This is a genomic window from Paenibacillus sp. FSL R7-0302 (assembly GCF_038006885.1).
GTDB lineage: Bacteria > Bacillota > Bacilli > Paenibacillales > Paenibacillaceae > Paenibacillus_AQ.
The window spans coordinates 3,804,452-3,862,122 of the sequence record NZ_JBBOWB010000001.1 but is presented as its reverse complement, the minus strand read 5'-3'; the positions used below and the strand labels follow the sequence as shown (position 1 = coordinate 3,862,122).

Here is a 57,671-nt window from a genome sequence, read left to right as displayed (position 1 = left end):
ATTGAGGTGCACGGGAACTGGTGGGATATGGATTTCCAGGTTTTGCAGCGCGGAGCGGTCGTCGGGGAAGTGAGCAAGAAGTGGTTCACTTGGGGCGACAGCTACAGTGTTGAGGTGTTGAATGAGGAGCTGGAGGCGATCATCATCGCGATTGTGGTCGCCATTGATTGTGTGAAGAGTGATGAAGCCTCGGCTTCTAATCAGTAGCGATTAACAATCCTTTCAATTAGACCCTCTCCGGGCGGAGAGGGTCTTTGACATGCACGGGCAAGGTGTGCTGCAAGATCACGAGTTCGCACCGGTGCTGGCCAAGTGCTGGTGGCCGTGTGTCGGCAAGTATTATGATCTGGTCTGCATAAATGCCGGAATTCCCGACAGGCTCTGGAGTTACGGCGGCGAAGCCCCGGTATTGGCCTGCCGCTGGTAATTTCGCGGTGTATATCCGGTCACCTGCTTGAATTGCCGGCAGAAATGCTCCACATTCGGATAGCCGCACCGTGCTGCGATATCAGCGATGCTCTCTGTGCTGTGGATGAGGTATTCCTTGGCCATGCGGATGCGGCTGTTAATGACATCCTCCATACAGGAGAATCCGAAGGTTTTTTTGTAGATATTCTGAAGATAGCCTGAACTGATCTCCAGCACACCGGCCATTCTGGCTACGGTCCAGTACTCCCCGGGATTGGTCTGAATGGACGTGCGCAGCTTCAGCAGCTTGTAATATTGCGGGGTAATATTGTCCTGGAAATAGGATTCCCACAGCTTGTTGAACAGCGCGCGCAGGAGCAGATCGATGGAAGAGGACTTACAGTCGCCGCCCATATGATGCTCGGTGGCCAGCAGCTCAAGCAGCTTTTGGCAATAGTCAGGGTCGCTAAGCGCAAAAGGAATGCCCAAGGGAAGCGGTGATTCCGTAATATAAGGCTCACTTGATTCAAAACGAATCCAGTCATTGATGAACTGGCCGGCGCAGGCCTGATAATAGACCTTCTGCTGCGGCTGGTAGAGAACTACGCTGTGCGCAGGGTATTGCTTGAGTCCGCCATGCACCCAGAATAGCGCCGGAGTCTTGGTAATGACCAGGAGCCAATGCGCACCGGCGGGGACATCTACAACGAAATTCGAAGCGTGTGTCGTATTGCACTCGACATAGTGTATAAGGGCCATTTCCATTCTCCTCCCGGCAAACATGCTTAATTATAGCACGGTTTTTTTATGTTTTTGTCAATGCCGGATAAGTGAAGTAAAAATGTGAGCGTTGTCAATAAATAGGTGTCTCCCCCATAATGAAAGCGTAACCAAATAATGACCACAAACATTGAACTGGGGGTTGACTATGAACACAGGTACAAGAAAAGGTCCGGGCCTACGGAAGAGTACGTCCATCCTGTTGTTGTCTGCACTTCTACTGTCTGCATGCTCAGGCAAGCTGGAGTCTGGTAACAGCGGCAAGGAGGCGGCAGCCGGTAATGATCCGAAGGCAAGCGCAGCTGTAGATGAGAGTCCACTTGGCAAATACGATCCTCCGATTGAGGTGTCGTTCGTCAGAGACTTGGGTGATGTGGTGGAGAATAACGTGCTTGGCGTATTGAAGGATGAGACGATTGATAACAACCGCTGGACCCAGCTGTATGAGGATCAGCTCGGCATCAAGATTAAGTATAACTGGATTGTGAAGGGCAGCCAGACCTCGGATCAATACTTGCAGAAAATCAATGTCACCCTGGCCTCCGGGGATCTGCCGGATGTAACGCCGGTCAACGCCACCCAGCTCAAGCAGTTGGCCGATTCAGACCAGCTTGAGGATATGACAGCTTTATATGAAAAGTATGCTTCCCCGTTCACCAAGAAGGTGCTGTCGGGAGAAGGCACGAGTGTATTCGATGCCGCGACCTTCGACGGCAAGCTGATGGCTATCCCGAGCCTGGAATCCTCCATTGAACGCTCGATGTATATCTGGATCCGGACAGACTGGCTGGAGAAGCTCGGTATGCAGCCGCCGAAGACGATGGCGGATGTCCTGGCGATCTCTGAAGCGTTCGCTGATAAGGACCCCGACGGAAACGGGAAGAAGGATACCTACGGCCTTGGCATTACCAAGGATCTGTGGGGCGGGGCGATGGGACTGGAAGGCTTCATGGCCGGGTATAATGCCTATCCGAACATCTGGCTGGATGACGGAACCGGCAAGCTGGTCTACGGCAGCATTCAGCCGGAAGTGAAGAAAGCGCTTCAGGTGTTGCAGGATATGGCCAAGAAGGGGCAGCTAGATCAGGAGTTCGGCGTGAAGGACGGCGGCAAGGTCTCTGAGCTGATCTCGGCCGGCAAGATTGGGATGGAGTACGGCGAGCAGTGGAATTCCATCTGGCCGCTGCAGCTGAACCGGGACAATGATCCCAAGGCGCAGTGGCAGGCCTTCCCGATTGTCTCGGAATCGGGCGACACGCCGAAGGTGCCGCTGAAATTCAGCACGACCCGCTTTTTCGCGGTCAAGAAAGGCGCTGCCCATCCGGAAGCAGTGATCAAATTGTTCAACCTGCATCTGGAGAAGAATTGGGGCGAGACAGCCGAATTCGATAAATACTTTGCGCCGCCGGAAGCGGAGAGTGTCTGGCAGCTGTCTCCGGTAACGCCATATCCGGTAACGAAGAACGTAGACGCGTTCCGTGAGATTGATGCCGCCCGCAAGGCCGGTGACTTCTCGAAGCTGGTGGGGGAAGCCAAGACCATCCAGGAGAAGCTGGAATCGTATGCTTCAGGCACATCGGAAGGCTTCGCCCTGTGGGGCTGGGAACGGATCTATGGCGAGCAGGGCTCCATGGGCATAGCCGACCAGTACATCAAGAATGACCAGTTCATTCAGGAGAAGTTCGTCGGCGCTCCGACTCCGACCATGGTTGAGCGCAAGACCACGCTTGAGAAGCAGCAGAATGAAATGTTTGTCAAAATCATTCTGGGTGATCCTATCGATAAGTTCGACCAGTTCGTGAAGGACTGGAAGAAGCTGGGCGGCGATCAAATTACGCAAGAGGTCAACGAATGGTACGCAGCGACTAAGAAATAAAGCGCCTCTGGAGGAAGAAAACGACCTTTTCTTCCTCCATTCCATTCTTGCCTGCAGATGTGGAGGATAACGATGAGAACAAAACTGCGAAAAGAACTGCCGCTCCATTTGATGCTTTTGCCGGGACTGGTGATGATCATTCTGTTCTCTTACGTCCCCATGGCCGGTGTCATGATTGCATTTCAGAAATTCATCCCTGCCAAGGGCTTGTTCGGGGATCAGAAGTGGGTGGGCCTTGATAACTTCGAATATGTGATGAACCTGCCAAGCTTCACACAGGTGCTGTGGAATACGCTGTTTATTTCGAGTCTCAAGCTGATTCTGGGCCTGATTATTCCGCTGGTGTTCGCGATTCTGCTGAACGAGCTGGCCAGTAATGTAATCAAGCGTTCCGTACAGACAGCGATCTATCTGCCGTATTTCTTGTCCTGGGTCGTGCTTGGCGGCATCTTGATTGATATTCTGTCTCCATCGGGCGGGATTGTGAATGAATTCCTCGGATGGTTCGGCGTCTCCAAGATCTTCTTCCTCGGTGACAATGACTGGTTCCCCTTCACGCTGATTGCCTCGGATGTGTGGAAGAACTTCGGCTACGGCACGATTGTATATCTGGCGGCCATAACGGGTATCGATCCCGGGTTATATGAAGCAGCTACCATTGACGGCGCGAACCGCTGGCACAAGACCTGGCATATTACCATTCCGGGCATCCGTATGGTCATCGTCCTGCTGTCGGTACTCAGTCTGGGACAGCTGTTGAATGCGGGCTTCGATCAGGTCTTCAATCTGTACAGTCCGCAGGTCTATGAGAGCGGGGATATCCTGGATACCTTCGTTTACCGGATCGGTCTGCTGGACGCACAGTACGGCGTAGCGACTGCCGTCGGCTTCTTTAAATCGATCATATCGCTCACCTTAATTTCCAGCTCGTATTTCCTGGCTTACCGTTTCGCCAAATACCGGATTTTTTAGAGGAGGGTGCTCCCTTGCAGCAACCGCTTACGCCTAAGCAGACAGACATAACTACTGTTCACCGTTCAAAAAAGTTCGACGGGATATCGGTGCTGAACGCCACCTTTCTCATTCTGGTCTCACTGCTCTGTATCCTCCCGCTCATTCATATTATAGCGGTGTCCTTCAGCTCCAGCGCGGCCGCCTCCGCAGGGTATGTCAGGCTCTGGCCGGTAGATTTCACATTCGCCTCGTATATGTATACGATGAGCCGCACAGAATTCTGGCAGTCGATGCTTGTATCGCTGACCCGGATCGGAATTGGGACGCCGCTGAACCTGTTGCTGACGATCCTCGTGGCCTACCCGTTATCCAAGGAATCACACGCTCTGCGGTTCCGCAGCGTCTATGCCTGGGCCTTCTTCGTCACGATGCTGTTCAACGGCGGGCTGATCCCCTGGTATACCACGCTCAAGGAGTACGGCCTGCTGGATTCCATCTGGGCGCTGGTGCTGCCCGGCGCAGTTCCTGTGTTCAGTGTGGTGCTGCTGCTTAACTTCTTCAGGGAGATTCCGAAGGAGCTGGAAGAGGCGGCGCTGATTGACGGGGCCGGCCACTTCCGGACGGTCTGGTCTATCTTCGTGCCGATCTCTAAGCCGGCGCTGGCTACACTGGCCTTATTCTCCATGGTGGAGCACTGGAATAGCTGGTTCGACGGCCTGCTGCTGATGGGGAACCCGGCGAACTATCCGCTGCAGAGTTATATTCAGACGATTGTCATCCAGCAGAACCTGTCGAATATGTCGCGTGATGCCATGCTCGATCTGGCGCTGATCTCGGACCGGACGCTGAAGTCTTCTCAGATCTTCCTCGGCTCCCTGCCGATTATTCTGGCCTATCCGTTCCTGCAGAAATATTTCGTGAAGGGGATTGTACTCGGCAGTGTCAAAGGATAACCTCCCGGAAGTTATGCATAAGCCTGCGGCACTCCCCGGATTCAGGCTATAATGGTGAAAATGATTGCTGGGGGCCTGGGATTGTTGTTCAAAAAGGATTACTCACTGCGCAATACGATATTTCTGCGGCTGATTGTGACCTTTCTGCTCATTATGCTGCCTATTCTTGTGTTCGCCGCTTATCTGTATCAATGGATTGTGCAAACGGCCAGCAGCGATATCCGAAGCTCGGCCAGCGCACAGACCGTCTTCTATCTAAATGATATGGAGAATGAGATCGAGCGGATGAAGCTGCTGCAATACAGCCTGCTGGAGGATGAGGATCTGAACAAGCTGGCTCTGACCTGGGAGACGCTGCCGACCATTGACCGCACGGAGAATCTGAATTCGCTGATGAAGCGGCTGTTCATCGTGCAGAACAGCAGCACGTATATCAAGGACGTCAGGGTTCATATCATGACTATAGGCCGGACCATCTCATCAGTCGGCGGCGTGCGTGAGATCGAACTGAAGCGCTTCCGCGAGATCCGCTCAGTCTTCGGGGACCGCCGTTCCCAGGTGATTGAGTGGGATGGCGGCCTGTATCTTAGTGCGATGAAGCAGCGGGGCATCAAGGGGGCGGAGCCGCTGCTGACGGTCGAGATTGAGCTGGACACCCAGGAGCTGCGGGCGGCGCTGGGCCAATTCAATACGTATCCCGGCAGTGGAACGCTGCTGCTCTCCGATAGTGCGAGATTCGCGCTCTACAGCATGACCGGCGGGCTGGCGCAGGCGGAACCGTCCCAGTATGCCCGGGATATCCGCGCGGTGGCCTCCGGGGAGAGGCTGAGGATCGCAGGTGCGCCTTATTATATCGTCCAGACCGGCTCACAGGAGCTGGGCTTGTCCATCTACCGGATCATTCCGGAGGCTATTATCAAGAATCCGCTAAGCAAATTCTATACCTGGGCCTGGGTGTTTGCCGTGGCTGCGCTTGCCATCATCATTGCTTTTGCACTGTCGACCTACAAGTTCATTCATAAGCCGATGCTGACGCTGGTGAAGAGCTTCCGGAGAATGGAGCAGGGCGATCTGGACATTCATATCCAGCATGAGTCGAAGGATGAATTCCGTTATCTGTACAGCCGCTTCAACCAGATGGTCAGCAATCTGCACTCCCTGATCGACCAGGTGTACAAGCAGAAAATTATGGCCCAGCGGGCAGAGCTGAAGCAGCTGCAATCACAGATTAACCCGCATTTTCTGTATAACAGCTTCTTCATTCTCAACACAATGGCGAAGACCGGCGATACCGAGCGGATCGAACAGCTTACTACGATGCTGGGGGAATACTTCCAGTTTGTCACCCGGAACGCTTCCGATCTGGTGTCATTGGAGCAGGAGATTCACCATGCAAGGATGTATACAGAGATTCAGGCCATGCGCTTCTCCCGCAGAATTGGGGTCCGGTTCGATACTTTGTCGGAGGAGCTGAAGAAGGTGCCCGTTCCGCGGCTGATTGTGCAGCCGATTATTGAGAACGCGTTCAAGCACAGCCTGGAAAAGAAGGCCATGGAGGGCCTGATCATTGTGCGTTTTGAGCAGGAGGATGCATGTATCCGCATCATTGTGGAGGACAACGGGGACCGGCTGACCGATGACACACTGGAGCAATTGAGAGAGTCCCTTCATGTCTATCAGGAGCAGGCGGAGACCACCGGCCTAGTGAATATTCACCGGCGCATCCGCATAACCTTCGGGGAAGAGAGCGGCTTGCTGGCGGACCGGAGTGAGCTGGGCGGACTAAGGGTAACCATCCTGCTTAGAGCTGGAGGTGAGAATGCTGATGTACAGGATGCTTATCGTTGATGATGAAGAGATTATCACAGATGGACTGGCGGTAATTTTCGGCAAAATGGCGCTTGAGCTGGACATCTACAAGGCCTACTCGGGCCGTGAAGCGCTAAATCTGCTGCACCGGACCCGGGTGGATATTGTCCTGTCTGATATCTGCATGCCCGAGATGGACGGGCTGGAGCTGATGGAGCATATCCGCCGGAGCTGGCCGCAATGCAAAATCGTCTTCCTGACCGGACACAGCGACTTCAATTATGTCTACCAGGCGATTCAGGCTCCGGGCGTCCAGTATGTGCTCAAGAATGAAGGTTATCCGAAGCTGACTGAAGCGGTGATGCGTGCGCTGCAGGAATTGAACGACACCATGCAGGTGAATGATCTGATCCGTGAATCCAAGGAGCAGCTGAATACGCTGGAGACCTTAGCACAGGGCGATTATTTCCGCCATCTCATTCACAGCGTCAAGGCGGATCAGGATATGGCCGGGGACTTCGTCCGTCTGAACATTCCGCTGGATGCTTCGCGGCCGGTGCTGATCGCACTTGGCAGCATCAGTGATCCTGAATCCTCGCGCACCTATATGGACCGCCGGGAGACAGCGCTTGCCGTCAAGTTCCTGTCGGAGAAGCTGCTGAAGGAGCGGACGGTCAGCCTTGGGGTGATCGACCGGTACGGTGACCTGATCTGGCTGATTCAGCCGGGCGGGACGGGAGAAGCTTCGCAGCCGGAAGATTTGGAGCAGATGATTAAATTTCTGGAGGGCACCTTCGAGCTGATTCAGCAGTCGTGCAGGGAATCGCTGGAGGTCGGGATGGCCATCACGCTCAGTGCGGAGGAGTGTACCTGGTCCAGGCTTCAGGTAGTATACGATAAAGCGAGGCAGGTTCAGCATTACCGGGCAGGAGACGGAGAGCGGATGGTGCAGAAGGTGCAGCTGAATGAAGCGACGGCGCCGGATACCGCGCGTGACCGGTTCATGCAGGGCAAGGTGGAGACGCTGGCTGCGCATCTGGAGGCGGGCCGTAAGGAGGAATTCCTCCGGCTGTTCGGGGAGATGGCTGAACAGGCGGGGCAGGAATGCGCGCGGGGCAATCCTTATCTGACTGAGCTGTATTACACCATTGCGCTGATGCTCATGTCGTATACGAACAGATGGGAAGCGGATCAGGAGATCGGGGCAAGCGGGCTGATGCAGCTTGAGGTCCACCGGACATGGGGAGAAGCCTTCCGCTATCTGGAGGACACCGCCGGGAATCTGTTCTCTGTCCGCAGGAGCGGCGAGCAGAAGCGGGCAGCGGGTGTTATCGACCGGATCTGCCTATATATAGAAGAGAATCTCGACCAGGACCTGTCGCTGGTCCGTCTGGCCGATGTGATCCACTTCAATCCCTCCTATCTGTCCCGCCTGTTCAAGCAGGAACGGGGAATCAATCTGTCCGAGTATATCGAGGAGCTGCGCGTCCGCCAGGCCAAGGAGCTGCTGCGGAGGGGGGAGCTGAAAGTGGCGGAGGTCGGCTCGCTAATCGGCTACGTCACCCCGCAATCCTTCACGCGGGTCTTCAAAAAGTGGACCGGAACCACGCCGCAGGAATACCGTGCGGATGTGGTTGGGGGGTAAATGGATAGGAAAAGGTATAAGAAAATCGCTCCTTCGGGATGGATGGCGTTGCCTCCATCGTCCGGGGGAGCGATTGTTCGTTGGGGGGAGTAAATGAAAGGGATAAATCCCTTTGGTGCAGCCAAAAGTGGGCTGGATGGAGAAATGAAAGGGATAAATCCCATTGATGCAGCCAAAAGTGGGCTGGATGGGGAAATGAAAGGGATTAATCCCATTGATGCAGCCAAAAGTGGGCTGAATGGGGAAATGAAAGGGATAAATCCCATTAATGCAGCCAAAAGTGGGCTGGACGGAGAAATGAAAGGGATAAATCCCTTTGGTGCAGCCAAAAGTCGGCTGGACGGGGAAATGAGAGGGATAAATCCCATTGATGCAGCCAAAAGTGGACTGGATGGGGAAATGAAAGGGATAGTATTAGAGTAACGAGGAGCACAAGTGCACCAGATATCAGCAGAAGTCGGCTAAATGAGTAAATCAGGTGCAGAAGTGCACCTGATATCGGTAGAAGTTGGCTAAATGAGTAAATCAGGAGCAGAAGTGCACCTGATATCGGTAGAAGTTGGCTAAATGAGTTAATCAGGAGCAGAAGTGCACCTGATATCGGTAGAAGTTGGCTAAATGAGTAAATCAGGTGCAGAAGTGCACCTGATATCTGTAGAAGTTGGCTAAATGAGTAAATCAGGAGCACAAGTGCACCTGATATCAGCAGAAGTTGGCTAAATGAGCGAATCAGGTGCAGAAGTGCACCTGATATCGGTAGAAGTTGGCTAAATGAGTTAATCAGGAGCAGAAGTGCACCTGATATCGGTAGAAGTTGGCTAAATGAGTGAATCAGGAGCACAAGTGCACCAGATATCAGCAGAAGTCAGCTAAATGAGTAAATCAGGAGCAGAAGTGCACCTGATATCAGCAGAAGTTGGCTAAATGAGCGAATCAGGAGCACAAGTGCACCAGATATCAGCAGAAGTTGGCTAAATGAGCGAATCAGGAGCAAAGTGCACCTGATATCGGTAGAAGTCGGCTAAATTTAGTTAGTTTCATTTACAAGTAAATCCGGTAATTCCCGCTCAGCGCCAGCATGGTGAAGAAGTATAGACAGTTGTCGTAATACCGCCGTTCTCCGGTGCGCAGCGGGGTGTCCCAGAATAGCTTGACGAAATGACCGGCATCCGGGCCATCGGCGGCAAGCGAGGCCATGGCCAGAGTGGATAGCAGGCCGACCGGATGCAGGGACAGCTTGTCGAACGGCTGGCCGTCAATGGTATACCGCCGGTAATCAGCCGGATCGATATCGCGGAAGAAAGCCTGAATGCGGTTAGACTGCTCTACCTGCCAAGGATCGCAGCGGAACCATTCATAATCCAGCCCGATGTTGGCGGCGACTCGGTAAGCATCACTGAAAAAGTGGCGGAAATCGCCATGCGGTTGAGGGTCCGCCGGAGTTCCGTCATAGTTAGCGTATTCCGGGGACAGCCCGGTAACCGGGTGGCAGGCCAGGTGTAGGTAATCCCGACTCTTGGCAGCCGCATCCTTCCAGAACGCCTGGTCTGCTTCATCCGCTTCCAGCGCAAACAAATCATAGAAATGCGGCAAATGATAGGAGGGATCGCTGAACGGAGTCTCCGGGATGAACTTGATCAGCCGGGTCGCCGGGTCCCACATCGGATCGCCTTCCCCGTCTTCTCCCTTGTGCACACAAGCGCGGAGAATGATTCTGGCCTGCTCGGAATAATTGAACGGCGCGGCCCCGTCACCCCAGCGGCGGGAAGCGAAGAACAGTGCCATCGCGAAGAACTCCTCTCCATCCGGCGCGGGGCCGGGAGACAGCCGTGTACCGTCCAGCTTACAGTGCCAGGCGAAATAATCCTTGTAACGGCCCTCCGTATGCTGCATGAATACCTTGGCGAAATTCCAGAGCCGGTCGAACTCCTCCTTTTTATCCATCTGAACCGCCATCATCATCCCGTAGGACATGCCCTCTGTGCGCACATCGGTATTACCTGTATCTACGATATAACCCTTATCATCATCCATAGTATGATAGAGCCGGACATCAGGGGCGCCGTAGAACATTTCGTTCCAGGTATCTTCCAGCCGCTGCTGAATGGCCTCCGGACGCAGTCCGTTCTCAAGAAACAGATTTCTGTACTCTCCTGTGTAAAAAGACCCCTCTGTAGTATTCATCATAACATCCTCCAGGTGAATTTTATTTGGCCCAAGTATACCATAAGCGGCAGTATAGAGATTAAAGCGTTTTCCAGATATTTTATAGACGATTCCGGCTCCAGCCCATAATCTAAGGATAGATCAATCTTAGGTGTCTATATGTCATGGACTTCACGCCAAAAGCTTCTCTATACTGATAGGGACATGCTGCAAGATGAATAACAAGGTAAGGGTGATAGAGCTATGAATGAGGTTGCAGAGCTAATGAAGCTTACAGTCTACACGCGCATACCGAACCAGGATTACACCGGGTCTCTCGCCAACAGTGTTCATATGGCCTGTACAGATGACCATAATGAATTTCAGCCGCTGAACCGGAACTATGGCCTGTTATTTGCCGTGGCCACCGTGGATGAGAACAATGTGATTCATGAAAAAGGACTCAAAAACCCCTATCTGTTCCGCACACAGGATGGTGCTTTCGGGATGATTGCGGTAAGGATTGACGCCTCGGGGGAGGATGACGGGGAGAGCAGAGGGCAGATTCTGCTGTGGACCTCGCCGGATCTGGTGACCTTCGATGCCCAGCGGCTTGTCCGGCTGGATAATGAACGCTATGTAAAAGAAGCAGTTTGCGCACTGGAAAGCACTGGCGGATATGTGATCCGCTGGCAGGACAACGACGGCAACTATTATGTGAACCGGCTGGCTGACCTGCGGAAGCCGGAAGAGATCTCGCCGCCGGAGCCTGCGGAAGCCTTCACGGCAGAGCGGCCCGCTCAGCCGCTGCCCGGAACCCGTCCGGGGAATGTGCTGACCGTGGATGGCCCCACCGGCCACAAGGTCCAGGCGGCCTGGACCCCGGTGCATAACACCGGTATTCGTGTGGCGGAGCAGGTCAGTGTAAACTCCGCCGCCGAATTGGTGGAGGTCAGAGCCACAGCGCTATATTCGGACGGCTCCACTGCCGATAAGCGGGTGGACTGGGATACCGCAGGGATTGATTTCACCTTGCCAGGAACTCATACCATACATGGCAAAGTGGTCACTTATGACTTGCCGTTCCCGTTAGCAAGCGGCTATGCAGACCCTGTAATTCTCCCCTGGAACGGCAGGTATTACTTCCTGGCTACCAATGACAATGTCAATAATATCGGCATCTATGTCCGCGTGGCAGATACTTTACAGGACTTATTCGCTCCGGGCTTCCAGGAAGCCGTTATACTGGACCTGAATGAGGAGCTGAACTTCATCCAGACCTTCTGGGCACCGGAATTCCATGTCATCGGCGGGGAGCTGTACATCCTGTTCGCTGTTGGCGGCAAGGTATGGGGACCGCAATGCCATCTGATGAAGCTGAACCCCGGCGGAGATATTATGAAGGCCGGAGATTGGAGCACGCCGGTCCGGGTGAAGCGGATGGACGGCACTCCTTTGGCCGCAGACGGCATTACGCTGGATATGACTTATTTCAAGGTAGACAACACCTCATGTGTTGTCTGGTCTTACCGCAAAGGAATCGGAACGCCGCTGGATACCGGCTCCATGCTGTATATCGCCACTGTAGATGAAGCGAACCCGGCGGTATTAACCAGTGAGCCGGTGCTGCTGTCGCGTCCGCTGCTCGGCTGGGAGAATGTTCAGGGCACCATCAACAACGAAGGCCCGTATCCGCTCCTGACGGAAGATACCGTGTATATTGCCTATTCCGGCGGGGCGGCAACGGGATATACCTATGCGGTGGGCTGGTTAAGCCTTCCACGGGGCGGCGATGTTCTGGATGCCGGTGCCTGGAGCAAGGCGGGCACGCCTGCACTTTCTTATTATTCGCTGGACGGGGTGTACGGCCCGGGGCATAATTCCTTTTTCCAGGATACAGACGGTACTATGCTAGTTCTCTACCACGGGGAAGAGCAGCTGGTGAAGCATGGAACGAGATGCTCGGCGATCCACAGAGTCCATTACAACAGTAACGGCGTCCCTCTGCTAGATGTGGCCGGGGATAGAGATGTACACCCGGATTACGCCGAGTGCACGATACAGGTGACTGTGCTTGCTTAGCCGGGCACCTCTTACAACGACAATCTATATAACAAATGGAGGATGTTAGAATGACACAACAACAAGGATTTAACCCCTATCTGCCTTCCTGGGAGTATGTGCCGGATGCGGAGCCTTATGTTTTTGAAGGAAGAGTATATGTCTATGGCTCACATGACCGGTTCAACGGCCACGCCTTCTGTCTGAACGACTATGTCTGCTGGTCAGCGCCGGAGGACAATCTGGGCGATTGGCAGTATGAAGGGGTGATCTACCGGACGACAGATGATCCGCTCAACCCGGAAGGCAGCATGTGTCTCTATGCACCGGATGTGACGCAGGGACCGGACGGGCGCTACTATCTCTACTATGTACTGGACAAGGTTCCTGTCGTATCGGTAGCGGTCTGCGATAAGCCGGGCGGCAAATACGAATTCTACGGCTATGTCACCTATAAGGACGGCACGCGTCTGGGCGAACGGGAGGGTGATGAGCCGCAGTTTGACCCGGGGGTATTAACCGAAGGAGACACCACTTACCTGTATACCGGCTTCTGCGGATACGGCGACAAGTCCAGACACGGCGCGATGGCTACCGTACTGGGTCCTGATATGCTTACGATTATTGAAGAGCCTGTGTTCGTTGCACCGAGCCAGCCTTACAGCCAGGGGACCGGCTTCGAGGGCTATGAGTTCTTCGAGGCCCCTTCCATCCGCAAAAGAGGGGATATCTACTACCTGATCTACTCCTCCATCTCCATGCATGAGCTGTGTTATGCCACCAGCAGTCATCCCACCCGGGATTTCGTGTATCAGGGAGTCATTGTGAGCAATTGTGATCTGCATATCGATACGTATAAGCCTGCGGACCGGACGATGTATTACGGCGGCAATAACCACGGCAGCATCGTGGAGGTTAATGGAGCGTGGTATATCTTCTATCACCGGCATACCAACGGGACCGCGTTCTCGCGCCAGGGCTGCATCGAGCCGATTACGTTCCGTGAAGACGGCACCATCCCGCAGGTGGAGATTACAACCTCCGGCCCGAACGGCGGCCCGCTGGAGGGACGCGGAGAATATCCGGCATACCTGGCCTGTCATTTGTTCACCAAGGATCAGGAGATGTATACCGGAGGGTTTGGCAAGGTGGGTGCCTGGATGGACAGCCGGTTCCCGAAGATTACCCAGGACGGCAGAGACGGTGAAGAAGAGGTTGGCTATATTGCCAATATGACGGAGTCGGCCACTGCCGGGTTCAAGTATTTTGACTGCAAGGGGATTAGCCGGGTCTCCATCAAGGTGCGGGGATATTGCCATGGGGAGTTCCAGGTGAAGACGGCTTGGGACGGGCCTGCGCTTGCTTCTATTCCGGTAGGCTTCACGAATGTCTGGAAAGAATATGCTGCGGAAGTGGCGATTCCGGACGGCGTGCAGGCGCTGTATTTCACGTATACCGGAGGCGGCGGCGCGCAGTTTGCATCGTTTACGCTGGAGTAGACCGGAGGCATTCAGACCGGGCATGACACAGACAGCAGGACCAGGGAGCGTGTTCCCGGTGCTGCTGTTTTGTCGTTCACATCGTGGAGCGTACACTCTCAACCTGCTGCTACACGCCGGAAGAATACCGGGCCTTGTACTCTGAGGGGGTCATGTTCATATAATGCTTGAACCATTTGGAGAAATAGCTGACATGCTGGTAGCCTGACTCCAGCGCAGCCTCCAGCACATTGTATGATCCGCTGCGGAGCAGACTGGCCGCCTGACTGATGCGGATATAATTCAGATACTCCATCGGGCGCATCCCGGTCTGAGCCTTGAAAAACTTGCAGAAATGCGAGCGGCTAAGCGATACAACGGAGGCAAGCTGATCCAGCTCCAGCCGGTCGCGGGAATGCGTCTCCATATAGCTCAGCACCTCCCGGATCTGCCGGTTATATTCCCGGCCGTGCCGGGTCTCCGCCGCCGGGTTCAGCCCGGTCAGCCCGTATTGATAGCTGTCTGCGATGAACAGCAGCAGGAGCGCCTTCAGACTCATTTCGTATGCCTCGGGCTTACGCTCATAGCGGCTTAACAGCTCCCTGATTAGCTGAAGCAAGGGGGAGTGGGCGGTATCTGCAGCAGATAACAGAGCGGGAAGCCGGACCTTCCCTTGCAGGACGGGGTCCAGGAACAGCTCCTGCACCCGGTCGGGCTGAGGCGAAGACAGCCAGGAGCCTTTGAACACGATGGAATAATAACAGGTGCCCCCCATGGCGGTGTCCATGCCCGAATGAAGCTCGCCGGGATGAACAATCAGGGCATCTCCTGCTTGAATGGCGAACTCGCGGCTCTCAATATAGAAGGTAGCGCGGCCTTCCGCCAGATAGATCACCTCCATCTCGTTATGCCAGTGCACGGGAAGAATGGAATGCACGCGGGCCTGATGCTCCACCCGGTAGATATGCAGCGGGAATTCCGGCTGGCCGTGCAGCTTGTTCTCCCGGTAACGGTGTTCGTACATGATGCCCTCCTCTGAATCGCTATATTGTGATGATATCGCGCAAATATATGGTAGATGAACCGCTATCAATAATAATATCATTATCATCAGAGGAAGTCATAAGGAAGGGTGAAACCATAATGAAACTGATAACTGTTCAATCCGGCGAGGCTGGCGTAAGGCTGGAGACTAGTGAGGGAATAATGCATATCGGCTGGTGTACGCCGGGGATTGCCAGAATCCGCTATACGCTGAATGCTGAGCTGAGCGGTAAAGAGAGTCTGATGGTGGTAAGCCGGCCAGAAGCCGAGACCGTACCTTACACTATCACTGACCTGCCCGGCCATCTGGAGATCTCAACGGCGCAGCTAATGATTGAAGTGGATAAAGAGAGCTGTGCCTTCAGCTACAGAGCTGCGGACGGCACACTGCTGACACGGGAGCCGGCCAGAGGCGGCAAAACCCTGGAGCGCACAGAGGTCTATCATACGGTATTCGATGCTTCGGCAGACACGGTAGAGACCGGACAGGGTGCGGATGGGCTGCGTGCCAGAGCGGAGGGCGTCAACCGGAGGCTGGACCGGGAGGCTTTTCACACGAAGCTGGAATTCGAATGGCAGGAAGGCGAAGCTCTGTACGGACTTGGCTCCCATGAAGAGGGGATGATGAACCTCCGGGGACGGCAGCAATACTTGTACCAGCAGAATATGAAGGCGGTTGTACCGGTACTGGTGTCTACACGCGGGTACGGGATTCTGGTAGATTCGGGGTCTTATATGACTTTTCATGACGATGCCTTTGGCTCGTACCTCTGGAGCGATGCGGATGAAGAGATGGATTACTATTTCATTTATGGTCCGGAATTCGATCAGATTACGGCGGGAATCCGCTACCTGACCGGAGATGCGCCAATGCTGCCGAAGTGGTCCTTCGGGTATGTGCAGTCCAAGGAAAGATACGTCTCCCAGGCAGAACTTCTTGCCACTGTGCAAGAGTATCGTGAACGTTCGCTTCCCCTCGACTGTATCGTGCTCGACTGGCAGTCCTGGACGGGTAATCTGTGGGGGCAAAAGACTTTTGATCCTGAGCGCTTCCCCGATCCCTCGCAGATGATGGACAGCCTGCACGCTATGAACGCCAAGCTGATGGTATCCATCTGGCCGATTATGGGCGCGGGCGGGGAGAATCATGAAGAGATGAAGGCACGCGGCTTCCTGCTCGGCAATCAGGCGACGTATGATGCCTTCTCGGAGGAGGCTCGTGCGCTGTACTGGAAGCAGGCCCATGAAGGACTGTTCGCCCACGGCATTGATGCCTGGTGGTGCGATTGCACCGAGCCGTTCGAAGCGGACTGGAAGGGCGCGGTGAAGCCGGAGCCGGAGCAGCGGCTGCTGATTAATACGGCAGAATCGAAGCGGTATCTCGATCCGGGCTTGATCAATGCCTATTCCATGCAGCACTCCAAAGGGATCTATGAAGGCCAGCGTGCAGCGACCTCAGCGAAACGGGTGATCAATCTGACACGCTCCGCGTTTGCAGGGCAGCACCGTTACGGCACGATTACATGGTCTGGTGATATAGCCGCTAACTGGGAGACGTTGAGGAAGCAGATTGCAGACGGCCTTAACTTTTGCCTGACCGGTTCGCCATACTGGACGCTGGATATCGGGGCGTTCTTCGTGAAGAATTCCAAGGAGCAGTGGTTCTGGAGCGGGGATTATAACGAAGGTGTTGCGGATCTGGGCTATCGGGAGCTGTATGTCCGCTGGTTCCAGCTCGGGGCCTTCCTGCCGATGTTCCGTTCGCATGGCACGGATACGCCGAGAGAGATATGGCAGTTCGGCCAGGAGGGGGAGCAGATGTATGACACGCTGGTGAATTATCTGAAGCTCCGTTACAGGCTGATGCCATACATCTACTCCCTGGCCGGAGCTGTGGCACACCGCAGCTATACTATGTTCCGTGCGCTGGCCTTCGATTACCGGGAGGATGTGCAGGTCCATGCCATCGGCGACCAGTTCATGTTCGGTCCGGCCTTCATGGTGGCTCCTGTGACAGAGGCCATGTATTACGGTCCCGGCTCCCGCGAGCTTGAGGGGGTTCTTAAGCAGCGCCGGGTCTACCTCCCTGAAGGCGAATGGTATGATTATTGGAGCGATGAACGGCTGGAGGGCGGCGTGACGATTGAAGCCAAGGCGGATCTGGAGACGCTTCCCCTGTATGTCCGCGCCGGGTCCATTGTTCCGCTCGGCCCCGACGTTCAATATACGGATGAACAGCCGGAGGCGGTGACAAGGCTCAAGGTATACGGCGGCAAGGATGCAGCCTTCACCCTGTATGAAGATGAAGGCGATAATTATAATTATGAGACCGGCGCCTATGCCATGATTGAGCTGAGCTGGTGTGAAGCGGACCGCAGCCTGACGATCGGGAAGCGGGCCGGAGACTATGCCGGAATGCAGGCGGTAAGGCAATTTGCCGTAGAGCTGGCCGGTTATGCGGGAAGCCGCATTGTCACTTATGAAGGGGAAGCTGTAACCGTCCGCGAAGCGGACTTGCAGAGCTGAGGCTTCATTCAATGTGTGACTCATTGTACGTTTGATAGAGAAGCTCTAGTAAGCTCTGTTACTCTTGCGGTAGGCGGCGGGTGTCATGCTGGTGATTCTTTTGAATGTACGGTAGAAATGGGGCAAGCTCTCGAAGCCGCAGGCCATGGCGATCTGCTCGATGGTGCCGCTTGATTGCAGCAGGCTGTCCTTGGCGGCAAAAATCCGCTTGGTCGCAATATAATCCGTCACATTCATGCCCAGACGCTGCTTGAAGACCCGGCTGAAATGGGCCGGTGAGATATTCGCCCGCGCAGCCAGAGAGCTTAGCTCCAGCGGCTGATCCAGATGATCGTTGATATACCTGAGCGCCTCACGGAACCACTCCGGCAGCAAGGGATTGGAAGCAACCGGCTCGGCGGCTTGCGGCAGGCAGTAGCGGTTCAGATGCAGCAGTGTAAGATGAAGCAGCAGCGTAAGCGCCTGCCCGCCGTCCGGCTGATTCTGCTCGCGTTCCCGGTGGATCGCATCGATATCATTTTGCAGAATTTCAGCATGCTCTGGAGACAGGGTATACTTGTACTGCTTGTTTGTCTTGGCAGCGTCGAACAGCTTCAGATAGGGATAAGACTCACTGTAGGTATGGTTATGAATCAGAGCCGGGCTGAAAAAAAGGGCAGAGGAGGTCACCGGCTCTTCATTGTCGGGAAATCCCCGGTGTACCGTGTTTCCGGGAACGACAATAATGTCACCCGGATGCATCTCATAAAAGGTCTGATCGATAAAAAAGCTTCCTTTGCCGCCGTATACGTAAATGAATTCGTACCAGTCATGCTGGTGGTCGGGCAGCTCGCGCTGCGGACTTTTCGTTTCCTTATAGTCCAGCAGCAGCGTAACCGGTAATTGATGGTCAAAATGCCTGCGGATCGGTTCCATGAAGTCGCCCCCCTGAGCTACATCTCTGCATTCTTACCCACATCATATCAAAATAAGGTATAGATTTGTTTGTTTTAGCTATTTTTATTCCTTTATCGGATGTTTACAATAAGGTGGAATGGAGGCGTTATCATGTATATTGATGCTCATCAGCATTATTGGAAGATAGACAGGGATGATTATGGATGGATTACGCCGGAGATTCCGGTGCTGTTCCGGGATTATCTGCCCGCTGATTTGGAGCCGGAGCTAACGAAGCACGGGATCAGCCGTACGATTGTCGTACAGGCTGCACCTACGGTGGAGGAGACGGAATATATTCTGGGACTCAGCGGGCAGGCGGAGTCTGTCGCGGGCGTGATTGGCTGGCTGGATCTGGCAAGCCCTTCCTTCCAGGCCGAATTCGAGCGTCTCAGCAGACATCCGAAGTTCACCGGGCTGCGGGTGATGATTCAGGAGATGGCGGACCCCGGGGTGCTTTTGACCCGGCCTTATATAGAAGCGCTCTCATATCTTGCGGAGCGGGATGTGCCGGTGGATCTGCTGGTGCTGGCCGATCAGCTTCCGCAGCTCATTGAGATGCTGGAACAGGTTCCGGGACTGCGGGGAGTCATTGATCACCTGGCCAAGCCCCCGATTGCAACGGGTAGCCTGGAGCCGTGGAGAAGCCAAATGGCAGAGGTTGCGGGGCATCCGGGAATTTACTGCAAGCTGTCCGGGATGGTCACTGAAGCAGATCCCCAGGGCTGGACGCAGGAGGATTTCACGGCTTACGTACATGCTGTGCTGGAGCTGTTCGGACCGGAGCGGGTGATGTTCGGCAGTGACTGGCCTGTGTGCCTGATGGCGGCAACCTATGAGGAGGTTGTGGGGATTCTGCGCACAGCACTGCAAGGCCGACTGTCTGCGGAAGAGATGGAGCCGGTGTTTGGAGCGAATGCTGTTAGATTTTATAAGCTGGATTTATAAACCATAGGAGGTAGTGCAAGATGAAATACAGAAAGCTGGGCAATACGGGACTGGATGTCTCTGCATTAAGCTTCGGGGCCTCTTCGCTGGGCAGTGTATTCCGGGAGGTTCCGAAGGATGAGGCTATCCTCACGGTTCATACGGCGCTTGATCTGGGGATTAACCTCATTGACGTCTCCCCTTACTACGGTCTGATGAAGGCGGAGACCGTGCTGGGTGAGGCACTCCAGACGGTACCGCGCGACAAGTATATCCTGAGCACGAAGGCCGGACGTTACGGCGAGGGGGAATTCGATTTCTCCAGAGAGCGGATCATCCGCAGCGCGGAAGAGAGTATGGGCAGACTGGGCACAGATTACCTGGATATTCTGCTGCTGCATGATGTTGAATTCGGCTCGCTTACGCAGGTGATGGAGGAGGGAATTCCGGCGCTGGAAGAGCTGAAGCAGGCGGGCAAAATCCGTTACTCCGGCGTCAGCGGCCTGCCGCTGAGTGTGTTCGAGAAGGTGCTGCCGCAGACCAAGCTGGATGTCATTCTGTCCTATTGCCATTATTCGCTCAACGATACCACGCTGCTGCGGCTCCTTCCGCTGCTGGAGGAGAGAGGCACGGGGCTGATGAATGCGTCGCCCATCTCGATGGGGCTGCTCAGCAACCGTAAGGTGCCGGATTGGCATCCGGCAGGAGCGGAGATTCAGGCCGCATGCCAGCGCGCCGCTGAGTATTGCAGGGACAAGGGAGAAGACATCGCCAAGCTGGCCGTCCAGTTCTCCACCGCGAACGAGCAGATTCCTACGACCTTGGTCAGCACGGCGACACCAGCCAATATCCGCAACAATATTAAGTGGACCGAAGAGCCGATCAATGAACAATTACTGGCAGATGTACGCGATATTCTGAAGCCGATCGACGGGGCGACCTGGCCGAGCGGACTGCCGGAGTGGAACGAAGCACAGAGCCGGAACGGGGAGCGCTTATAATGAAGGGAATTATTTGTGAGGAAATCGGAAAGTTCGTCTACAGGGAAGATCTGCCGGAGCCGGAGCTGCTGGATGGAGAGGCGGTGGTAAGCATCCGCCGGATCGGCATCTGCGGGACGGACCTCCACGCTTACCGGGGCAACCAGCCTTATTTCACTTATCCGCGTGTGCTGGGGCATGAGCTCTCAGGGATTATTGAGCATATTGGCGATAACCCGCAAGGGCTGCGGGCCGGTGATCAGGTCAGTGTCATTCCGTATCTGCATTGCGGAGAGTGCCGGGCCTGTCTGAGCGGTAAAACGAATTGCTGTAAGCAAATGAGAGTGTTCGGTGTTCACCTGGATGGCGGAATGCGGGAACGGGTAAGTCTGCCTGTAGGCAATCTGCTGAAGACAGACGGGCTGACGCTGGATCAGGCGGCCATGCTGGAGCCGCTGGCGATCGGTGCCCATGCGGTGCGGCGCTCCGGTGTCGGCGCGGGGGAGCAGGTACTGGTAATCGGCGCAGGCCCGATCGGACTGGGCGTAATGGTCATGGCCCGGTACGCTGGGGCGAAGGTCATTGCGATGGATGTCAATGACGAACGTCTGGCCTTCTGCAAAGGCTGGGCGCAGGCGGAGCATACGGTAAGCGCCTTGCAGGAGCCGAAGGAGCAGCTATCGGCGCTGACGGAAGGCAACTTCCTGCCGCATGTGATTGATTCCACCGGCAACATCTCATCTATGGAAGGTGCTTTCGGACTGGTCGGCCATGGGGGCACACTGACTTATGTCGGCCTAGTCAAAGGGAACATTACTTTTAGTGACCCTGATTTCCATGCCCGCGAGATGACGGTGCAGGGCAGCAGAAATGCGACCCGTGAGGATTTTGAACGGGTGATTAGCGCCATTAGAGACGGTTATATTGATGTGGACCGCTATATTTCCCACCGCTGCTCCTTCGGGGAGATGACCCAGCAGTTCGAGAGCTGGCTGAATCCGGAAACCAAGGTGATCAAGGCGCTGGTGGAACTGAATTAACTGCGAAGGAGCGTAATAGAGATGACAAGCACAGAACAGAGCCAGCGGTTATGGTACACGGAGCCGGCACAGGAATGGAATGAGGCGCTGCCGATCGGCAACGGCCGGCTCGGGGCGATGATCTTTGGCAGGGTGGCTGAGGAGAAGCTGCAGCTTAATGAGGATTCCGTATGGTACGGAGGTCCGCGTGACCGCAACAATGAAGATGCGCTACCCCACTTGCCGAAGCTCCGCCAGCTGATTCTGGAAGGCAAGCTGAGTGAGGCGGAGGAGCTGGCGGCTATGACGATGGTGGGGCTGCCGGAAGCACAGCGCCATTATCTGCCGCTTGGCGACCTGCTGCTGTCGTTCGGCGGACATGAGCAGCCTGCTCAGAATTATCAGCGGGAGCTTAATCTCGAATCCGGTGTATCCCAGGTGAGTTATTCCACCGGCGGAGTGCGGTATACCCGTGAGCTGTTCGCCAGCTTCCCGGATCAAGCCATCGTGGTGCGGATTACCGCTGACCGGAAGAACGCAATCTCCCTCAAGGCCAGATTCAACCGCCAGAACTGGAGAATGCTGGAGAAGACCGAGAAATGGAATGACAGCGGGCTGGTGATGGGCGGAGAATGCGGCGGGCGCGGGGGCAGCTCCTTCGCTGCCGTACTCAAGGTCGTCACAGAAGACGGAACCTGCCGCAACATCGGCGAATATGTGCTGGTGGAGGGGGCGAGCTCGGTTACGCTGCTGCTTGCCGCAGGCACCACGTTCCGACATCCTGATCCGGTGCTGCATGCCAAGCGGCAGCTGGAAGCGTTGAGTGTGGTTCCTTATGAGGAGCTGCTGGCCCGCCACATTGCAGATTACAGCAGCCTGTACGGGCGGGTTGCGCTGATGCTGCCGGAGAACGCGGAACTGAGCGGACTGCCGACAAGTGAACGGCTGGACCGGTTCCGGCAGGGGGAAGAGGATCACGGGCTGATCTCGACTTATTTCCAATATGGCCGTTATCTGCTGATCGCCTCCAGCCGCCCAGGCTCCTTGCCTGCGAATCTGCAGGGCATCTGGAACGACAGCTTCACCCCGGCCTGGGACAGCAAATTCACGATTAACATTAACGCGCAAATGAATTACTGGCCGGCTGAACTCTGCAATCTGGCGGAATGCCATGAGCCGCTGTTCGATCTGATCGAACGGATGCGGGAACCGGGCCGGGTGACCGCCAAGGTAATGTACGGCTGTGGCGGCTTCATAGCACACCACAATACGGATATTTGGGCAGATACTGCTCCGCAGGATACGTACCTGCCAGCATCGTTCTGGCCGCTGGGAGCAGCTTGGCTGTGTCTGCATCTGTGGGAGCATTACCGGTTCAGCCAGGACCGCCAGTATCTGGCGAATGCCTACGATACAATGAAGGAATCTGCACAATTCCTGCTGGATTACCTGATAGAGGATGAAACGGGCCGGCTGATTACCTGTCCGTCCGTTTCGCCGGAGAACACGTATCAGCTGCCCGGCGGGGAATCGGGCGTGCTGTGTGCCGGAGCTTCTATGGACTTCCAGATCATTGAAGCTCTGTTCAAGGCCTGCATCCAGAGCGCGGAAATCATCGGACGGGACGAGGCATTCCGCGAAGAGCTCCGCTCAGCACTGGACCGTTTGCCGGGGCCGCAGATCGGTAAATACGGCCAGATTCAGGAATGGATGGAGGATTATGAAGAGGTAGAGCCGGGGCACCGGCATATCTCGCATCTGTTTGCACTATATCCGGGGGATGCCTTCACAGTGGAGCATACGCCGGAGCTGGCGGCAGCGGCCCGTACGACGCTGGAACGCAGACTTGCCAGCGGCGGCGGACATACCGGCTGGAGCCGGGCCTGGATCATTAATTTCTGGGCGCGGCTCCAGGATGAAGGCAAGGCTTATTCGAATGTACGGGCGCTGCTGGAGCACTCCACCCTGCCTAATCTATTCGACAACCATCCACCGTTCCAGATTGACGGGAACTTCGGAGGAACAGCGGGCATTGCGGAGATGCTGCTGCAGAGTCATACAGAGGTTATTAAGTTGCTGCCAGCTCTGCCGGCAAGCTGGTGTGAAGGAAGTGTCAAGGGACTGCGGGCAAGAGGCGGCTATACTGTCGATTTCACCTGGACCGGTGGACTCGTTACGGAAGCAGTGGTAACATGTACCGTATCCGGCCCTTGCCGGCTCGAAGGTCCAGGACTTGATTCCGTATCGTTCACAGGAGAAGCGGGCAGCTCGTATACATTCACCCGCTGAGGCTGAATAGCAGGCTGTGCGGGTGACGAATACTATACGATAGTACACTGGGATTGGCGCATTTGCGTCAATCCCTTTCTGCTGTGGTTGGCTAGAACGTCGAGCGGAGCAAATGTAATCGAAATACCGACTACAATTGGACGGAGGACGGCGCGTAAGCCAAATGTAATCGAAAAACCGATCACATTGCGCAGCGCGGAGACGAGCGGGCCAAATGTAATCGAAAAACCGATCACAATGCGCAGCGCGGAGGCGAGCGGGCCAAATGTAATCGAAAAACCGATCACATCTGGCAGTGCGGAGGCGAGCGGGCCAAATGTAATCGAAAAACCAATTACATTGCGCAGCGCGGGGGCGAGCGGAGCAAATGTAATCGAAAAACCGATTACATTGCGCAGCGCGGGGGCGAGCGGAGCAAATGTAATCGAAAAACCGATTACATTGCGCAGCTTGGAGGCGAGCGGAGCAAATGTAATCGAAAAACCGACTACAATTGGACGGAGGAGGCGCGTAAGCCAAATGTAATCGAAAAACCGATCACAATGCGTAGCGCGGAGGCGAGTGGGCCAAATGTAATCGGAAAACCGATCACAATGCGCAGCGCGGAGGCGAGCGGGCCAAATGTAATCGAAAAACCGATCACATCTGGCAGTGCGGAGGCGAGCGGGCCAAATGTAATCGAAAAACCAATTACATTGCGCAGCGCGGGGGCGAGCGGAGCAAATGTAATCGAAAAACCGATTACATTGCGCAGCGCGGGGGGCGAGCGGAGCAAATGTAATCGAAAAACCGATTACATTGCGCAGCTTGGAGGCGAGCGGAGCAAATGTAATCGAAAAACCGACTACAATTGGACGGAGGAGGCGAGTGGGCCAAATGTAATCGAAAAACCGATCACAATGCGTAGCGCGGAGGCGAGTGGGCCAAATGTAATCGGAAAACCGATCACATTTGGCAGTGGCGTAGGTGCGGGTGGGTGCGCAAGGAGCGAGCCTAATGGTGAGGTGCACAAGTGCCCCCGAAACCGCCGAAAGCGAACTCCAGCGTGAATGAGGCGCACAAGTGCATCAGAATCCGCCGAAAGCAGGCACTCAGCGCCAATAAGATGCACAAGTGCACCTGAATCCACTGAATAATACCGCGTCCGCAAAGCAGCCAGAAGCCGAACCCCCGCAGGCACCACGCCCCCACTCACAACGGCAATTCCGCTGCCGCTTTGCAAGCAAGCGTTTTCTTTTTATGAATTTTCAGGGGGGAAGACCTATATTCTATGAATTGTAAGCGCATTCTGAAAACGTATAATTAAAGTTGTCACCAGGAGAAATTAGAAGCATAAGCGATTAGCCAAAAAGGGGAGGCATAACAACATGCACAAAACGGCAAAACGTTCAGCAGCAGCCGCTGCGGCCGGTGTATTAGCACTCACACTGGCACTGACAGGCTGTGGATCAAGCAATAATACCAGCAGCACAGGTACCAAGGACACCGCCACTGGAGGAAACGCCAGCCCGGCAGCAGCCGGAGACGACACGGCTCCGGTAACCTTCTCGGTATTCATGAACGGTCCCGGACAACAGCCAACGCCTGACAATAAGATTCTGAAGCTGATCAAAGACGAGACCGGGATCAGCTTCAACCAGGAATTCCTGGTCGGCGATCTGCAGCAGAAGCTCGGGGTCATGATTGCCGGAGGCGACTACCCGGACATCCTGTCGGGTGACGACAAATTAATCAACGCCAAGGCGTACATTCCGCTTGAGGATCTGATTGAGAAATACGCTCCCAACCTGAAGAAGCATTATGGTGCGGTCTGGAACCAGATCAAGGATGAGAGTGACGGACATATCTATGTACTGCCAAGCTATGGCGTCTATCAAGGTAAAATTACCGAGCCTACTTATCAGGGACCAGGCTTCTGGCTGCAAAAGGGTGTGCTTGAGGAAATGGGCTACCCTACTCCCAAGACCCTGGATGAGTATTTCGATATCATTGCCAAATATAAAGAAAAACACCCGGATATGATCGGGTTCGAATCACTCAACTTTGACTGGCGCGTGTTCCCGCTGCAGAATCCCCCAGAGCATCTGTCGGGGCATCCGAATGACGGGGCCGTTATTGTAGATAACAATGTAGCACAGATTTTTGCCGACAAGGATATCTCCAAGACCTATTACAAAAAGCTTAATGAGATTAACGCTCAAGGCTTGATGGATAAAGAAGCCTTCGTCCAGAACTATGACCAGTATCTGGCCAAAGTAGCAAGCGGTAAGGTCATCGGGATGTTCGACCAGCACTGGAACTTCCAGGACGGCGAGAAATCTCTGATCTCCCAAGGCAAGCTGGAAAATACGTATATCGGCTTCCCTCTGCTCTATCCGGGCGCAGAAGAATGGTATCGTGACCGCGGAGCGGTCGGCACCAACCGGGGATTCGGAATTTCGATCAATGCCAAGGACCCTATCCGCATTATCAAATTCTGGGATAAGATGATTACCGAGGATTGGCAGAAGACGCTTCAATGGGGCGTGAAAGGCGAAGATTATGAAGTGAACCCAGACGGCTCCTTCTACCGTACGGCTGAGCAACGGGCAAATGCAGATCAGACCAGCTGGCAGGTTGCTAACAAAATCTCAGGGATGTTCGGTTACATGCCTAAGATTCAAGGTACGTACAGCGACGGTAACGCAGCAGATGCCGGTACACAGCCTCAGGAATTCTTCGACAGCCTGAAGCCTTACGACCAGAAGATTCTGAAGGCGTACAACAAGAAATCCTGGTCCGAATTCTTCAAGGAACCGAAAGAGAACAATATCTACTTCCCTGCGTATTCCATCGTGCTTAAGGATGGTTCACCGGCACAGCTCGCACAGTCCAAACTGAATGACCTCATGATTAAGTATTTGCCGAAAGCCATTATGGCCAGCCCTGCTGAGTTCGACGGCGTGTGGCAGGATTATGTGGACAGAATCCACAAGCTGGACATCAAGGCCTATGAAGACCGGATGAATGAAGGCATTCAGCAGCGTATCGAAAAATGGAGCGTTAAATAAACCATTCAATACAGAAGTAGGAGCGGGAAATGCTGTTTCCCGCTCTTCCTAAATAGGACTGCGTGAATAGGACAACGTGGAGAGAATGATTTTTACAGGAGGGAATACAACATGTCTGATGCCGTACTGGACAAACAGGTCAAAAAACAGAAGACCCGAAAAAGCAAAATCGATCCGGAAATCGGTGTGGAACTCAGCTGGAAAACACTGAAAACACAGAAACAGCTTATTTTTATGTCCGTGCCCATTGCACTCTATCTGATAATCTTCAACTATGTTCCCATTTGGGGCTGGCTCATGGCCTTTCAGAATTACCGCCCGGCGGTGTCCTTCGGCCAGCAGGAATGGGTAGGCTTGCAGCAATTCAAGTTTTTGTTCTCTGATGATACCTTTATGCTGGTGCTTCGCAATACCATTGCGATGAGTTTTATCAACCTTGTACTGGGTACGGTTACGGCTATCGGTCTGGCTCTGCTGCTGAATGAGATCAAGCTCAAGTTCTTCAAGCGCGCGGTTCAGTCGATTTCTTATTTGCCGCACTTTCTGTCCATGGTTATCGCTGCGGGGATTGTGTCCACTTCACTCTCCATCGATGGCGGGATTGTCAATGTCGTTCTAATGAAGCTTCACCTGATTAAAGATCCGATTATGTGGCTCAGTGAAGGGAAATATTTCTGGGGCATTATCGGGGCATCGAACGTGTGGAAAGAGGTGGGCTGGGGGACGATTATCTATCTGGCTGCTATTACCTCCATCGATCCTTCCCTGTACGAGGCAGCTTCCATTGACGGCGCGAAACGTTTTCAAAAGATGCGTTATATCACGCTTCCGGGAATTAAGGCTACATTCGTTATTTTGCTGATTATGAACATTGGACATATTCTCGATGCCGGCTTCGAGCTTCAATATCTGCTGGGCAACGGACTTACGGTGGACTATTCGCAAACCATTGATATCTTTGTAGTGAAGTATGGTCTGGCTATGGGGAACTACTCGCTGGCTACGGCGGCAGGGATCTTCAAAACGATTGTCAGTGTCATTCTCGTATTCATCGCAAACAATGTCGCAAAACGCCTCGGCGAAGAGCGATTACTATAGAGGAGGAAGCCCATATGAAAGCCGGGACCAAAGGTTCAAGCCGGATTGAGCCGGTTGTATTTCATACATTCAACACGATATTTATGCTCTTTGTGGTTACTGTCACCCTCTACCCGTTCCTCCAGACGCTGGCGGTATCCTTCAATGACGGCAGTGACACGCTTACCGGGGGAATCTACCTCTGGCCCCGTGTATGGACGCTGGAGAATTACCGGGCGGTCTTTATATCAGGAACGATCTATCATGCCGCATTTATCTCGGTATCCCGTACAATTATCTCAACGATGCTCGGTGTATTCCTTACTACGATGCTGGCATACGCCCTGGCGCAGCCACAATATATTTTTCGCAAAAAGATCGGCCTGCTGTTCATTCTGACCATGTACTTCAACGCCGGGCTGATTCCGAACTACTTCCTGATCAAGAATATGGGCCTGCTGCATAACTTCATGGTCTATATCCTGCCGAGTCTGGTCAGCGCGTTCAACCTGATTATCATGCGGACGTATATCCGCGGGCTTCCGTTCAGCCTTACCGAATCGGCGAAGATTGACGGGGCGGGAGAATTCAGGATTTTCTGGAAAATCATCTTCCCGCTCTGTACGCCTGTACTGGCAACTGTCGCACTGTTCATCGCGGTAGGCTCATGGAATTCCTGGTTTGACACATTCCTGTATGCCTCCTCGGATATCAAGCTCAGCACGCTGCAATACGAAATGATGAAGATGCTCGGCTCCATTATGAGTGCGAACAATGATCCGTCGATGCTGGCGGGAGGCCAGAACAATCAGGTCCAGTCGCTGGTTACGCCAGCCTCCATGCGTTCAGCCATTACGATCGTTACAGCGGTTCCGATTCTGTTCGTCTACCCTTTCTTGCAGAAGTATTTCGTGGTAGGATTGAACCTGGGTAGCGTAAAAGAGTAATTGTCACTACGTATTATATAAGGAAAATATGTATACTATAACCGTTTCGGGTACAGCCGAAGCGGTTTCTCCTGTTCCATCACGGGGAGTCCTGCCGGGCTCCAACTACTTATATAAAGATGGTGATTCCATGCTTAAGGTACTGTTTGCCGACGATGAGCCGATTATGCTGGAGGGGCTGCGCTTTCTGGTGGACTGGAAGGCACTCAACTATGAAGTATGCGGCGAGGCGCTGGACGGGGAGGATGCGCTGCAGCTGATTCACAGCACCCGTCCTGATCTGGTCATCACCGATGTGCGCATGCCGGTTATCGACGGCCTTGAGCTCATTCGAAGAGCCACTGAAGGCGATTGCCGTCCGAAGTTTATTATTTTTAGCGGCTATGCTGACTTTGAGTATGCCAAGCGGGCTCTGAAATACGGAGTCTCCAACTATTTGACCAAGCCTCTGGATGAAAAGGAGCTGACGGAGGCGCTCCATACAGTAACCGAACAGATTCTGAAAGAACACAAGGCCTCCTCGCGGCGTGACGCGCTCTCGGCTCTGATGCAGGAGGATACGGTATCCCGGCTCCTGATGCGGGAGAATTCGCAGGAGGAGCAGGAGAAGGGCCTGAATATGCTGGGGATCGGCCCTGCCTTCCGGCTATGCTGTGTCCTGGTCCATGGAGCCGCGCCGGACAGCCTGCAAATGCGTAAGCAGGTCGCCGCCATGAGCGGCAAGGAGCCGCTGCGCGGCATTTCAGTCTATCCGTTCACCGCAGGCAGCGGGAAGCACGGGTATCTGCTGGTGTCACCCCAGGAAGGGCCGGGGCTTGACCGGACACTGCTTACCCGGTGGATGGAGGAGATGCGGCCGCTGTACACCACGCCGGTCTTTTTCGCGGCAAGTCTCCAGCATCAGGGCAAGGAGGCTCTGAATACGGCATACCGTGAGGCGCTGGCTGCTGAGCTGTGCAGGCACGATACCACGGGCGGCGAGGCCGCCGGCTTCTTCGAGAAGCAGGATAAGACGCAGATGGCCATGCTTCCGGCAGAGCTGAGACGTTCGCTGCTGCAATCTGTCACCGAAGGGAAGGCTGAACATCTTACTGCGCAGCTTGGCGAGGTGTTCAAGATTTTCTCGGCGGAGGTGGCTTCGAGCTCCTGGATCGATGCTTTTCTGGCCAATATCAAAGCAGAGCTGCTACGTGAAATTACCGCCAGAGGGGGAGACTATGCACAGTGGGTGGAGAAGTGGTTCCCGTCACGGCATACGGCCAATTGTCTGCCGCTGCTTGAGCGTCAGATCGAGGAGGAGCTGTGTGAGGCTGCCGAGTGGTTCGCAGCGGCTGCGGACGGCAGGGCGGAGGATCAGATCGTGGCCGCAGCGATTGAGTATGTCCGCGGGCATTATCAGGAGAAGCTGAAGCTGCAGGATATTGCGAAGCATCTGCATGTGAATTCCGCATACCTGGGACAACGGTTCAAGAAGCACTACGGCAGCTCTTTTAACGACTATCTCCATGAATTCCGCATTGAAGAAGCCAAGAAGCTGCTGCGCCGGACCGATATGGGGATTTCCGATATCTCAAGCAGAGTGGGCTATTCAGACGCTGATGTGTTCGCCGCCAAGTTCAAGGCACTTAACGGAGTTACACCTTCCGTGTACAAGAAGAGTTAATTCAGGAGGAAGGAGGGGGCGTGCATGAAGAATAACCGGAAGCCATCTGCCTTCATCAATGATATTCCGCTTAAATACAAGTTTTTGTTTATCTACTTACTGTGTGTGCTCGTCCCCATACTTAGCATCAATGCCCTCTTTTATGTGCAGATCAGCCGCAATGTGGAGGCACGGGAGAGGGAGAATCTGGAGATTTCGGTAGACCGGGTGGCCTATGACCTGATGCAGATCGTGAACGAATGCGTGGCGATCAGCAACACGGTGGCTGCGGACCGGCCCTATATGGAAATGATGGATTACGCCTACCCGGATAATGAGGCATATTATGATGCCTATAATGATTCACTGAAGGATAAGCTGCGGCAGTACAGCACGCTCCACTCCTATATTTCCTGGATGGGGATATACACCTCTAATCCGACGATCCAGAATGGCAACAGCTACTTCATTCTATCGTACGCGGATAAGCAGAGTGAATGGTACCGCAAAATCTCAAGCAGTACAGGTAAGGTGCTGCTGACTTCTTATCAGGGAACCAACCCGCTGAATCCGCCGCAGCAGGAGGTGCTGGTCAGCCTGATCCGCAAGCTGGATAACTTCACGGGCCAGCCCTACACGAAATATCTGAGGATTGATCTGCGGCTGAGCAATGTACAGGAGCTGTTCCAGAAGGAGCGTGACTATCTGGATTTCAAGCTGCTGGACGAGAAGAACCGGGTTGTGCTGGACTCGAACCGTTCCTTCTCCTCGCTGGATGCGAGTGCCCTGCTGAATGTGGACACCAGCCTTGACCAGCCGCCCAAGCAGATTGTCCGGGCGCTGAGCAGTGCGGCCTACACCAAGGGCTGGCGGCTGGTCGGAACGCCGGAAGGGCGCAAGATCAACCATGAGATGGAACGCGCGCTCAGGAACTCGCTGATTCTGGTGCTGCTGACGATCATCATTCCCACTCTGCTCATGATCGTGATTATACGCTCCTACAATCTGCGGGTACGGCTGCTCTACAAGCATATGAAGCTGGTCAAATATGAACAATTCGAGAGCATTGATATGTATGAGGGGAAGGATGAGATCGGCGGTCTGATCCGCAGCTTCAATCTGATGACCGGCAAAATCCGCAATCTGATCAATGATGTCTACAAGCTGGAGATCCAGAAGAAGGATCTGGAGCTGGAGCGGGTACGGGCGGAGCTGAAATATCTGGAGAGTCAGGTAGACCCTCATTTCCTTTTTAATACGCTGAATGCGATCCTGGTCATCTGTAAGAAGTATAAATATGAACAGGTTACCGATGTCATCCGCAATCTGGCCCTGATTATGCGCAGGCTGCTGAGCTGGAAGGATGATCTGATTACGGTGGAGGAGGAGGTATCCTTCATCGAGATGTATCTGCAGATTGAGAAGTTCCGCTTCCAGAACCGGTTCTCTTATGTGCTGGATATTGCGCCTGAGGTGCTGAACTGCCGGATTCCCAAGATGAGTATACAGGCTCTGGTGGAGAATTCCTGCAAGCATGGCCTGCAATCGGTCAAATGGGCCAGGGAAATTCACGTGTCCGCTTCGCGCAATGAGACAGGTCTGCTGATTGTGGTGACTGATAACGGCAAAGGAATCGAGAAGGAGAAGCTGGAATGGATCAAGTCCCATCTGGAGACAGAGGAGGATACAGGACAGAATGTTGGCCTCCGCAATGTGTATAAACGCCTCATGCTGTACTATAACGGCAGAGCCGAGTTCAGTATTGAGAGCACCGAATACGAACGGACGGTCATCACCATCCAGATTCCGGGGGACCTGAGTCTGGTTCCGGGAGAGGAGGGTGCTCATGTATAAAGTAGTGCTTGCAGATGATGAGACGATTGCCTTAGAGGGGCTGCAGACACTGACCGACTGGGAGGAGCTGGGCTTCGAGGTATGCGGCGCCTGTGAGAACGGGGAGGAAGCGCTGGCTGCCATTATACGAAGCTCGCCCGATCTTGTGATTACGGATATCCGCATGCCCGAGATTGACGGGCTTGAGCTGATCCGGCGCGTACGCAGCCTTGATATGGAGCAGCCGGTCTTCATCGTGCTCAGCGGCTACGGCGAATTTGAATATGCCAGAACAGCCATCCGTTACGGGGTAAGGCATTACCTGCTGAAGCCGGTTATGGATGCGGAATGGGATAAGCTGCTTACAGACATTACGGATGAGCTGGAGCTGCGCCTTAAGCAGACCATGCAGCAGAGTATGCTGTCCAGCCGTCTGCTGCCGCTTGCCATTGCGCGCATGCTTGAGGGACACTGGGCAGAGCCGGATGAGGAAGCTGCTGAGCAGATGGACCGCCTGGATGAGGCGGCTTCGGGGTGGACGTATGTGCATGTGGAGGGCAACAGCAGCCGGATTACGGAGCTGTGCCGGGAGCTGGCCGGACCGGCCGGTGCGTTGCTCATTGATCTGCCCGGGGATCAGGCCGGGCTGGTCGTGGAGAGCTCGGGGGCGGCGGCAGGGCTGGCGGAGCAGCTATACGCCGGGCTGACCCATAGCGGAGTAAAGGGTTCGGTCAGCATCGGGCCAAGTGTGCGGTCTCTCCGCGAGCTGCCGGTCTCCTACCGCGAAGCGGCAGACGCTGCGGCCCGCCACTACTTCTATTCGGACGGGTGCGGTCCGGTGGATTCGGCCAGTGAAGCCGAGGGACACGTGAATTACACGCTTCCTTCCGCAGAGCTGATTGAAGAGATCATCAGCGCAGTGGAGCGGCTGCAGGAGCATAAGGCTGCGGAGAAGCTGGGCGAATTGTTCCGCAGGTTCAAGGAGAACCGGACAGATCCGGGAGTCGTCCAGATGACGGGCATGGATATCATGCTGCGGAGCATGGAGCTGCTGAAAGAATTCGGGGGCGCGGACGATCAGTGGACCGGCACGCTTGATTTTTTCAGAACCGAGCCGAGGTCCCTGGAAGCTCTGCAGGTCACCCTGGAGACGGCGCTCTCCACCAGTATGAACTATATCCGCCAGCACAAGGAGCGTAACTCCGAGCATCCGCTGACCCGCGTGGAATGCTTCCTGCGGGATCATTATTCGGAGCATCTGACGGTGAAAGAGATTGCAGAGCATTTCTATATCAATCCGGTGTATCTGGGCCAGGCCTTCATCAAAAAGCACGGCATCAGCATTCTGGAGTACATTCATAATTTGCGGATCGAAGCAGCCAAGAAGCGGCTGATTGACACTCACGATACGGTCAGAAGCATTGTGGAGAGCGTCGGTTACGTACACTATCACCATTTCTTAAGAGAGTTCGAGAAACGGACCGCACTCAAGCCGGTGGCCTTCCGGGAACAGGCCCAATCGGAACAAGGATAGGGTATCCATTTATTTATTAGGGTCCAAGTCTTTACTATGGTGATGGAAAACGCATACAAATGCGTTATGATAGAGAGAGTTGTCCAAAAATGTTATCAACTACAGGAGGTTAGCAAAGATGAAGCAAGCGAGCAGCGAAATTCCTGCATTACATGAGATGTTCCGGGATGCCTTCAAGATAGGGGCTGCCGTCAGTACTGGCATTATAGCTGCCCAGGGTCCTTTCATTGCCAAGCATTACAACAGCATCACCGCCGAGAATGAGATGAAGCCGGCTCTGGTTCAGCCGCAGGAAGGGGAGTTCACCTTCGAGGCTGCGGACGGTATCTTCGAATTCGCAGAGACACACGGGATCGGTGTCCGGGGGCATACGCTTCTGTGGCATAACCAGACCGGAGACTGGATGTTCCAGGATGCGGAAGGCGGAGCCTGCAGCAGAGAGCAATTGCTTGCCCGCCTGCAAACCCACATTAACACGGTAGTGGGCCGTTACCGGGGACGGGCCTATGCCTGGGATGTAGTGAATGAAGCGATTGAGGATAAAACAGACCAGTACCTGCGGGATACGCGGTGGCTTGAGATCATTGGCGAGGATTATCTCCGTCAGGCCTTTGAAATGGCACATCAGGCAGATCCTGACGCGCTGCTGTTTTACAATGACTATAATGAGACCGATCCTGTTAAAAGCGGAAAAATCTACAAGCTCGTGCGCAGCCTGCTGGACCAGAATACGCCGATTCACGGGATCGGAATGCAGGGACATTGGAATATCTACGGCCCTTCCATTGAGGAAATCCGTAGTGCTCTTAAGCTCTACGCGTCGCTGGGGCTTAAGATCCATATTACCGAGCTGGACCTCTCCGTGTTCCGTCACGACGACAAGCGCACGGATTTGAAAGCGCCAACAGCTGAAATGCTGAAGCTTCAGGAGGAGCGGTATGCCGAGATCTTTGCCCTGCTGCTGGAATTCAAGGACTCTATTGATTCGGTAACCTTCTGGGGCGTGGCTGACGATTATACCTGGCTGGACGGCTTCCCCGTCCGGGGACGCAAGAACTGGCCGTTCCTGTTCGATGAGCAGAAGCAGCCGAAGGCTTCATTCGCCCGGCTGGCTGAGCTGGCTGCACCGCAATCCTAATATTATTGTAAGCAGGACACTTTATTATATCTGGAGGGAATTCAATGACAAATCAATTGAAGCAGGCTGCCGGCAAGGTACAGCCAAATGGCAATCCGCTGGTGGCACACAGATACGGAGCCGATCCTTATGCTCTGGTATTCGGGGACAGAGTCTATCTGTACATGACCAATGACGCACTGGAATATGATGAGAACGGTGTCGTGAAGGAGAACTCCTACAGCAGCATTAATACGATTACTGTAATCTCGTCCGCCGACCTGGTGAACTGGACCGATCATGGTCCGATAGCCGTAGCCGGACCGGAGGGTGCAGCGAAGTGGGCAACCCAGTCCTGGGCACCGGCTGCGCTTCATACCGTAATTGACGGACAGGACAAGTTCTTCCTCTACTTCGCCAACAATGCCAGCGGCATCGGCGTTCTGTCGGGTGACAGTCCGGTGGGGCCATGGGTGGACCCGATCGGGGAGGCACTGATTCTGCGCTCCACACCCGGGGTAGAGGATGTGACCTGGCTGTTCGACCCGGCGGTGCTGTTGGACGACGACGGCAAGGGGTATATCTACTTCGGAGGCGGCGTCCCGGAAGGACAGTTCGCCGAGCCGGGCACAGCACGGGTGATGCCGCTGGGTGAGGACATGACCAGTGTGGTGGGTACAGCGGCAGTGATTCCGGCCCCGTTCATGTTCGAGGATGCCGGAATCCATAAGTGGAACGGAGTCTACTATTATACCTATTGCTCGAATTTCTATGACGGGGAACGGCCGGAAGGCAGCCCTCCTGCGGGAGAGATCGCTTATATGACGAGTGACAGTCCAATGGGCCCATGGAGTTATCAGGGGACGATTCTGAAGAATCCGGGACATTTCTTCGGCGTATCCGGGAATAACCATCATGCGGTCTTCCAGTTCCATGACAGCTGGTATATTGCTTATCACGCCCAGACCTTGTCCAAGGCCCAAGGAATTGCGAATGGCTACCGTTCCACCCATCTTAACCGCCTGACTCATCATGAGGACGGGTCCATTCCCGAGATTCATGCGGATTACGAAGGTGTGCAGCAGCTTGCAACGTTGAACCCGTATGAACGGATTCCGGCGGCAACGATGAGCTGGAGCGCAGGGGTGAAGACGGAATCCCTTACTGCCGGAGGCGTGCAGGCGGTTACGGATATTGAGCGCGGCGGCTGGATCGGACTATCCGGGATAGACTTCGGCAGCGGAGCTGAGTCGTTCCAAGTCTCGGTCCTGAGCCTGGAAGCGGGCGGCGTGCTGGAGCTGCATCTGGATGAGCCAGCGGGTCCGGTTATCGGCAGACTGACGGTTCCGGCGGCGGACGGCTCGCAGGAATGGGTGGAATTGAAGACAGAGGTCCAGGGAGCGGAGGGAGTTCACAACCTCTATCTGGTGTTCACAGGAGAGAGCGATAAGGGCTTGTTCAAGCTGGCTGCCTGGCAGTTCACACCACAGCATAACTAACATCAAGGGGGCGGGCAATTTGAATACAGCCAGAATTACCAATCCAGTGATATGGGCAGATGTCCCGGATGTGGATGTCATCCGGGTCGGCCCGGTGTTCTATATGGTCAGTACCAGCATGCACTCCATGCCGGGCTGCCCGATTATGAAATCAGTGAATCTTAAGGACTGGGAGATAGTGGGTTACGTCTATGACACCTTCGAGGACAACGAGGCCCACCGGCTGGAGGACGGCAAAGGCATCTATGCCAGCGGCTCGTGGGCGGCATCGTTGCGTCACAAGAACGGGACCTTCTATGTAAGCTTCTCCTCCAATGACATGGATCAGTTCTATATCTACCAGACCCGGAGTATTGAGCATGGGCCATGGGAGCGTTCGGTTATTCCGGGGCTGTACCATGACCCGGCGCTGCTGCTGGATGATGACGGCCGCAATTACGTGATCTACGGGAACGGGGATATCCGGGTCCGGGAGCTGACAGGGGATCTGACGGCTGTGAAGCCCGGCGGAACGGATCATCTGCTGCTGGAAGGCGAGCGGAAGGACATCATGCTGCGGATGGAAGGCTGTCACGCCCATAAGCGGGACGGCTACTACTTCCTCTTTTTCATTGAATGGCCGTCGGCGGGGAATCAGCGCAGACGCCAGCTATGCTACCGCTCCCGGGAGCTGCTGGGTCCATATGAGCACAGGGTTGTTCTGGATGATGATCTGGGCTACCGCAATAACGGCGTGGCGCAAGGCGGGCTGGTGGATACAGAGGAAGGAGATTGGTACGCTGTACTGTTCCAGGATCACGGGGCAGTTGGACGTATTCCCTGCGTGTTCCCTGTGACCTGGGAGAACGACTGGCCGGTGATCGGGGATGGCGGCAAGGCTCCGGTGTCCTTCGGGACGAAGCTTCCCGCCGGGGAGCCGAAGGCGCTTGTGATCAGCGATGAGTTCGAGTATGCGGAGAACCGGCTGGCGCTTCAGTGGCAATGGAACCATAATCCCGATAACGGGCTATGGTCGGTTACCGAGCGGCCGGGCTGTCTGCGTCTGCGTACAGGCCGGACGGCAGACAGTGTCCTGACGGCGCGCAATACGCTGACCCAGCGGACGGAGGGTCCGGCTTGCAGTGCCGAGACGCTGCTGTATCTGGGCGGCATGAACGATGGGGACCGGGCAGGCATGGTTGCTCTCCAGTCCGGGTATGGCACGGTTGGGGTGACAGCCGGAGAGCAGGGACAGTTCACCGTGGAGATGTGTATCCAGGGTGACGATGGCGTTGAAGTGGTGGAGAGTATCCCATTCACAGGGGAGCGCATCTCCCTCAGGATTGATTTCAACTTCAAGGATGGTGTGGATGAAGCCAGGTTCTTCTATTCAGGGGATGGTGAGGTATGGCATTCCATTGGTCAGACCCTGCATATGAAATACACACTGGATCATTTCATGGGCTACCGGATTGGCTTGTTCAATTATGCGACCCGGCAGACGGGCGGCTATGCCGATTTCGGTTATTTCCGTTATCACAGAGAGGATTAAGCCCGGGTCTGGAAATGGGAAGCATATTCGCTGGGTGTCATCGATGTATGCTGCTTGAATATTCTTCCGAAATACGTCAGGCCCGTGAACCCGACCCGGAAGGCCACCTCCTGAATCGAATACCGGCGAAGCTGGAGCAGGCGGCTGGCCTCATGCACCCGCAGCATGTTCACATATTCGATTAAGGTCTTGCCGGTATTCTTTTTGAACAGATGACAAAAGTAGTTGGGGGTCACACAGCAGATCCGTGCGGCCTCCTCCACAGTCAGCGGTTCATGGAAATGGTTGCTAAGGTGAATCAGCAGGGGTTGGATGCCCGTCTCCTGCCGGTCTTTTTTGGAAGGCGGTACTGTGAACTCTGCCAGGGGATAAGCTAGACCCAGGGAAGAGAACAGGCCGCCTTTGATACATAATTCAAACCCGGGGCTCTTGCTCTGGTAGCTGTAGATAATCTGTTCAACGCATCCTCTGATCTGGCGGGTAACCGGCTGATCCCTCCCATAGAAGGAGGGCAGCCGGATCTCACCGGAGAGCAGCGGCCGGATATGCTGAAGCTCAGTCAGGTCCCGCATGCCGTTCAGCAGCGCTTCGTTGTAGACAACCGCATATAGCTCACTGCCATCCTCTGTCGGGTAGGCCGCATGAATCTGCGGACGGCTGACGAAGGCAAGCTCGCCCTGCACCAGCTCTCTGGAGTGGGGGCCGACCTGGACGCGGAAGCGGCCCTTGGTCACGAGAATCCATTCGAGATGGTCATGCCAATGAGGCGGAATAATGCTGCGGTCCGGAAAGCAGATATGAAATACATTGATGGGAAACAGGCCCTCGGGAATTTCCGTGTGCTCTTTTTTCCATGGATAAGGCTTGTCCTCGAACGCTTCACTCATCTTATTCCCTCCACACAATCGTAATATCGTATGATAGATGCGTACTTTTATGTATAGTATAGCGGCTTTGCACTATTTATAATGTGGTTGCAACCTTATTATAGAACTGTTGGAGGGATCGCGCTATGTTTCGTGAAGAGAATGGCAGACTGATCAGAGAATATGACCATGAGAGAGTCTGGATTGAGCCTTGGGGAGAGCATTCGCTGCGTATCCGGGCTTCGTATGCGGAGATTACCGATGAGCAGTGGGCGCTTCTGCCTGCTGTGCAGACGCTGAGTCATATATCGATTACCCCAGAACGTGCGAGTATTGTGAACGGAAATATCCGGGCGGAAATAACGGACAAGGGTCAGATCTTCTTCTATAACCAGCACGGCAAGCTGCTCCTTAACGAGACAGAGGATACGTATCAGTTAAAATATGGCGGGAGAGAACTGGCGGCGGTTCCGGGCAGCAGTGACTTCTCCGTGAAGCTCCGGCTGGAGGCGGACCCGCAAGAGAAGCTGTACGGCATGGGCCAGTATCAGCACTCCTTCCTGAATCTGAAGGGCTGCTCGCTGGAGCTGACCCACCGCAACAGCCAGATCAGTATTCCGTTCGTGCTGTCCAGCGCCGGTTACGGGTTCCTGTGGCATAATCCGGCGATCGGACAGGCGCATTTCAGCCTGAATGTGACCGAATGGACAGCCCCGTCGACCAAGCAGCTGGATTATTGGATCACCGCCGGTGACTCGCCTGCCGAGATCGAGGAGGCTTATGCCAAGGCTACGGGAACCGTGCCGATGATGCCGGAGTATGGCATGGGGTTCTGGCAATGCAAGCTCCGCTACCGTACGCAGGAGGAATTGCTGGAGGTGGCGAGGGAGCATAAACGGCGCGGGCTGCCGATCGACGTCATCGTCATTGATTTCTTCCACTGGACGAATCAGGGGGACTGGCGGTTTGACCCGGAATATTGGCCCGATCCCGAGGCGATGGTGCAGGAGCTGCAGGAGCTGGGCATTGAGCTGATGGTCTCGGTCTGGCCGACTGTCCAGACGGAGAGCGAGAATTATAAGGAGATGCTGGAAAAAGGGTACCTGCTGCGCTCAGACCGCGGCGTGCGGACACAATTCCAGTTCCTCGGCCAGAATGCGATCTTCGATGCGACGAATCCGGAGGCCCGCAAGTTCCTGTGGGGACTGATTAAGCAGAATTATTATGACAAAGGAATCAAGGTCTTCTGGCTCGATGAGGCGGAGCCGGAGCTGACGGTCTATGACCATGATATCTATCGTTATCATATCGGCTCCAGCAAGCAGATCGGCAATATCTATCCGATGAAATACAGCCAGACCTTCTATGACGGCATGGCGGCTGAAGGCCAGGAGAATATTATCAATCTGGTCCGTACCGCCTGGGCGGGCAGCCAGCGCTACGGGGCGCTCGTCTGGTCCGGAGATATTCACTCCAGCTTCAAGGTGCTCAGCATCCAGGTGCGGGCCGGACTGAATATGGCTGTGGCCGGGATTCCATGGTGGACCACCGATATCGGCGGCTTCCACGGCGGTAATCCGGCAGATGCCTCCTTCCGGGAGCTGATGGTCCGCTGGTTCCAGTATGGCGCGTTCTCTCCGGTATTCAGGCTGCACGGGGACCGTTCCCCTTTTGTACAGCCCACCGGAACGAGGGGCGGGGGCGTTTGCGGAAGCGGCTCGGATAATGAAGTGTGGAGCTACGGGGATGAGGCGTATGTCATCTTCAAGGAGTTCATGCAGATGCGGGAGCGGCTGAAGCCGTATATTCGCGGGCTGATGCAGGCGGCACATGAGAAGGGAACGCCGCCTATGCGTCCATTGTTCTATGATTTCCCTCAGGACGCGGCAGCCTGGGATATCGAGGACCAGTATATGTTCGGTCCCGATCTGCTGGTCGCCCCGGTGCTGGGCGAGGGCGAACGGGCGCGCAAGGTGTACCTGCCGTCCGGCTCAGAGTGGACCCATGTCTATACCGGCACTGCCTATGCCGGCGGACAGGCGATTATGGTCGATGCGCCGCTCACGCAGATTCCGCTGTTTGTGCGGGACGGTGCCGTACTACCGGTGCTTGGCGGGGCGGCGGAGTAAGTAACTCCTCACAGGCTCACAACGGAATAAATTAAACAGAGCAGCGATTCTCCAGTTAGTGGAGGGTCGCTGCTCTGCTATGTGGACCAAATGTATGCTAAAAACCGAACACAATGGGCCGGCGTGGGGCGTGAGAGCGGAATGTAATCGGAAAACCGATTACATTTGGCTAGGCGGAGGCGCGAGGATGAAATGTAATCGAAAAACCGATTACATTTGGCATGGCAGAGGCGCGAGGATGGAATATAGTCGGAAAACCGATCACATTTGGCTAGGCGGAGGCGCGAGGATGGAATGTAGTCGAAAAACCGATTACATTGGGCGTGGCAGAGGCGCGAGGATGGAATGTAATCGGAAAACCGATTACAATTGGCGTGGCAGAGGCGCGAGGATGGAATGTAATCGAAAAACCGATTACATTGGGCGGCGGCGAGAGAGTGTCCATAGTTGGAGCAACGATGTATTCACATTTCCTCATACCCTTTGCCATACTCCTAACTAACTCCCACCTTATTACACTCCCGCTATTCCCCCTTCCGAATCAGCGGTTGCTTGGAAGCAAGACGCTCCCGGTAGGCGCGGGGGGAGAAGCCGGTCAGCTGGCGGAACTGGCGGCAGAAATGCTCGACATTGGCGTAGCCGCAGAGAGCGGCGATCTCGGCGATTTTGTGCTGGCCGAAGCCCAGCTTCTCCTTGGCCAGCCGGATCCGGCATTGGATGACATCCTCCATGCAGGAGATGCCGAAGGCGGATTTGTAGATGGTCTGGAGGTAGCCGGTGCTGATGTGAAGATACCCGGCCATCGAGGATACAGTCCAAGGGTGGCCCGGATTGCTGTACAGCGTCTTGCGCAGCTCCAGCAGATTATAATACTGCGGCGTCAGCTTGTCCTGGGACGCTTCGGACAGCTTGTTGAACAAGAGACGGAACAGGTAGTCAATGGACAGCTCCCGGTAATCGTTCTGGAACGAGTTCTCCAGCGTCAGCAGCTGGAACAGCTGATGGCAATATCCGGGGTCGGGCAGGGAGAACGGGCTGCCCAGCGGCAGGACGCTTTCGGTGATATACGATTCATCCGCATCGAAACGGACCCAGTCGTTGACATACCTCCGGGAGCAGGCGCGATAATAGATGTTGTGCCCTGGAGGATACAAAGCGACAGAGTGAGCGGGAAACTCCTTCAATTCACCGCCCACTTCAAACACCGCCGGAGTCTGGGTCAGGACAAGAAGCCAGGCGTCCAGTCCTTCGGGGATACTGTAGACGAAATTGGCCGGATGTGCGGCATCGTATTCCACGTAGTGAATTGTGGGCATGGGCTTCTCCTTTCTGCGGATAGATCAATTAATGGTCAGTAAATATCATTGTTAGTAGATTAGTGAATCTCTATAATTTGTAGTGGATATAAGAGTGAATTCGAAGATTAACCGAACAGTGCGTGATTATTGTTATTAGTAATTATCAATATGAAGGAAGGTTATGGAACCATGATACCACAACAAAACGAAGATCGGAAAGATATCCTTTGCTATACAAGACTGCCGCAGGAGGATATCGTGTATGCATCGAAGCTGGCTTATAGTATGCACCTGGCTTACAAGACGGAGAGGGGCCAGTATCAGGCATTGAATCATAACTCTGGTGTTCTGTTCGCCAAGGCGACGGAGAATGAGGATGGGACACTTCGGGCCAAAAGCCTGAAGCAGCCGTATCTCTTCTACCTGGCAGACGGGAATTTCGGCGTCCTTGCTGTGCGCACCGAGGCAGACGGTGAAGCGGATGACCAAAGCAAAGGGAAGGTACTGCTATTCTCTTCAGCCGATCTGCTGCAATACAGTGAGATTGGACTGCTGGAGCTTAAGGCAGACACTCATGTAAGCGATGTCTACTGCACCTATGACCCGCAGCGCAGCGGTTACCTGATCCGCTGGATCGACGGGCAGGGTCAGGGCTACGAGAATTTCACTGCCGACATCATGAGTCTTACGAATGTCTCAGCACCGGTGGAAGCGGAGCCGTTCACGCTGGAAGTGGTGCAGACTGATATCGAGGGAATCCAGCCGCGTAATGTGATCTCTGTCTCCGCCGGGATCGCCCGCAGACTCTTCTGCAAGCTTACGGTGCCGGAGAACATTGCTGTCGTGGTACCGGACCGTGTGAATGCGGCATCGGTGGAGGATGTGAAGGCAGTCCGGGCAACGGCCCTTTACAGTGATGGTACGCAGGCTGCCAAGAGAGTCCATTGGAACACGGATGCCATCAACTGGGACGAGGCCGGAACCTACAGCATCTCCGGTGAGATCCATCAGGATCATTTTCCATTCCCGATTGCACTTAACCGTGCGGACCCTTGCATTACACGGTGGAAGGGAAAATATTATTTCATTGCGACTAATGATGCGGATAAGGAACATACGTTGTATATGAGGGAAGCCGATACAATTCCCGGGCTGGTGACAGCCGGGGAAGCCCTGATCCTCGATTCCTCCACATATGAAGAGATTGGCGGCCTGCTGTGGGCGCCGGAATTTCATATCATTGAAGACGAGCTGTATATTTTCCATGCCGCCACACCCGGCGAGTTCTTCCACGAGGAATCGCATGTGATGAAGCTTAACCCGGGCGGGAATCCCATGAATGCTGCGGACTGGTCTAAGCCCTGCCGGGTAGTGAAGAAGGACGGCAGTTATCTGTGCGAGGCAGGCAAGACGATCTCTCTGGATATGACGGTCATCCGCTGGAACGGCCAGCTCTATGCCGCATGGTCGGAGCGCCAATTCCTGCCGGTGGATCTGGGAGCCTGGGTCTATATCGCTACCATTGACCCCCAGGAGCCGTGGAAGCTGACCAGTGATCCGGTGCTGCTGACCCGGCCGGATTACGGCTGGGCCAATAACCATACGTTCGTGGATGAAGGTCCGTTCGCGCTGTACACCGATGATAAGCTGTATGTGACTTTTGCCAGCGCAGCGGTAGATGCTACTTATGTTGTCGGTCTGCTGACTGCAGACAAGGGGGCTGATCTGCTGGATATCAAGAGCTGGACCAAGGGCAATTATCCGCTGCTGACCTCCAGAAGCGTGCCGGGGGAATACGGGCCGGGTCATAATTCCTACGTGACGGACGAGGACGGGCTGATCTGGAACGCCTACCACGCCAGACCGGGAATCGAGGGACCGCGAAGCTCCGGCCTGCGCCGCGTGCATTTTGACATTGATGGTGCTCCCGTTCTGGATCTCACCGAGGAGAAGGACCTGAATCCGGGCCTGAAGCAGGTATCCATGGAAGTCATCGTAGGCTAGACTGCGGGCCCGCCTAACTCTATAATATTCCTTGTCATCCGGGAACCCTTGACCATTCACTTAGGCCGGGGATTCCCTTTTTTAAGATTTTACGGAGGGGTGGATGCCAATATGTACGGGATCATTATTGTCGATGATGAGCTGTTTGTCCGCAAGGGCCTGATCGGAATGATTGACTGGGAGGGCAGCGGATTCCAGATAGTGGATGAGGCGGACAACGGGGAAGATGCGCTGGAGCTGATCCGGGCCAAGCGGCCGCAGCTCGTAATCACCGATATCCGCATGCCGGTTCTGGATGGCATCGGGCTGATTGAGGCTGTGACGGAGGAGCAGCTTGGAACGGAATTTATCATTATCAGCGGATATAACGACTTCCGGTATGCGCAGCAGGCTGTCCGGTATGGCGTGCTGGACTATGTCTTGAAGCCGATTAATGAGCACGAAATTGTGAAAGCGCTTCATAAGTTCCGCGACAAATTCGCTGCGCGCAAGCAGCTCCAGGACCGGCTCAGCATTCATGAGGGGGAGAAGCGGGTGGAGGCGCTGATCCGTGGGGAAGCGGCGGATGACACCCTTGACGCCTGGGAGCAGCAGTGGACAGAGGCGGGAGCCCGCCAGTTCACCTATGTGCTGCTGGAGGTGAACAATGTGTTTCCCTGGAGCGGGCAGGCCATGCCCGGGAAGGCGGAGCTGAAGGAGGCAATCCGGCAGGCAGTGCAGCAGTTCACAGCAGAGACGCCTATTATCTATGAGCACCGGAGATTCTTCGGCTTCATTGTGCCGGAGCATTATCTGGCGAGACATGCAGGCGAGCTGCGCAGCTTCGTGGCGGATTGTCTAAGCAAGCTCTACGAGCGTTATCCCTTGCAGGTTCAGGCGTATGCGGGCAGGCCGGTAAGCACGCTCCAGGAGCTGAAGCATTCGTATACCTCGGCCAAGGAGACGGTGGAGTACAAATATGTCCGGCCTGCCCAGCCGATTCTGCTGTCCTCTGATATTGCCGGTCTGTCCCTGAACTATATCCATGCCAGTAGTAGGGTGTTTCAGGCGCTGATTGAAGCGATTGAGGAGAATCAGCACGCGGAGATCATGGGCGGGATCGGTAAGCTGTTCGCAGAATTTCAGGAGAAGCTGGTCTCGCGGGAAGCGATGAAGGCCGTAGCCATTCAATGCGTCCATAGTGTGCTGCATACTATACGGAGCATGGAGGGGGATGAGAAGCAGCTGGCGAGCCTTGTCCCGATGATGAACTGGCCGGATCATAACATCACCCTGGCGGAGCTGAGGTCCTTGTTCGAAGCCTTTGCGCTGGAAGCGGCGGAGCGGATTCAAGAGCTGTACCAGAGCTACGGCAGCAGCGGGCTGTATAGAATCAAGTCTTATGTGGACCGGAACTTCCATGAGAACCTGAACCTCAAGCAGATCGCAGGCCAGTTCTATATGAACTCAGCCTATCTCGGCCAGGTGTTCAAGAAGAATTACGGCATGTACTTCAATGACTATCTGCTCCAGCTGCGTATCACCGAGGCCAAGAAGCTGCTGCGGCAGACCGATCTGCGGATCTATGAAATTGCCGAGCAGGTCGGATTCAAGAATGCCGATTATTTCGTCACCCAGTTCGAGAAGCTGGAGCAGAGGACGCCTACAGAATATAGAAACCGGACGGGCAACCGTTAATGCCAGGAGGGGGCGCTGCATGAAGCTGCTGAATAATATCCGGCTCAGGAATAAAATGTTCCTCGTCTATTTCCTCGGGGTCATCGCTCCGATTATTCTCACGAATGTGATCTTCTACAACACGATTACCGGAAATGTGAAGGCGCAGCGGATCAAGGACATCGATCTGGCGGTGGAACAGATTAAGAATGAGTTCCGGCTGATGGTGGATCAGGCCGTGGGCTTATCCTCTTTTTTCTATGCGGATTACAAGACCAATGAGGTGCTGGACCGTAACTTCACACAGACTGAAGACTATGTTGAGGCGTACGACCTCTATCTCAGGTCCACCCTGAACAACTATTCCCCGTTCTCTTCCTCGCTGCAAAATAAGACCATCTATGTGGATAACCCCACGTTGCTGAATTCAGGGAATATCGGGATTCTGTCCGGGGAGGTCCGCGAGAGTGTCTGGTATAAGGAGTGGATGCAGGAAGCCTCCTCCCAGCCGATATTTGTGCGGATTAATGAAGCAGACGGCCGCTTCCAGTCCTTCTCCGTGCTAAGGCGGATGGATTACTTCGCGGACCGGATGGACAAGGAGAAGCTGGTGAAGATTGATTTTAAGACGATTGATCTGATGGAGGTCTTCGCCAATCTGAACGTGCAGGGGGATGTGTATCTGCTGGGACCGGAGGGCCGGATTGAGTATACGACTAACCGGGCCATAGACTGGCAGGGGAAGGACTGGCAGCTGTATGCCTCCCTGAAGCAGGAGCAACTTATTGATTTCGAGAAGGAATACGGCAGTATCAGCTATCTGTCCGGCTGGCAGATTGTCGGCACAGTGAATGAGAAGGAGATCATCAAGGAGGTGCTGAAATCCCGCTATTTCATCCTCTGGTCGGCCTGCCTGATGATGATTGTCCCCACCATTATTATTCTGATCATTACCCGTTCGATCAACCTCCGGATTATTGAGATTCTGAAGCATATGAAAAAGGTGAAGACGCAGCAGTTCCAGACGATCATGCACGGGGAATCGCGCGATGAGATTGGCCAGCTGACCCTGGAGTTCAACAGTATGATTATGCAGATTAAGGCCCTGATTAACGATGTCTATCTAACGGAGATTCAGAAGAAGTCGCTGGAGCTGGAGCGGCGGAAGGCGCAGCTAAATGCTCTGCAGAGCCAGATTAACCCGCACTTTCTGTTCAATGCGCTGGAGACGATTCGGATGCGGAGCCTGCTGAAGCAGGAGCACGAGACGGCCAAAATCATCCAGAGTATGGCGATGATCCTGCGCAGCTCGCTGACCTGGAATAAGGAGTGGGTGAGCGTGGAGGAGGAGCTGGGCTTCATTCTCTGTTTTCTGGATATCCAGAAATACCGGTTCGAGGATAAGCTGAGCTATCATATCGAGATGCAGTCTGAGGCCTACGCCTGCGTTGTCCCCAAAATGGTGTTCCTGCCCTTCGTGGAGAACGCCAGTATTCATGGCATCGAGCCGCTCAAAAAAGGCGGAAGCATTGAGATCCGCATCAGCGTGGAGGGGGATGAGGTGGTCTTCCAAGTGGCGGACAACGGGATTGGTATGAGCAGTGAGCAGGTTGACACTCTGTACGGATACCTCGACATGGAAGGAATTATCGGCGAGCGTATCGGAATACAGAATGTAATCTATAGAGTAACCATGCTGTATGGCAGGCGCGCAATCTTCCAGGTGGACAGCAGACCGGGTGAAGGGACACGGATTGAGCTGAGAATTCCAGTTCATCCATAGTTTTCAAAGGAGAAGCCATAATTTCACGGGTAACGGAGAAATGTAAACGCTTTTATACTAAAGGAGCACTAAACCATGAATATACAAGGGGGAGTACAGGCAATGGGGAAAAGCAAGAGAATATGGCTTCTCGCTCTGACGGCAGTCGTCTCGTTATCCGTGGTGACGGCTTGCTCGGGGCCGAATAACACCAAGAAGAATACGGGAACGACGGAGCCGACAAACGCCGCCGCTACTGCTGAGACTGAGCCTAAGCAGGACAAGGTAACGTTCAAAATCTTCAACGGGGTAGCCGGATCGAAGGACGGAAATACCAATGAGACGACCATCGGCAAGCTGCTGGAGGATCAGACCGGTGTCAATTTCAAGCTGGAATTCGTCGTGGGTGACCTCAATACCAAGATCGGAACCATGATTGCGGCCAACGATTACCCGGATGTGCTGATTCCCGATGCCGCTATAGAGGAAGTGCTGAATGCCGGCGCATTCATCCCGCTTGACGAGCTGATTGAGAAGTACGGGCCGAACATCCAGCGTGTGTATGGCAAGTCGCTGAATCAGATGCGCTCCAAGGATGGTAAAATCTATTTCCTGCCGATTGCCGCCCAGGTGAACGATTTCATTCCTGAGCCGGAAGCGGGTGCGGGGTTCTGGGTTCAGCGCCGCGTGCTGGAGGAAGCGGGTTATCCGAAGATCAAGACGCTGGATCAATATATAGAGCTGATTAAGAATTACCGTGACAAGCACAAGGATGAGAATCTGACGGGTATGGTCTCCCTTACGCATGACTGGAGATTCTTCGCCACCTCCAACCCGCCGATGCATCTGATGGGCTATCCGAATGACGGCAACGTTACGGTGGATACGAGTACCTGGGAAGCCAAGACCTATGCCGGTGCAGAGTCCACCAAAAAGTGGCTGAAGGCGCTGAATGACCTCAATGCCGCCGGGCTGTTCGATAAAGCCTCCTTCGTCGATAACTATGACCAGTATATTGCCAAGTTAACCTCCCACAAGGTGCTCGGCTTCTTCGACTACCGCTGGCAGGTGGATAATGCGCTGAATGTGCTGAAGGATGCCGCTCGCAAAGACCCTTCTCTGGACGGATTCAAGTATTTCCCGTTGCCGGTAACCTTCGAGGAGGGCACCCCGGATGCTTATCTTGATCCGCCTGGGGGTCTGGTAACGAACCGCGGAATCGGGATTACGGTCAGCGCCAAAGACCCGGTCCGCATCATCCAGTTCTTCGACAACATGCTGACCGAAGAGAACCAGACCCTGATGTCCTGGGGCATCAAGGGCGAGACGTATGAAGTGAATGAACAGGGCCGCTACTACCGTACGCAGGAGCAGATCGACAAGATTGACGAGCCGTTCAGAGAGAGCTTCGGCTTCAAGTACTTCAGCTGGAACTGGCCGATGTATAATGCCACCTCTACCCTGGCTGACGGAAATGCCAAGAATGTTGCCAGCCAGCCGGAGGTGTTCCAGATGACGCTGACCGACAAGGATAAGGCGATCTTAGAGAAATACGGCGTACAGACCTACAGCCAGCTGTTCGCTGAACCGGTTCCGCGTCCATACTTCCCGGCATGGGGCTTCGCGAAGGAGCAGAATTCCCCGGAACAGCTCTGGGAAGCCAGCAAGGATGAAATGACGAAGAAATATTTCCCTAAGCTGGTGCTGACGACTCCGGATAAGTTCGAAGCAGTCTGGGAGGAATACATGAAGGAATTCGGCAAGCTCGATACTGCGGGTTATGAGAAATGGACCACCGAGCAAGTCAAAGCGAAGGTTGAACTGGCGAACGAGTAGCCGGAATCGGCGGGAAAGACCAGATTGTACAGCCATCCTGGTCTTTCCTGTTTGCCGCTTGGACGGCCCGGTGTGCTGAAGGAGAGAGATACGGATGGATAAAAATACGGTACCCGCGTTATCCCGGCCGGCGGCGGATAAGGAGCCGGGCCGGATGAGGCTGTTCTTCAAAAAGCTGGGCCAGCAGCGGGCCTTGGCAGTGATGTCGGTCCCTTTTCTAATCTGGCTGTTTGTATTCAAATACTTGCCGCTGTGGGGCTGGAGTATTGCCTTCCAGGATTATAAGCCGGCCAGGAAGTTCATGGAGCAGACCTGGATTGGCTTCGAGCATTTCAAATTTCTGTTCGGGGATGACCGCTTCCTCCGGGTGCTCCGCAATACGCTGGCGATGAGCTCGATTAACCTGTTCTTCGGCTTCGTCACCGCGATTACCCTGGCCTTGCTGCTTAATGAAATACGCAATATTGCTTTCAAGCGTGTAGTGCAGACTGTCAGTTATTTGCCGCATTTTATCTCCTGGGTGGTAGCAGCAAGTATCATTCAGACGACGCTATCCCCGGATGGTACCATTAACCAGCTGCTGGTGGGTCTGGGCTTCCTTGACCTCGGCAATGAAATTCTGTTCCTGGGAATCCCCGAATACTTCTGGACCATCTTCGGAGCCAGCTCCGTCTGGAAGGATATCGGCTGGAACACCATCGTCTACCTGGCCGCTATGACCACAATTGATCCCACGCAGTATGAAGCAGCGGAGATTGACGGCGCGAACCGGTTCAAGAAAATGATCTATGTCACGCTTCCGGGCATCAAGTCTGTTGTGATTGTCCTGCTCATTATGAATATCGGCTATCTGCTGGAATCGGGATTCGAGCCGCAGTACCTGCTGGGCAACGGCATGAATGTGGACTATTCCGAGAACATTGATATATTCGTACTGAAATACGGAATTGCCCAGAGTAATTTCTCCCTGTCCATCGCAGCGGGAATGTTCAAGACGGTCGTCAGCTTCATCCTGCTGTTCATGGCGAATAATGCCGCGAAGCGTATGGGCGAAGCCAGACTGTATTAATAAAGGAGGCGCAGGCATGGAAACCGCAGCTGTCCCTAAGAAAAAACGCAAGCCCCCGATAAGCTCTTCCACCGGCGACCGCTTGTTTGTCATTTGCAACTACTGCTTCATGATCGCACTAATGATTGTTACCCTGTATCCGTTCGTGAATGTCCTGGCAGTGTCGCTTAACAACGCGCAAGATTCCATTAAAGGCGGGATCTACCTGCTGCCCAGAGAATGGACGCTGGCGAATTACAATTATATTCTGAGAGAGGCCACGATTTTTCATGCGACCTTCATCTCGGTGCTGCGCACCGTGATCGGAACGGTAGTCACCGTCTTCTGCTCGGCCATGCTGGCCTACACGCTTAGCAGACAGGATTATGTGCTGCGCAAATTCATCACCGTAGCTTTTATCATGACGATGTACTTCAACGGCGGCCTGATTCCCAATTACCTGCTGATACGGGATATGGGACTGGTCGGCAGCTTCTGGGTCTACATTCTTCCGGGGATCATCGGGGTGTTCAACCTGATCATTATCCGTTCCTTCATTGAAAATCTGCCGGAGAGCATTATTGAATCGGCGAAGATTGACGGGGCGGGGGATTACCGGACCTTCTTCAGCCTCATCCTGCCGCTTACGGTGCCCGTGCTGGCTACGGTGGCGCTGTTCTCGGGAGTGTTCCAGTGGAATTCGTGGTTCGATGTGTTCCTCTACAACTCTTCGGATGAGAAGCTGAGTACCCTGCAATATGAGCTGCAGAAGATTCTGCAGAACTCCAACACCACCACAGGCACCTCGTCGCTGGACGGGATGATCCAGGGGGCAACAGGAGGCCAGCAGAATGCGGTTACTCCGATGTCCGTGCGGGCAACGATGACGATTGTAGCTTCCGTGCCGATTATTATGGTCTATCCGTTCCTGCAGAAGTATTTTGTCAAAGGCATGATGGTCGGCGGGGTCAAAGGTTAGGTTGTCTAATTGTATACAAGAGTTCTTCCTTACGGGGAATTCTCTTAGAAGGATCGTATGCCGGATGTACAAGGCCTGCGGTCTTTTCTATTAGGATTGTATACATGGTTATAGCAATATACAGGATATTCATTTAAAATGTCCATATGACATACAAGAAAGAGGAGGATTCTCATATGGAATATCATGTTGCATTGCAAGGGAGCGATCAGGCTCCAGGCACGGCGGAACAGCCTTTCCGCTCCATCTCCCGCGCTGCGGCGCTGGCGGAGCCCGGGGATACAGTTACTGTTCATGCGGGTACATACAGGGAATGGGTGAGCCCGGCTAACGGAGGAACAGAGGAACAGCGGATTGTCTATCAGGCTGCCGGGGACGGGGAAGTCGTCATCACAGGGGCTGAACCTGTTGCGGATTGGCAGGACGAAGGAGATGGTGTCTGGAGTACAGTGGTGCCGAACAGCCTGTTTGCTGTGCGCAATCCTTTTGCGGAGAAATTGTATGGCGACTGGCTGTTCGAAGGGGCGTTCGAGCCGCATCTGGGGGAGGTCTATCTGGACGGCAAATCGCTGTATGAATGTGATAGCGTTACCAAGCTGCGCGATCCTCAGGTATGGCCGCAGGCCAAGTACGCAGCGGACTCTCTGCTGCAGTGGTATGCGGAAGCAGGCTCGGCCGCCACTAAGATCTGGGCGAGCTTCGGGGGCAAGGACCCGCGCCGGGAGAATGTGGAGATCAGCGTTCGACCTTATTGCTTCTGGCCGGAGCAGACCGGACGGGGCTACATTACGGTCAGAGGCTTCACGCTCCGCCAGGCGGCTCCGCAGTGGGCTCCGCCCACCGCGCTACAGGAAGGGCTGATCGGTCCCCACTGGAGCAAAGGCTGGATCATTGAAGACAACCATATCTGCGAGTCCAAATGCACAGGGGTGAGCCTGGGCAAAGAAATCTCAACCGGGCATAACGAGTGGTCGAAAGGCCGGATAAAGGGCGGGACGCAGCGGGAGCAGGAGGTTATTTTCCGCGCACTCCGCCAGGATTGGCATAAGGACAACATTGGAAGTCATATCGTCCGCAATAATGTGATTCATGACTGTGAACAGGCTGGAGTCGTGGGGCATTTAGGGGCTGCTTTTAGCCGGATTGAACAGAACCGCATTTATAATATTCATCATAAACGGATTTTTCACGGGGCAGAGGTCGGCGGGATCAAGCTCCATGCTTCACTGGATACCCAGATTTGCGAAAATGTCATTTACAGCTCCTACCGGGCGTTATGGCTGGACTGGCAGGCACAGGGCACCCGGATCAGCCGGAATGTATTCTACGACAACCTGTCCGAGGATTTCTTCATGGAGGTGTGCCACGGTCCTTATATGGTCGATCACAACCTGTTCCTATCGCCGATGAACTTCCGCAATATGGCCCAGGGCGGCGCGTTCGTCCATAACCTGTTCGCTGGCAGGTTCGTGGTGCGTCCCGAGCTTACCCGATATACACCGTACCATATGCCGCATGAGACAGCGGTTGCCGGGTATAGCAATATCGCGGGCGGGGATGACCGCTATTATAACAATATCTTCCTGCGTGATGAGGATACGGACAATGAGGCAGTGCCGATGACCTTCTTCGAGCATCTGCCGCTGGCCCCGAGAGAACAGCTTAACGATAACGGTGAACGGGTGATGGACGGTATCCCGGATAATTCCCGCTGTTATCTGCATCCAGTCGGATTGGGCGGCTACGATGAGCACCCGAATGCGCTGGACAAGCAGTGGTGGGAATTGACCAAGGAAGAGATCAAGGCGCTGATCGATTCCGGGAAGCCGTTCCATCCCGAACAGATGGCCCTTCCTGTAGCCATCCAGGGTAATCTGTATCTGAAAGATGCGGTGCCGGGTACACATGAGCCGCACGCGAAGGTCTATGCCGATAAGGGTCTTGAGATCAAGGTTGATCCGGCTTCCGGTAAGGTGCAGGTGCATATTGTGAATCCTGAGCTGCTGCGTGCCGCGGCGCCGACCGTGGTCACCACCAATCTGCTGGGCCAAAGCTATCACGCCGAGATGCGTTACGAGGAGCCGGACGGCTCGGCGTACCGGTTCGACCGCGACTTCTTCGGTAAGCAGCGCCCGGACTCGAATGTGACGCCTGGACCGTTTGAATTGACGGATAACAGTCCGGTGAAGATTGTGCTGTAAGTTAGAATAGTTGGAAGCCTGTCCGTGAGGACAGGCTTTTGTGTGGTGCACGAAATGAGAAATCCTGCACGAAATACAACAATGCTGTTCAATTTAGGCAGTCAATGCGGAAATCCTGCACGAAATGCAACAAAGCCAGCTCGAATTAGCTCCACACACCGAAAATCCTGCATATGTTGCAACAATGCTCCACAGCCAGCAGCTAACTTAGAGAATTGCTGTAATAAGTGCAACAATGCTGGACAATACAAAGGGTCGGTAAGAGAGAAATCCCTCAGATGTGCTGGCGCGAAGGTTATCCTGCACCCCATGCTAAGAACAATAGCACAGATGGTTATAGCAGATTTCTGCCTATGAAGGCGAAGTAGGCCCAACATATAATAGAAGAAACGTGAATGATTAGAGTCGAAAGAATGGAGGTGCGAAGATGACGGCGTTCAATGAAAAGTACATAGACACCCCGGAGAACTTCAATAATGTCCATACCTTTTTGAGAAAAATGGTAACCTTGACTGGGAAGCTTCAGACTTGGGAATTTGTCAGATTCGAGTTCTGGAACCGGTACGAAGCGCCCAAAAGTGCAGACCCTAATTTCATGGAGCATAATGCACACCTATGGAAGAATGAAACCGGTGAGATCACAGGCCTTTTCATTTCCGAATCCGGAGGCGGTTTCTTCAGCTTAATCGTTCATCCGGATTACCCGTATCTGGCGGATGAGATGGTCGCATGGACCCGGAATGTATGGGGCAAGGGGAAAAAGAAGCTTAACACGGATTGCTATCCCTATGGTCAGGAGGTTCAGGCATTATTGGATCAAGGTTTTGTGCAAGATTCCCATATTGGGAATACCCGAAGATACGATCTTGCGCATACTGAGTACACTTTTAACCTGGAAGAAGGCTTCTACATCCGGTGCATGGCGGAAGGGATAGATGAAGGCGCGAAGAGCGATTTAATTGAGCAGATCTTCTCTCCGGGTGATTCCAATGTCGGGAACACAAATTACTGGAGAAAAGATCTGCAATCCTATCGTGCGGAGCTTGACTTCACAGTGATTGATGATAAGGGCCGGCCCATTGCCTTCTGTTTCGGATTCGTGGATCAGGATAACGGGATCGCGGTTATAGAGACGATTGGGACCCATCCAGATTACCGGCAACGCGGCTTCGGCAAGGCGGTTGTTACAGCCTGCTTCTTGCGGCTGAAGGAGCAAGGTGTGACAACGGCATATATTACAGGGTTCTCTGCTGAGGCTAATGCTCTATATCAATCCCTGCAGCCGGTGGAGATTACTCCGATGCATTCGTATGTATACGAACGTTAGATGCAGTCAGTACAGTACGTTATAGATGGACTTCGATGCTCCATATATATTTTTCCGCAGCAGGTTCCTCAGCAGGATTTCGCACTTAGTTTATCGAATAAACAAAGTGTTGGGATATACATATAATCCAAGAGAGGAATGAGCAGCTTTGGACATGAACCATCAGAAGTATACAACACAAGCAGCGGGATATGATCAGGAAAGAGAAGGGATAACACGTGGAGAGATCACGATGATCGAATACCCCTCTGCAACAGTTGGGAACACCCGAAAGGCCAGGGTCTACACGCCACCCGGCTATTCGAGTGCAGAGCAGTATAGTGTCCTGTATCTGTTGCACGGCATCGGCGGAGATGAAGACGAATGGTACACTCACGGCACGCCACAGATTATTCTGGACAACCTTTATGCCGATCACAAGCTGAAGCCCATGATTGTTGTATTGCCGAACGGGCGGGCGATGTTGAATGACCGGGCGGAGGGCGATATCTTCGCGCCTGACAAGTTGGAAGCCTTTGCAACCTTTGAGTCGGATCTGCTGAACGATCTGATCCCTTATATTGAAGCGAATTATTCTGTGCTGACGGACCGGGAGCACCGTGCGCTGGCCGGGTTGTCCATGGGCGGAGGGCAATCGCTCAACATGGGTCTGAATAACCTGGACCGCTTCGCCTGGGTGGGAGCCTTCTCTGCGGCACCTAACACGAAGGAGCCTGAGCTGCTGGTACCCGACCCGCAGAAGGTAGCGGACGCGCTTAACCTGCTCTGGTTATCCTGCGGAGACCTCGACAGCCTCAAGTATGTCAGCGACCGCACCCATGCGTACTTCTCGGAACACAACGTACCGCATATCTGGGTGGAAGAGCAGGGCGACCATGACTGGCCGGTCTGGAAGAACGGCTTGTATCAGTTCGCGCAGCTTATTTTTTAAGGAGCTGGAAGAACAGTTACCGGTAACAAAAAAGGCAGCCCCCAAGCCATTGTCATGGCTCCGGGGCTGCCTCTTCTTTTACTTTTACAGCTACGCAGTAACGCTCATTGCTTATTTATTGGCAACCGCATCCGCGCGCATTTTAACGATTTTCTCTGCTCTTTCCTTGTCTACCGCGAACACATCGTTCCAGCCGAGTCCTTCGACATCGCTCTTCAGCTTGGTCCAGAGCTGGTCGAATTCGGTCTGGTCCTTGGCGAAGATCATTTTCCAGGAGGTGTTCTTGACATAATCCGAGATCTGGCTGCGTTTGTTCTTGACGTCAGAGGAATCGGAGCCAAGACTGGTGTTAATATTCGGCACGATGTCGATCATGTTGTTCTTCGTATAGTACTCGGTTGGCGTAGTGGCGTCATAGGTCTTCTGCCAATCTGTAGTCAGCGCAGTCTTGTTGGCTTCAATGGTGGAAGCCCAGTAGGTGCTGTTGTAGAATTCTTTGGTTTCCGGGTCGGTCACGAAATCACTCATAATCATCGAGTTGACCTTGCTCTGGCCGTCCTGGTAACCGCCGCCGCCGTATTCAGCAGGGACCGGGGTGTTTTCCTGGAATGCTGTCTGGCCGACTTCGGTCAGCTTGAATTTGCCGTCCGGTGTCTTCTCATAGTTGAAGCCTTCGAAGCCGTTGGTGTAGTAACGCAGACCTTCCGGTGAAGACATCCAGTCCATCAGTTCCATAATTCTTTCCGGCTCTTTCGCTTTGGAGCCGATGGCGAACACTCTGCCGTTCCCGAAGTAAGCATCACTGTTCTGGATCAGGTGGGTATCTGCAATCGGAACGGCTACGTTGCCGTCACCCTGGTTGCCGCGTTCAATCGTATTGTAGAACCCTCTCTGCCAGGAGTACCACAGAAGCAGAACCTGCTTGTTGGTCAGCTTCTCAGATACCTTGTTCCAGTCCTGGGAAGGAGAGTCGGGGTCAACAAGACCCATTTTGTTAGCGTCATAATAGAACTGCAGAATCTTCTTGTACATGCTGTTGTCGTCCACGATCGGCACGATGTCACCTTTGGCATTCAATTGAATCGTTGTTGTGCCGTTCGGCTGCTCATAGCCATACCAGTTGCTCAGCCACCGGACATTCTCCATGCTGCCGCCATCCCAGTCCTTCCAGAGGGTGATCGGAACAATCGGCTTGCCGTCTGGAGTCTTCGGATATTTAGCCTGCATGTCCTTCAGGGCGGTCATCAGGTCGTTCAGATTATTCAGCTTCGGCGCGCCGATTCCCTTGTAATAATCCCAAGGCATAATCGGGCTGGAGTAAGGCAGCTCTTCTGAGAAGGTCGTTGGCGAAGTGTCGGCGGTGAAGGCCGGGAGAGCATAGATTTTACCATCCGGGTTCTGCTTCTCGAAGGCCACATTGAACGGCTTAAAGTGATTGTCTACATATTGGGACAGATGCTCCGTGTTCTTAATCATGTCGGTTAGATCCATAATCATGCCTGCCGGGATCAGTTCCTCAAGCTGGCTGTTCTCAATAATCAGGAGGTCGCCGAGGTCACCGGATGCAGAGCGGG

Annotated in this window: 43 protein-coding genes (2 of these 43 running past the window's edge); 36 read left to right on the top strand and 7 right to left on the bottom strand. The window is 54.2% G+C overall.

Features of this window, described 5'->3' with window-relative positions; genetic code table 11:
- A protein-coding gene (locus MKY96_RS16875) for an LURP-one-related/scramblase family protein (protein WP_340941796.1) crosses the window boundary here: on the top strand, positions 1-207 show its 3' end. 282 nt of this gene lie to the left of the window's left edge; the window shows 207 of its 489 coding nt (coding positions 283-489); its start codon lies off the left edge, out of view; it ends in the stop codon at positions 205-207.
- Positions 208-259: 52 nt separating this feature from the next.
- Positions 260-427: a hypothetical protein gene (locus tag MKY96_RS16870; RefSeq protein ID WP_340941795.1), complete on the top strand. Its 168-nt coding sequence runs from the start codon at positions 260-262 to the stop codon at positions 425-427.
- Here the strand turns inward: MKY96_RS16870 and MKY96_RS16865 are convergent.
- Positions 388-1,167, bottom strand: a complete 780-nt coding sequence (locus MKY96_RS16865) for a helix-turn-helix transcriptional regulator (protein ID WP_340941794.1) — start codon at positions 1,165-1,167, stop codon at positions 388-390. The genes MKY96_RS16870 and MKY96_RS16865 overlap by 40 nt on opposite strands.
- A 169-nt stretch (positions 1,168-1,336) precedes the next feature.
- Between MKY96_RS16865 and MKY96_RS16860 the strand changes: the two genes are divergently transcribed.
- The 6 genes from MKY96_RS16860 (at position 1,337) to MKY96_RS16835 (ending at position 8,848) form a co-directional block, all read left to right on the top strand.
- Entirely contained in the window at positions 1,337-3,064 is a 1,728-nt protein-coding gene (locus MKY96_RS16860) for an extracellular solute-binding protein (RefSeq protein ID WP_340941792.1), read from the top strand.
- A 72-nt stretch (positions 3,065-3,136) separates the two neighbouring features.
- Positions 3,137-4,036, top strand: a complete 900-nt coding sequence (locus MKY96_RS16855; protein WP_340941791.1) for an ABC transporter permease — start codon at positions 3,137-3,139, stop codon at positions 4,034-4,036.
- Between the two features lie 47 nt (positions 4,037-4,083).
- Positions 4,084-4,971 (top strand): carbohydrate ABC transporter permease, encoded by an 888-nt coding sequence (locus tag MKY96_RS16850; protein ID WP_051478002.1) that lies wholly within the window; start codon positions 4,084-4,086, stop codon positions 4,969-4,971.
- Positions 4,972-5,052: 81 nt separating this feature from the next.
- Complete coding sequence (locus MKY96_RS16845; protein ID WP_340941790.1) at positions 5,053-6,819, top strand: sensor histidine kinase; 1,767 nt, start codon at positions 5,053-5,055, stop codon at positions 6,817-6,819.
- Entirely contained in the window at positions 6,797-8,425 is a 1,629-nt protein-coding gene (locus MKY96_RS16840) for a response regulator transcription factor (RefSeq protein WP_340941788.1), read from the top strand. Before MKY96_RS16845 ends, MKY96_RS16840 begins: the two co-directional genes overlap by 23 nt.
- 93 nt (positions 8,426-8,518) lie before the next feature.
- Positions 8,519-8,848 (top strand): hypothetical protein, encoded by a 330-nt coding sequence (locus tag MKY96_RS16835; protein WP_340941787.1) that lies wholly within the window; start codon positions 8,519-8,521, stop codon positions 8,846-8,848.
- 618 nt (positions 8,849-9,466) lie between these two features.
- Here the strand turns inward: MKY96_RS16835 and MKY96_RS16830 are convergent.
- Positions 9,467-10,609, bottom strand: coding sequence for a glycosyl hydrolase family 8 (locus tag MKY96_RS16830; RefSeq protein ID WP_340941786.1), 1,143 nt, complete (start codon positions 10,607-10,609; stop codon positions 9,467-9,469).
- A gap of 225 nt (positions 10,610-10,834) precedes the next feature.
- Between MKY96_RS16830 and MKY96_RS16825 the strand changes: the two genes are divergently transcribed.
- Entirely contained in the window at positions 10,835-12,652 is a 1,818-nt protein-coding gene (locus MKY96_RS16825; protein WP_340941785.1) for a family 43 glycosylhydrolase, read from the top strand.
- Positions 12,653-12,702: 50 nt separating this feature from the next.
- The gene (locus MKY96_RS16820; protein ID WP_340941784.1) at positions 12,703-14,130 is read left to right on the top strand and encodes a family 43 glycosylhydrolase; all 1,428 of its coding nucleotides are present in this window, start codon (positions 12,703-12,705) and stop codon (positions 14,128-14,130) included.
- A gap of 109 nt (positions 14,131-14,239) precedes the next feature.
- On the opposite strand, the gene MKY96_RS16815 is transcribed toward MKY96_RS16820, so the two are convergent.
- On the bottom strand, positions 14,240-15,133 hold the full coding sequence (locus tag MKY96_RS16815) for a helix-turn-helix transcriptional regulator (protein ID WP_340941783.1): 894 nt from the start codon (positions 15,131-15,133) through the stop codon (positions 14,240-14,242).
- A gap of 119 nt (positions 15,134-15,252) precedes the next feature.
- On the opposite strand from MKY96_RS16815, the gene MKY96_RS16810 reads away from it, so the two are divergent.
- Complete coding sequence (locus MKY96_RS16810; protein ID WP_340941782.1) at positions 15,253-17,679, top strand: glycoside hydrolase family 31 protein; 2,427 nt, start codon at positions 15,253-15,255, stop codon at positions 17,677-17,679.
- Between the two features lie 45 nt (positions 17,680-17,724).
- Here MKY96_RS16810 and MKY96_RS16805 read toward each other — a convergent pair whose 3' ends face one another.
- Positions 17,725-18,594, bottom strand: a complete 870-nt coding sequence (locus MKY96_RS16805; protein WP_340941781.1) for an AraC family transcriptional regulator — start codon at positions 18,592-18,594, stop codon at positions 17,725-17,727.
- A 132-nt stretch (positions 18,595-18,726) separates the two neighbouring features.
- Between MKY96_RS16805 and MKY96_RS16800 the strand changes: the two genes are divergently transcribed.
- From MKY96_RS16800 to MKY96_RS16730, 15 genes are all read left to right on the top strand, one after another.
- Positions 18,727-19,563 (top strand): amidohydrolase family protein, encoded by an 837-nt coding sequence (locus MKY96_RS16800; protein WP_340941779.1) that lies wholly within the window; start codon positions 18,727-18,729, stop codon positions 19,561-19,563.
- A gap of 20 nt (positions 19,564-19,583) precedes the next feature.
- Positions 19,584-20,543, top strand: coding sequence for an aldo/keto reductase (locus MKY96_RS16795; RefSeq protein WP_340941777.1), 960 nt, complete (start codon positions 19,584-19,586; stop codon positions 20,541-20,543).
- Positions 20,543-21,562, top strand: a complete 1,020-nt coding sequence (locus MKY96_RS16790) for a zinc-binding alcohol dehydrogenase family protein (protein WP_340941776.1) — start codon at positions 20,543-20,545, stop codon at positions 21,560-21,562. The genes MKY96_RS16795 and MKY96_RS16790 overlap by 1 nt, the downstream gene beginning before the upstream one ends.
- A 21-nt stretch (positions 21,563-21,583) precedes the next feature.
- Positions 21,584-23,830: a glycoside hydrolase family 95 protein gene (locus tag MKY96_RS16785; protein WP_340941775.1), complete on the top strand. Its 2,247-nt coding sequence runs from the start codon at positions 21,584-21,586 to the stop codon at positions 23,828-23,830.
- 87 nt (positions 23,831-23,917) lie between these two features.
- A complete protein-coding gene (locus MKY96_RS16780) occupies positions 23,918-24,355 on the top strand; it encodes a hypothetical protein (RefSeq protein WP_340941774.1) in 438 nt (145 codons plus the stop codon).
- 17 nt (positions 24,356-24,372) lie between these two features.
- Positions 24,373-24,879 (top strand): hypothetical protein, encoded by a 507-nt coding sequence (locus tag MKY96_RS16775; RefSeq protein ID WP_340941772.1) that lies wholly within the window; start codon positions 24,373-24,375, stop codon positions 24,877-24,879.
- A gap of 318 nt (positions 24,880-25,197) precedes the next feature.
- The gene (locus MKY96_RS16770; protein ID WP_340941770.1) at positions 25,198-26,880 is read left to right on the top strand and encodes an extracellular solute-binding protein; all 1,683 of its coding nucleotides are present in this window, start codon (positions 25,198-25,200) and stop codon (positions 26,878-26,880) included.
- Between the two features lie 111 nt (positions 26,881-26,991).
- Positions 26,992-27,978 (top strand): ABC transporter permease, encoded by a 987-nt coding sequence (locus tag MKY96_RS16765; RefSeq protein ID WP_036693453.1) that lies wholly within the window; start codon positions 26,992-26,994, stop codon positions 27,976-27,978.
- 14 nt (positions 27,979-27,992) lie between these two features.
- Positions 27,993-28,904, top strand: a complete 912-nt coding sequence (locus tag MKY96_RS16760) for a carbohydrate ABC transporter permease (protein ID WP_339224185.1) — start codon at positions 27,993-27,995, stop codon at positions 28,902-28,904.
- A gap of 130 nt (positions 28,905-29,034) precedes the next feature.
- Entirely contained in the window at positions 29,035-30,567 is a 1,533-nt protein-coding gene (locus MKY96_RS16755; RefSeq protein WP_340941767.1) for a response regulator transcription factor, read from the top strand.
- Between the two features lie 24 nt (positions 30,568-30,591).
- Positions 30,592-32,400, top strand: a complete 1,809-nt coding sequence (locus MKY96_RS16750; RefSeq protein WP_340941766.1) for a sensor histidine kinase — start codon at positions 30,592-30,594, stop codon at positions 32,398-32,400.
- Positions 32,393-33,913, top strand: coding sequence for a response regulator (locus MKY96_RS16745; RefSeq protein WP_340941765.1), 1,521 nt, complete (start codon positions 32,393-32,395; stop codon positions 33,911-33,913). The genes MKY96_RS16750 and MKY96_RS16745 overlap by 8 nt, the downstream gene beginning before the upstream one ends.
- Before the next feature lie 118 nt (positions 33,914-34,031).
- A complete protein-coding gene (locus MKY96_RS16740; protein ID WP_340941763.1) occupies positions 34,032-35,051 on the top strand; it encodes an endo-1,4-beta-xylanase in 1,020 nt (339 codons plus the stop codon).
- Positions 35,052-35,095: 44 nt separating this feature from the next.
- Positions 35,096-36,529, top strand: a complete 1,434-nt coding sequence (locus MKY96_RS16735; RefSeq protein ID WP_340941761.1) for a glycoside hydrolase family 43 protein — start codon at positions 35,096-35,098, stop codon at positions 36,527-36,529.
- Between the two features lie 19 nt (positions 36,530-36,548).
- Positions 36,549-38,060, top strand: coding sequence for a glycoside hydrolase family 43 protein (locus MKY96_RS16730; RefSeq protein WP_340941760.1), 1,512 nt, complete (start codon positions 36,549-36,551; stop codon positions 38,058-38,060).
- Here the strand turns inward: MKY96_RS16730 and MKY96_RS16725 are convergent.
- Positions 38,057-38,947 carry a helix-turn-helix transcriptional regulator gene (locus tag MKY96_RS16725; protein WP_340941758.1) on the bottom strand — a complete coding sequence of 297 codons (891 nt, stop codon included), beginning with the start codon at positions 38,945-38,947 and terminating at the stop codon, positions 38,057-38,059. The two genes, MKY96_RS16730 and MKY96_RS16725, sit on opposite strands and share 4 nt — an antisense overlap.
- A gap of 125 nt (positions 38,948-39,072) precedes the next feature.
- On the opposite strand from MKY96_RS16725, the gene MKY96_RS16720 reads away from it, so the two are divergent.
- Positions 39,073-41,055: a glycoside hydrolase family 31 protein gene (locus tag MKY96_RS16720; protein WP_340941757.1), complete on the top strand. Its 1,983-nt coding sequence runs from the start codon at positions 39,073-39,075 to the stop codon at positions 41,053-41,055.
- Positions 41,056-41,579: 524 nt separating this feature from the next.
- Here the strand turns inward: MKY96_RS16720 and MKY96_RS16715 are convergent.
- Positions 41,580-42,371 carry a helix-turn-helix transcriptional regulator gene (locus MKY96_RS16715; protein WP_340941755.1) on the bottom strand — a complete coding sequence of 264 codons (792 nt, stop codon included), beginning with the start codon at positions 42,369-42,371 and terminating at the stop codon, positions 41,580-41,582.
- Between the two features lie 240 nt (positions 42,372-42,611).
- Between MKY96_RS16715 and MKY96_RS16710 the strand changes: the two genes are divergently transcribed.
- From MKY96_RS16710 to MKY96_RS16670, 9 genes are all read left to right on the top strand, one after another.
- Positions 42,612-44,357, top strand: a complete 1,746-nt coding sequence (locus MKY96_RS16710; protein WP_340941754.1) for a family 43 glycosylhydrolase — start codon at positions 42,612-42,614, stop codon at positions 44,355-44,357.
- Positions 44,358-44,468: 111 nt separating this feature from the next.
- Complete coding sequence (locus tag MKY96_RS16705) at positions 44,469-46,034, top strand: response regulator (RefSeq protein ID WP_340941753.1); 1,566 nt, start codon at positions 44,469-44,471, stop codon at positions 46,032-46,034.
- A gap of 19 nt (positions 46,035-46,053) precedes the next feature.
- Positions 46,054-47,796 (top strand): sensor histidine kinase, encoded by a 1,743-nt coding sequence (locus MKY96_RS16700; RefSeq protein WP_340941751.1) that lies wholly within the window; start codon positions 46,054-46,056, stop codon positions 47,794-47,796.
- A 102-nt stretch (positions 47,797-47,898) separates the two neighbouring features.
- On the top strand, positions 47,899-49,611 hold the full coding sequence (locus tag MKY96_RS16695) for an ABC transporter substrate-binding protein (RefSeq protein WP_340941749.1): 1,713 nt from the start codon (positions 47,899-47,901) through the stop codon (positions 49,609-49,611).
- A 94-nt stretch (positions 49,612-49,705) separates the two neighbouring features.
- Positions 49,706-50,680 carry an ABC transporter permease gene (locus MKY96_RS16690; RefSeq protein ID WP_445671444.1) on the top strand — a complete coding sequence of 325 codons (975 nt, stop codon included), beginning with the start codon at positions 49,706-49,708 and terminating at the stop codon, positions 50,678-50,680.
- Between the two features lie 16 nt (positions 50,681-50,696).
- Positions 50,697-51,638 (top strand): carbohydrate ABC transporter permease, encoded by a 942-nt coding sequence (locus MKY96_RS16685; protein WP_340941747.1) that lies wholly within the window; start codon positions 50,697-50,699, stop codon positions 51,636-51,638.
- A 176-nt stretch (positions 51,639-51,814) separates the two neighbouring features.
- Positions 51,815-53,839: a right-handed parallel beta-helix repeat-containing protein gene (locus MKY96_RS16680; RefSeq protein WP_340941746.1), complete on the top strand. Its 2,025-nt coding sequence runs from the start codon at positions 51,815-51,817 to the stop codon at positions 53,837-53,839.
- A 427-nt stretch (positions 53,840-54,266) separates the two neighbouring features.
- Positions 54,267-55,166, top strand: a complete 900-nt coding sequence (locus MKY96_RS16675) for a GNAT family N-acetyltransferase (RefSeq protein WP_340941744.1) — start codon at positions 54,267-54,269, stop codon at positions 55,164-55,166.
- A 154-nt stretch (positions 55,167-55,320) separates the two neighbouring features.
- A complete protein-coding gene (locus tag MKY96_RS16670; RefSeq protein WP_340941742.1) occupies positions 55,321-56,097 on the top strand; it encodes an alpha/beta hydrolase in 777 nt (258 codons plus the stop codon).
- 111 nt (positions 56,098-56,208) lie between these two features.
- Here MKY96_RS16670 and MKY96_RS16665 read toward each other — a convergent pair whose 3' ends face one another.
- Positions 56,209-57,671: the 3' portion of a hypothetical protein gene (locus tag MKY96_RS16665; RefSeq protein WP_340941741.1), read on the bottom strand. The gene runs 334 nt beyond the window's last position; 1,463 of the gene's 1,797 nt are visible here — the last part of the coding sequence; its start codon lies off the right edge, out of view; the stop codon is at positions 56,209-56,211.

What these genes read in the sequence shown, in the direction of transcription:
- MKY96_RS16865 (WP_340941794.1), bottom strand. Translation starts at nt 1,167, where the DNA reads ATGGCCCTTATACACTATGTCGAGTGCAATACGACACACGCTTCGAAT.
- MKY96_RS16820 (WP_340941784.1), top strand. Translation starts at nt 12,703, where the DNA reads ATGACACAACAACAAGGATTTAACCCCTATCTGCCTTCCTGGGAGTAT.
- MKY96_RS16745 (WP_340941765.1), top strand. Translation starts at nt 32,393, where the DNA reads ATGTATAAAGTAGTGCTTGCAGATGATGAGACGATTGCCTTAGAGGGG.
- MKY96_RS16860 (WP_340941792.1), top strand. Translation starts at nt 1,337, where the DNA reads ATGAACACAGGTACAAGAAAAGGTCCGGGCCTACGGAAGAGTACGTCC.
- MKY96_RS16705 (WP_340941753.1), top strand. Translation starts at nt 44,469, where the DNA reads ATGTACGGGATCATTATTGTCGATGATGAGCTGTTTGTCCGCAAGGGC.
- MKY96_RS16700 (WP_340941751.1), top strand. Translation starts at nt 46,054, where the DNA reads ATGAAGCTGCTGAATAATATCCGGCTCAGGAATAAAATGTTCCTCGTC.
- MKY96_RS16805 (WP_340941781.1), bottom strand. Translation starts at nt 18,594, where the DNA reads ATGGAACCGATCCGCAGGCATTTTGACCATCAATTACCGGTTACGCTG.
- MKY96_RS16785 (WP_340941775.1), top strand. Translation starts at nt 21,584, where the DNA reads ATGACAAGCACAGAACAGAGCCAGCGGTTATGGTACACGGAGCCGGCA.
- MKY96_RS16725 (WP_340941758.1), bottom strand. Translation starts at nt 38,947, where the DNA reads ATGAGTGAAGCGTTCGAGGACAAGCCTTATCCATGGAAAAAAGAGCAC.
- MKY96_RS16755 (WP_340941767.1), top strand. Translation starts at nt 29,035, where the DNA reads ATGCTTAAGGTACTGTTTGCCGACGATGAGCCGATTATGCTGGAGGGG.
- MKY96_RS16685 (WP_340941747.1), top strand. Translation starts at nt 50,697, where the DNA reads ATGGAAACCGCAGCTGTCCCTAAGAAAAAACGCAAGCCCCCGATAAGC.
- MKY96_RS16735 (WP_340941761.1), top strand. Translation starts at nt 35,096, where the DNA reads ATGACAAATCAATTGAAGCAGGCTGCCGGCAAGGTACAGCCAAATGGC.
- MKY96_RS16790 (WP_340941776.1), top strand. Translation starts at nt 20,543, where the DNA reads ATGAAGGGAATTATTTGTGAGGAAATCGGAAAGTTCGTCTACAGGGAA.
- MKY96_RS16810 (WP_340941782.1), top strand. Translation starts at nt 15,253, where the DNA reads ATGAAACTGATAACTGTTCAATCCGGCGAGGCTGGCGTAAGGCTGGAG.
- MKY96_RS16830 (WP_340941786.1), bottom strand. Translation starts at nt 10,609, where the DNA reads ATGAATACTACAGAGGGGTCTTTTTACACAGGAGAGTACAGAAATCTG.
- MKY96_RS16800 (WP_340941779.1), top strand. Translation starts at nt 18,727, where the DNA reads ATGTATATTGATGCTCATCAGCATTATTGGAAGATAGACAGGGATGAT.
- MKY96_RS16795 (WP_340941777.1), top strand. Translation starts at nt 19,584, where the DNA reads ATGAAATACAGAAAGCTGGGCAATACGGGACTGGATGTCTCTGCATTA.
- MKY96_RS16770 (WP_340941770.1), top strand. Translation starts at nt 25,198, where the DNA reads ATGCACAAAACGGCAAAACGTTCAGCAGCAGCCGCTGCGGCCGGTGTA.
- MKY96_RS16715 (WP_340941755.1), bottom strand. Translation starts at nt 42,371, where the DNA reads ATGCCCACAATTCACTACGTGGAATACGATGCCGCACATCCGGCCAAT.
- MKY96_RS16680 (WP_340941746.1), top strand. Translation starts at nt 51,815, where the DNA reads ATGGAATATCATGTTGCATTGCAAGGGAGCGATCAGGCTCCAGGCACG.
- MKY96_RS16855 (WP_340941791.1), top strand. Translation starts at nt 3,137, where the DNA reads ATGAGAACAAAACTGCGAAAAGAACTGCCGCTCCATTTGATGCTTTTG.
- MKY96_RS16675 (WP_340941744.1), top strand. Translation starts at nt 54,267, where the DNA reads ATGACGGCGTTCAATGAAAAGTACATAGACACCCCGGAGAACTTCAAT.
- MKY96_RS16695 (WP_340941749.1), top strand. Translation starts at nt 47,899, where the DNA reads ATGGGGAAAAGCAAGAGAATATGGCTTCTCGCTCTGACGGCAGTCGTC.
- MKY96_RS16750 (WP_340941766.1), top strand. Translation starts at nt 30,592, where the DNA reads ATGAAGAATAACCGGAAGCCATCTGCCTTCATCAATGATATTCCGCTT.
- MKY96_RS16740 (WP_340941763.1), top strand. Translation starts at nt 34,032, where the DNA reads ATGAAGCAAGCGAGCAGCGAAATTCCTGCATTACATGAGATGTTCCGG.
- MKY96_RS16870 (WP_340941795.1), top strand. Translation starts at nt 260, where the DNA reads ATGCACGGGCAAGGTGTGCTGCAAGATCACGAGTTCGCACCGGTGCTG.
- MKY96_RS16825 (WP_340941785.1), top strand. Translation starts at nt 10,835, where the DNA reads ATGAATGAGGTTGCAGAGCTAATGAAGCTTACAGTCTACACGCGCATA.
- MKY96_RS16775 (WP_340941772.1), top strand. Translation starts at nt 24,373, where the DNA reads ATGCGTAGCGCGGAGGCGAGTGGGCCAAATGTAATCGGAAAACCGATC.
- MKY96_RS16840 (WP_340941788.1), top strand. Translation starts at nt 6,797, where the DNA reads ATGTACAGGATGCTTATCGTTGATGATGAAGAGATTATCACAGATGGA.
- MKY96_RS16690 (WP_445671444.1), top strand. Translation starts at nt 49,706, where the DNA reads ATGGATAAAAATACGGTACCCGCGTTATCCCGGCCGGCGGCGGATAAG.
- MKY96_RS16720 (WP_340941757.1), top strand. Translation starts at nt 39,073, where the DNA reads ATGTTTCGTGAAGAGAATGGCAGACTGATCAGAGAATATGACCATGAG.
- MKY96_RS16835 (WP_340941787.1), top strand. Translation starts at nt 8,519, where the DNA reads ATGAAAGGGATAAATCCCTTTGGTGCAGCCAAAAGTGGGCTGGATGGA.
- MKY96_RS16765 (WP_036693453.1), top strand. Translation starts at nt 26,992, where the DNA reads ATGTCTGATGCCGTACTGGACAAACAGGTCAAAAAACAGAAGACCCGA.
- MKY96_RS16670 (WP_340941742.1), top strand. Translation starts at nt 55,321, where the DNA reads ATGAACCATCAGAAGTATACAACACAAGCAGCGGGATATGATCAGGAA.
- MKY96_RS16815 (WP_340941783.1), bottom strand. Translation starts at nt 15,133, where the DNA reads ATGTACGAACACCGTTACCGGGAGAACAAGCTGCACGGCCAGCCGGAA.
- MKY96_RS16760 (WP_339224185.1), top strand. Translation starts at nt 27,993, where the DNA reads ATGAAAGCCGGGACCAAAGGTTCAAGCCGGATTGAGCCGGTTGTATTT.